At 42.9% G+C, this 57,671-nt stretch carries 43 protein-coding genes, 1 tRNA gene and 1 pseudogene (2 of these 45 cut by a window edge); 18 read left to right on the top strand and 27 right to left on the bottom strand.

Features of this window, described 5'->3' with window-relative positions:
* Both AC1RM2_RS19235 and AC1RM2_RS19230 read left to right on the top strand, forming a co-directional pair.
* Nucleotides 1–1,300 carry the 3' portion of an OmpA family protein gene (locus AC1RM2_RS19235; RefSeq protein WP_492986784.1) on the top strand. The gene continues 14 nt to the left of window position 1, outside the view, so the window shows 1,300 of its 1,314 coding nt (coding positions 15–1,314); its start codon lies beyond the left edge, outside the window; it ends in the stop codon at nucleotides 1,298–1,300.
* Nucleotides 1,301–1,434: 134 nt separating this feature from the next.
* Nucleotides 1,435–2,271 (top strand): alpha/beta hydrolase, encoded by an 837-nt coding sequence (locus AC1RM2_RS19230; RefSeq protein ID WP_492986783.1) that lies wholly within the window; start codon nucleotides 1,435–1,437, stop codon nucleotides 2,269–2,271.
* A gap of 92 nt (nucleotides 2,272–2,363) precedes the next feature.
* On the opposite strand, the gene AC1RM2_RS19225 is transcribed toward AC1RM2_RS19230, so the two are convergent.
* From AC1RM2_RS19225 to AC1RM2_RS19215, 3 genes are read right to left on the bottom strand one after another with little or no spacing between them, the layout of a single operon-like run.
* The gene (locus AC1RM2_RS19225) at nucleotides 2,364–3,161 is read right to left on the bottom strand and encodes an ABC transporter permease (RefSeq protein ID WP_492986782.1); all 798 of its coding nucleotides are present in this window, start codon (nucleotides 3,159–3,161) and stop codon (nucleotides 2,364–2,366) included.
* Between the two features lie 5 nt (nucleotides 3,162–3,166).
* Nucleotides 3,167–4,066: an ABC transporter ATP-binding protein gene (locus AC1RM2_RS19220; RefSeq protein WP_492986781.1), complete on the bottom strand. Its 900-nt coding sequence runs from the start codon at nucleotides 4,064–4,066 to the stop codon at nucleotides 3,167–3,169.
* On the bottom strand, nucleotides 4,060–4,272 hold the full coding sequence (locus AC1RM2_RS19215; protein ID WP_090641167.1) for a hypothetical protein: 213 nt from the start codon (nucleotides 4,270–4,272) through the stop codon (nucleotides 4,060–4,062). Before AC1RM2_RS19215 ends, AC1RM2_RS19220 begins: the two co-directional genes overlap by 7 nt.
* A 234-nt stretch (nucleotides 4,273–4,506) precedes the next feature.
* On the opposite strand from AC1RM2_RS19215, the gene AC1RM2_RS19210 reads away from it, so the two are divergent.
* The 3 genes from AC1RM2_RS19210 (at nucleotide 4,507) to AC1RM2_RS19200 (ending at nucleotide 7,956) form a co-directional block, all read left to right on the top strand.
* A complete protein-coding gene (locus tag AC1RM2_RS19210) occupies nucleotides 4,507–5,559 on the top strand; it encodes a sensor histidine kinase (protein WP_492986780.1) in 1,053 nt (350 codons plus the stop codon).
* Between the two features lie 156 nt (nucleotides 5,560–5,715).
* Nucleotides 5,716–7,050 (top strand): 3-keto-disaccharide hydrolase, encoded by a 1,335-nt coding sequence (locus AC1RM2_RS19205; RefSeq protein ID WP_492986779.1) that lies wholly within the window; start codon nucleotides 5,716–5,718, stop codon nucleotides 7,048–7,050.
* Nucleotides 7,051–7,230: 180 nt separating this feature from the next.
* A complete protein-coding gene (locus AC1RM2_RS19200; protein WP_492986778.1) occupies nucleotides 7,231–7,956 on the top strand; it encodes a LytR/AlgR family response regulator transcription factor in 726 nt (241 codons plus the stop codon).
* 174 nt (nucleotides 7,957–8,130) lie between these two features.
* Here the strand turns inward: AC1RM2_RS19200 and AC1RM2_RS19195 are convergent, their stop codons facing one another.
* Both AC1RM2_RS19195 and frr read right to left on the bottom strand, forming a co-directional pair.
* On the bottom strand, nucleotides 8,131–9,888 hold the full coding sequence (locus AC1RM2_RS19195; RefSeq protein ID WP_492986777.1) for an ABC transporter ATP-binding protein: 1,758 nt from the start codon (nucleotides 9,886–9,888) through the stop codon (nucleotides 8,131–8,133).
* 73 nt (nucleotides 9,889–9,961) lie between these two features.
* Nucleotides 9,962–10,525: a ribosome recycling factor gene (frr, locus tag AC1RM2_RS19190; RefSeq protein ID WP_477353597.1), complete on the bottom strand. Its 564-nt coding sequence runs from the start codon at nucleotides 10,523–10,525 to the stop codon at nucleotides 9,962–9,964.
* Between the two features lie 195 nt (nucleotides 10,526–10,720).
* On the opposite strand from frr, the gene AC1RM2_RS19185 reads away from it, so the two are divergent.
* A complete protein-coding gene (locus AC1RM2_RS19185) occupies nucleotides 10,721–11,080 on the top strand; it encodes a hypothetical protein (RefSeq protein ID WP_492986776.1) in 360 nt (119 codons plus the stop codon).
* Nucleotides 11,081–11,375: 295 nt separating this feature from the next.
* Here the strand turns inward: AC1RM2_RS19185 and AC1RM2_RS19180 are convergent, their stop codons facing one another.
* From AC1RM2_RS19180 to AC1RM2_RS19165, 4 genes are all read right to left on the bottom strand, one after another.
* Entirely contained in the window at nucleotides 11,376–12,209 is an 834-nt protein-coding gene (locus tag AC1RM2_RS19180) for a sterol desaturase family protein (RefSeq protein ID WP_492986775.1), read from the bottom strand.
* Between the two features lie 43 nt (nucleotides 12,210–12,252).
* On the bottom strand, nucleotides 12,253–13,041 hold the full coding sequence (locus AC1RM2_RS19175; RefSeq protein ID WP_477356748.1) for a diadenylate cyclase: 789 nt from the start codon (nucleotides 13,039–13,041) through the stop codon (nucleotides 12,253–12,255).
* Nucleotides 13,042–13,258: 217 nt separating this feature from the next.
* Complete coding sequence (locus AC1RM2_RS19170; RefSeq protein ID WP_492986774.1) at nucleotides 13,259–13,747, bottom strand: group II truncated hemoglobin; 489 nt, start codon at nucleotides 13,745–13,747, stop codon at nucleotides 13,259–13,261.
* A gap of 72 nt (nucleotides 13,748–13,819) precedes the next feature.
* Nucleotides 13,820–14,791: a polyprenyl synthetase family protein gene (locus AC1RM2_RS19165; RefSeq protein WP_492986773.1), complete on the bottom strand. Its 972-nt coding sequence runs from the start codon at nucleotides 14,789–14,791 to the stop codon at nucleotides 13,820–13,822.
* A gap of 265 nt (nucleotides 14,792–15,056) precedes the next feature.
* Between AC1RM2_RS19165 and AC1RM2_RS19160 the strand changes: the two genes are divergently transcribed.
* From AC1RM2_RS19160 to AC1RM2_RS19150, 3 genes are all read left to right on the top strand, one after another.
* Nucleotides 15,057–15,144 (top strand) — tRNA-Ser (locus AC1RM2_RS19160).
* 249 nt (nucleotides 15,145–15,393) lie between these two features.
* Nucleotides 15,394–16,602 (top strand): site-specific integrase, encoded by a 1,209-nt coding sequence (locus tag AC1RM2_RS19155; protein ID WP_492986772.1) that lies wholly within the window; start codon nucleotides 15,394–15,396, stop codon nucleotides 16,600–16,602.
* A gap of 109 nt (nucleotides 16,603–16,711) precedes the next feature.
* Nucleotides 16,712–17,212 (top strand): ORF6N domain-containing protein, encoded by a 501-nt coding sequence (locus AC1RM2_RS19150; protein ID WP_492986771.1) that lies wholly within the window; start codon nucleotides 16,712–16,714, stop codon nucleotides 17,210–17,212.
* Between the two features lie 255 nt (nucleotides 17,213–17,467).
* On the opposite strand, the gene AC1RM2_RS19145 is transcribed toward AC1RM2_RS19150, so the two are convergent.
* Nucleotides 17,468–18,937 (bottom strand): HEPN domain-containing protein, encoded by a 1,470-nt coding sequence (locus AC1RM2_RS19145; protein ID WP_492986770.1) that lies wholly within the window; start codon nucleotides 18,935–18,937, stop codon nucleotides 17,468–17,470.
* 201 nt (nucleotides 18,938–19,138) lie between these two features.
* Between AC1RM2_RS19145 and AC1RM2_RS19140 the strand changes: the two genes are divergently transcribed.
* Nucleotides 19,139–19,540, top strand: coding sequence for a helix-turn-helix transcriptional regulator (locus tag AC1RM2_RS19140; RefSeq protein WP_492986769.1), 402 nt, complete (start codon nucleotides 19,139–19,141; stop codon nucleotides 19,538–19,540).
* A 398-nt stretch (nucleotides 19,541–19,938) separates the two neighbouring features.
* On the opposite strand, the gene AC1RM2_RS19135 is transcribed toward AC1RM2_RS19140, so the two are convergent.
* From AC1RM2_RS19135 to AC1RM2_RS19115, 5 genes are all read right to left on the bottom strand, one after another.
* On the bottom strand, nucleotides 19,939–20,913 hold the full coding sequence (locus AC1RM2_RS19135) for a DUF5712 family protein (protein WP_492986768.1): 975 nt from the start codon (nucleotides 20,911–20,913) through the stop codon (nucleotides 19,939–19,941).
* 48 nt (nucleotides 20,914–20,961) lie between these two features.
* A complete protein-coding gene (locus tag AC1RM2_RS19130; RefSeq protein ID WP_492986767.1) occupies nucleotides 20,962–21,513 on the bottom strand; it encodes a BfmA/BtgA family mobilization protein in 552 nt (183 codons plus the stop codon).
* Nucleotides 21,514–21,900: 387 nt separating this feature from the next.
* The gene (locus AC1RM2_RS19125; protein WP_492986766.1) at nucleotides 21,901–22,218 is read right to left on the bottom strand and encodes a hypothetical protein; all 318 of its coding nucleotides are present in this window, start codon (nucleotides 22,216–22,218) and stop codon (nucleotides 21,901–21,903) included.
* A complete protein-coding gene (locus AC1RM2_RS19120; RefSeq protein ID WP_492986765.1) occupies nucleotides 22,215–22,481 on the bottom strand; it encodes a helix-turn-helix domain-containing protein in 267 nt (88 codons plus the stop codon). Before AC1RM2_RS19120 ends, AC1RM2_RS19125 begins: the two co-directional genes overlap by 4 nt.
* 264 nt (nucleotides 22,482–22,745) lie before the next feature.
* Nucleotides 22,746–23,504 (bottom strand): hypothetical protein, encoded by a 759-nt coding sequence (locus tag AC1RM2_RS19115; protein WP_492986764.1) that lies wholly within the window; start codon nucleotides 23,502–23,504, stop codon nucleotides 22,746–22,748.
* Nucleotides 23,505–23,837: 333 nt separating this feature from the next.
* On the opposite strand from AC1RM2_RS19115, the gene AC1RM2_RS19110 reads away from it, so the two are divergent.
* The 3 genes and pseudogenes from AC1RM2_RS19110 to AC1RM2_RS19100 all read left to right on the top strand — a co-directional run.
* Nucleotides 23,838–24,020, top strand: coding sequence for a hypothetical protein (locus tag AC1RM2_RS19110; RefSeq protein ID WP_492986763.1), 183 nt, complete (start codon nucleotides 23,838–23,840; stop codon nucleotides 24,018–24,020).
* 164 nt (nucleotides 24,021–24,184) lie between these two features.
* Nucleotides 24,185–28,606, top strand: a complete 4,422-nt coding sequence (locus AC1RM2_RS19105; RefSeq protein ID WP_492986762.1) for a YVTN family beta-propeller repeat protein — start codon at nucleotides 24,185–24,187, stop codon at nucleotides 28,604–28,606.
* 878 nt (nucleotides 28,607–29,484) lie between these two features.
* Nucleotides 29,485–29,799: pseudogene (locus tag AC1RM2_RS19100) on the top strand (transposase); the annotation flags it as partial.
* 301 nt (nucleotides 29,800–30,100) lie between these two features.
* Here the strand turns inward: AC1RM2_RS19100 and AC1RM2_RS19095 are convergent.
* The 5 genes from AC1RM2_RS19095 to AC1RM2_RS19075 all read right to left on the bottom strand — a co-directional run bounded on the left by AC1RM2_RS19095 (nucleotide 30,101) and on the right by AC1RM2_RS19075 (nucleotide 41,922).
* Nucleotides 30,101–30,697: a hypothetical protein gene (locus tag AC1RM2_RS19095; RefSeq protein WP_492986761.1), complete on the bottom strand. Its 597-nt coding sequence runs from the start codon at nucleotides 30,695–30,697 to the stop codon at nucleotides 30,101–30,103.
* A gap of 62 nt (nucleotides 30,698–30,759) precedes the next feature.
* Nucleotides 30,760–34,935, bottom strand: a complete 4,176-nt coding sequence (locus AC1RM2_RS19090) for a TIGR02594 family protein (RefSeq protein ID WP_492986760.1) — start codon at nucleotides 34,933–34,935, stop codon at nucleotides 30,760–30,762.
* Nucleotides 34,932–40,760, bottom strand: coding sequence for a hypothetical protein (locus AC1RM2_RS19085; protein WP_492986759.1), 5,829 nt, complete (start codon nucleotides 40,758–40,760; stop codon nucleotides 34,932–34,934). Before AC1RM2_RS19085 ends, AC1RM2_RS19090 begins: the two co-directional genes overlap by 4 nt.
* A gap of 17 nt (nucleotides 40,761–40,777) precedes the next feature.
* A complete protein-coding gene (locus AC1RM2_RS19080) occupies nucleotides 40,778–41,305 on the bottom strand; it encodes a hypothetical protein (RefSeq protein WP_492986758.1) in 528 nt (175 codons plus the stop codon).
* Nucleotides 41,306–41,352: 47 nt separating this feature from the next.
* Nucleotides 41,353–41,922: an OmpH/Skp family outer membrane protein gene (locus tag AC1RM2_RS19075; RefSeq protein ID WP_492986757.1), complete on the bottom strand. Its 570-nt coding sequence runs from the start codon at nucleotides 41,920–41,922 to the stop codon at nucleotides 41,353–41,355.
* Nucleotides 41,923–42,492: 570 nt separating this feature from the next.
* Here AC1RM2_RS19075 and AC1RM2_RS19070 point away from each other — a divergent pair.
* Complete coding sequence (locus AC1RM2_RS19070) at nucleotides 42,493–43,557, top strand: IS110 family RNA-guided transposase (RefSeq protein WP_492986756.1); 1,065 nt, start codon at nucleotides 42,493–42,495, stop codon at nucleotides 43,555–43,557.
* A 1,195-nt stretch (nucleotides 43,558–44,752) separates the two neighbouring features.
* On the opposite strand, the gene AC1RM2_RS19065 is transcribed toward AC1RM2_RS19070, so the two are convergent.
* From AC1RM2_RS19065 to AC1RM2_RS19035, 7 genes are all read right to left on the bottom strand, one after another.
* Nucleotides 44,753–45,955 (bottom strand): efflux RND transporter periplasmic adaptor subunit, encoded by a 1,203-nt coding sequence (locus AC1RM2_RS19065; protein WP_492986755.1) that lies wholly within the window; start codon nucleotides 45,953–45,955, stop codon nucleotides 44,753–44,755.
* Nucleotides 45,948–47,195, bottom strand: coding sequence for a heavy metal-binding domain-containing protein (locus AC1RM2_RS19060; RefSeq protein WP_492986754.1), 1,248 nt, complete (start codon nucleotides 47,193–47,195; stop codon nucleotides 45,948–45,950). Before AC1RM2_RS19060 ends, AC1RM2_RS19065 begins: the two co-directional genes overlap by 8 nt.
* Nucleotides 47,182–48,405, bottom strand: a complete 1,224-nt coding sequence (locus AC1RM2_RS19055) for a TolC family protein (protein ID WP_492986753.1) — start codon at nucleotides 48,403–48,405, stop codon at nucleotides 47,182–47,184. The genes AC1RM2_RS19060 and AC1RM2_RS19055 overlap by 14 nt, the downstream gene beginning before the upstream one ends.
* Nucleotides 48,405–50,297, bottom strand: a complete 1,893-nt coding sequence (locus tag AC1RM2_RS19050) for an efflux RND transporter permease subunit (RefSeq protein ID WP_492986752.1) — start codon at nucleotides 50,295–50,297, stop codon at nucleotides 48,405–48,407. Before AC1RM2_RS19050 ends, AC1RM2_RS19055 begins: the two co-directional genes overlap by 1 nt.
* Nucleotides 50,294–51,568 carry an efflux RND transporter permease subunit gene (locus tag AC1RM2_RS19045; RefSeq protein ID WP_492986751.1) on the bottom strand — a complete coding sequence of 425 codons (1,275 nt, stop codon included), beginning with the start codon at nucleotides 51,566–51,568 and terminating at the stop codon, nucleotides 50,294–50,296. Before AC1RM2_RS19045 ends, AC1RM2_RS19050 begins: the two co-directional genes overlap by 4 nt.
* A 49-nt stretch (nucleotides 51,569–51,617) precedes the next feature.
* Complete coding sequence (locus AC1RM2_RS19040) at nucleotides 51,618–51,866, bottom strand: heavy metal-binding domain-containing protein (protein ID WP_492986750.1); 249 nt, start codon at nucleotides 51,864–51,866, stop codon at nucleotides 51,618–51,620.
* Between the two features lie 121 nt (nucleotides 51,867–51,987).
* Nucleotides 51,988–52,356 carry an HYC_CC_PP family protein gene (locus AC1RM2_RS19035; RefSeq protein ID WP_492986749.1) on the bottom strand — a complete coding sequence of 123 codons (369 nt, stop codon included), beginning with the start codon at nucleotides 52,354–52,356 and terminating at the stop codon, nucleotides 51,988–51,990.
* A 434-nt stretch (nucleotides 52,357–52,790) separates the two neighbouring features.
* On the opposite strand from AC1RM2_RS19035, the gene AC1RM2_RS19030 reads away from it, so the two are divergent.
* The 4 genes in view from AC1RM2_RS19030 to AC1RM2_RS19015 are tightly spaced (at most 11 nt apart) and all read left to right on the top strand, a layout consistent with a single transcriptional unit that may run on beyond the window.
* A complete protein-coding gene (locus AC1RM2_RS19030) occupies nucleotides 52,791–53,711 on the top strand; it encodes a family 2A encapsulin nanocompartment shell protein (RefSeq protein WP_147053594.1) in 921 nt (306 codons plus the stop codon).
* Entirely contained in the window at nucleotides 53,695–55,611 is a 1,917-nt protein-coding gene (locus tag AC1RM2_RS19025) for a family 2A encapsulin nanocompartment cargo protein cysteine desulfurase (protein WP_492986748.1), read from the top strand. The genes AC1RM2_RS19030 and AC1RM2_RS19025 overlap by 17 nt, the downstream gene beginning before the upstream one ends.
* An 8-nt stretch (nucleotides 55,612–55,619) precedes the next feature.
* Nucleotides 55,620–56,438, top strand: a complete 819-nt coding sequence (locus AC1RM2_RS19020) for a serine acetyltransferase domain-containing protein (RefSeq protein ID WP_492986747.1) — start codon at nucleotides 55,620–55,622, stop codon at nucleotides 56,436–56,438.
* Nucleotides 56,439–56,449: 11 nt separating this feature from the next.
* Nucleotides 56,450–57,671: the 5' portion of a cation:proton antiporter gene (locus tag AC1RM2_RS19015; protein WP_492986746.1), read on the top strand. Its footprint extends 68 nt past the window's final position; the window shows 1,222 of its 1,290 coding nt (coding positions 1–1,222); the start codon lies at nucleotides 56,450–56,452; its stop codon lies off the right edge, out of view.

The following is a 57,671-nucleotide window of genomic DNA, read 5'->3' as shown; positions in this document are numbered from 1 at the left end:
ATTAAAGAAAACAGCAGCACTGTCAATTGCTTCTTTGATGGTTGCGGGTATGGCTAGCGCCCAAACCGACTCCACAAAAACAGGATCTGCCAAATTGTTTGGCGGCATCGGACAGTACAACACATTTAGTATCGGCGTTAGCGCGGGTATTACAGATGGACTTGTTCCATTCACCAACAACGCAACAAACAAGTTTACCGTTGATTTGGGTTACGGTGTGTCATTAAGGCAACAATTGTCACACACCTTTAGCTTACAACTTGACTACCTTGGTGGCCAGGTTAAAGGTAAAGACGAAGCCGGCACCGAGAAATTTGGTTACGTTGACTACAAAACCTCGTTTAACGCATTTTCATTAAGCGGTGTATTCAACATTGCAAGCGTTAGCTTTTTACACCGCAAAAACAGTCTTAACTTTTACGGTTCTGCCGGTTTAGGTTTAGACATCTACAAACCAAAATCATTTACTTCGGTTACTGGTTCTGTAGGCAGTTACCCAAGCTCTGTAAAAGAGTTATATGCTCCAGTAGGCTTAGGTGCTAAATTCAAACTTAGCGATGCGTTAGCGCTGAACTTAGGCTATACAATTAGCTTTGTTCAGGGTTATAACTTCTCTGGTTTCCACACTTATCCTATCTTTAACCACTACTCATATACTTACGGTGGCTTAGAGTACACTTTCGGTCCGAAAACAAAACAGAACTTAGAGTGGGTAAACCCAGTTGCTCAGATGTATGACGAATTGTACGATGCAGCTTTACGCGCAGAGGTTGAAGCTTTAAAAGGCCGTGTAACAAACGTAGAAACTGCTGTTAACGACCTGAAAAAAGATTCAGACGGTGACGGCGTTGCTGATCAATTTGACAAATGCCCAGGTACTGCTGCAGGCAGCGTAGTTGATGGTTCTGGTTGTGTTATCGTATTCCCTAAACCAGTTGATTCACTTGGTGGAGCTGGCCTTGCCCCTAAAGGTACTGCTTACTCAAACATCCAGTTTGAATTTGATAGCTCAGTATTACGTACTTCATCTTACCCAGTGTTAGATGCTACATCTGCTGATCTGCGTGCTTCTGGTAAAGGTGTTGAGGTTGATGGCTTTGCTTCATCTGAAGGTACTGCTGCTCACAACCTTTCTTTATCAAAAGACCGCGCTAACTCTGTAAAAACTTACTTAGTTAACTCAGGTGTTGATGCTAAAAAAGTAAAAATCAAAGGCTACGGCGAAACTATGCCAATTGCTGATAACTCAACAGAAGATGGTCGTGTATTAAACCGTCGCGTTCAGTTCAAACAAAAATAATCGTTAATAAAAACATTATTTGCGAAAGCCCCGGATAACCCGGGGCTTTCTTCGTTTAACACGATTTAAGGATTTTGCAGGATTAACAGGATTTTAAAAACGCATCTCCCTGCTCTTTACTCTTTTTGACATCTATGTTTAGCAGGACTGATATGTTTAAGCAAAACATGACCATCATTTTAAAAGTAACGCTTTGGGTTATTGGTATTTTTACGGGTATTTACCTGGCCATTTGTTGTTTCTTTTATTTTTCGCAGGATGATTTGATCTTCCAGGGAACGCGGTATCCTGCCGGATATCAGTACGGTTTTCGGTCGGCTTACAAAGAGTATAATATAAAAACTGCCGATGGCAATACATTAAACGGCGTTTTATTCATCGCCCCACAACCAAAAGGGCTTGTTTTTTACCTGCATGGCAATGGTGGTACAATCGATAGCTGGCATACCGTTGCAGACAATTACAACAACTTAGGCTACGATGTATTTATGCTTGACTATCCGGGCTACGGCAAAAGTACCGGTCATATCAAATCGCAACAGCAACTTCTTGACGCTGTAAAAATGGCATACCAACATGTCAAAACATTATATCCCGAAAATCAAATTGTCATACTGGGATATTCTATCGGCACGGGCATGGCCGCCTGGCTGGCATCACAAAATCATCCGCAAAAACTCATCCTGCTTGCTCCTTATTATAGCCTGGCTGATGAGGCGAAAACTCTGTATCCATTTTTGCCCTCTTTTATTTTAAAATACCCACTCCAAACTTATAAGTACATCCAACATACCTCTGCTCCTATTATCATTTTTCATGGTGATGCAGATGAGTTGATAAACCAATCATCGTCCAGGCGACTCCAAAAATACTTTAAGCCAGGCGATAAGCTAATTGTGCTGAAAGGGCAGCATCATAACGGCATAGATGATAATACCGATTACCAGGTTTGGTTAAAAAAGCTTCTTTAACCAAAAAATACGTGTGCTACACGTCTACATAAATATATTCAAAGCTCACAGCAAAAAATCCTGTCAATCCTGCCCAATCCTTTAATCGTGTTTTATTTAACGCTTTTCCTCTGCACAATAAAATATCCTGCAATAAATACAACAGCCGCTACTGCCATACTTACAAAAACATCCTTGGTAAACACATCTATTTCAATACCTTTTGGTGCGCCCTCCCCACGATGCATCATGGTAGTTATAGCTTCCATTGGATGCGAATAAGGGAAAAGATAACAATACTCCCAGTTTTTTGAGGCCAGGATAACGCCCGTTATAGTACATACAAAGCCGATGCCCATTGGCTTTAAAAAATCGGCCCAAAGCAAACTGAGCAGGAATTGGATGGATAAGATGCCCAGCGATGATAAAAACAATTTAAAATATATCTGCGCCAGCTCCTTTTCCATGTGATAATTATCAAACCTAAGTTCGGGCTTTACAATACTTAGTAAATTGCCAAAGCCTATAGTAAATAGCACAAACAGTGCAAGCGTTAAAAACACTAAAAATACAGCATAGGTATATTTGGCGCCGTACACCGCCCAGCGCGAAATTGGCAGGCTAAACAGGCTTTTCCAGGTGTCGGCCTTATGCTCGATACTATTTACCGAGTAGGCTATAAAAATAATAAACATAGGCAGCAGTAATGAACCCATTACGCCTAATATGGCGCCGGCAAATTGCAGCCACAGCATCATGGGTGGCGTACCCGTAAGCTTTTCGGCCTTAAGGTAAAAGCCTACAAAAAGTAAAGTGCAAATAAACAGTGGCAATATGATGGCCGCCCAAAAACCCAACGTTTTACGGCTTTTGTAAAATTCCGACCGGAACGATAGTATAAATCCTTTCATGGGGTTCAGGCTTTTTGGGTAATATCTAAAAACAGGCGTTCCAAATCTTTTTGCTGTTTGCCTATACTGAATATGGCATGGCCGTTACCGTGCAATAGCGCATTAATATCGGCAGTTTTTTGTTTACTGATATAGGGCACATACAGGTAACTATCGGTAACATCGCTAACGGTATAACCGTTACGGGTAAGCAGGTTTGCTGCATCAACTGTGTTATCTGTCTCGACGCAAACCAGGGGCTGGCTTAGGGCCTGTAACTCGCCGATACTGCCCTGAAACAGCAGTTCGCCTTTGTTAATAATGCCTACATGGGTGGCCATGCGTTCCACCTCGGCAAGTAGATGGCTGGATATAAATACCGTTTTTTTATACTGGCTAACCAGTTTAATCAGCAACTCACGCACTTCGATTATCCCGTTAGGATCAAGGCCATTGGTAGGTTCGTCAAGAATTAAGAGTTTGGGATCGGCAAGCAGGGCAAGCGCAATGCCCAGGCGTTGTTTCATACCCAGGGAGTATTGCCCGGCTTTTTTATGGGCCGCATTGGTAAGCTGTACAAGCGCCAGCATTTCGTCAACGCGTTTAGCAGGTACCTGTAATAACAGGGCCCTGTTTAATAAATTCTCTTTCCCGGTAAGGTGTTGGTATATGGCAGGCTGCTCAATAAGCGAACCTATTTGCGATAAAATTTGAGTGCGGTGATGTTGAACGTCCTGTTCAAATATTTGGATACTACCACTTTGTATTTTGAGCAGATTTAACAGGAGTTTGATAGTAGTGGTTTTCCCGGCACCATTTGGGCCAAGAAAACCATATATGCTTCCTTCGGGTACCTGTAGTGCAAGTGATTTAACCACCTGCTGGTTACCGAAGTTGAAGGATAACCCTTCGGTACTAATTACCATACATTGTTGCTTTTGGCAACTGAGCAAACAGTTTTAACAAGGGTAATACCTTTGTAAAACAACGAGGTAGCGTGTACAGCTGATGTACCCATTACTGCTGATTCCTTTTTTTGTTCAAACTGGTAGCTTACACCTAAAATTAGGGCAAACATTACTGGTATCAACAACATGATAAAAGGATTAGAATTTTTGATAAGCGTTTTCATTGCGAGTGATTTGATAGAACAAAGAAATACTTATTTTACCACCTGCTAAAAAGTATTAGACCAACACACGGAGTTTATAGATGAACGCCTTTTTCAACATTTTAACCAGTTCATCGATTATAAAAGCCAGTTCATCGACAAATTGAATTACTACATATAAATAAACACCCGTATAACAATCAAAATACTAAATTACATCACATTAAACCTTTTTATTAAGGGATAAAACGGCACATGCAGAACACTATTTCACCTGATAATCAAACACGCGGTTTAAAAACAGCCTGGCATATTTTCTGGCATTTCCTTTTTTGGCTGGGGATGATCTCGCTGTTCATTTTCCTGGCCCGGATGAACGATCATATTACATTCAGGGATTTAATTGTAATATTCCTGATATTCCCGGCAATCAATATCGGCCTGTTTTACATTAACTTTCTTGTTTACATTCCCCGTTTTTTAGACAAAAAACGTTATTGGGCCTACGCGTGTATAGTTTTGGTAACCATTATAATTTTCGGAGTTATCAAATACGGGGTGGGGCTGGCATTTAAAGATGTAATACTGATGCGCAACAAAGGGCACGAGGTAAGCTTCTCGCACTATTTTTTCAGCACAGTTTTTACAAGCCTCATTTTCTTTTTTTTAAGCACCGTACTCAAGTTTACTACAGATTGGTTCCTGAATGAACGCATCCAGCGCGACTTAGAAAACCAACGGCTGACTGCTGAACTGGCTTTTTTAAAGTCGCAGATAAACCCGCACTTTTTATTTAACTCCTTAAACAGCATTTATTCACTGGCCTATCAAAAATCCGACACCACGCCCGAGGCTATCCTAAAGCTATCCGAAATTATGCGCTACATGCTTTATGAGTGCAACGATAACCGGGTTGATTTAAGCAAAGAGCTTCAATACCTGCATAACTACATCGATTTGCAAAAAATCCGTTTCGGCAACAAGGCTTTTATTGATTTCAAGGTAATGGGCGACGTAACCAACCAGCAAATTGTGCCACTATTGTTAATAGCATTTATCGAAAATGCTTTTAAACACGGCGTGGCCAATGATGTGATGACACCCATTAAACTGCTCATTAATGTTGACGAATGCAAACTGCACTTCTACATTCAAAATAAAAAACACACCCATAACCGCGATGCAATAGGCGGTATAGGGTTAACCAATGTGCAAAGGCGGCTTAATCTTTTATACCCCGGTAAGTATACGTTAAATATCAGGGATACAGAAGATACGTATACTTGTGAATTATCGATAATCTTGTGAAAGTTCCCCTGTCATGCTGAGGTACGAAGCATCTATTTGTAGACTTTTCTATCGGTCATGCACAGCTGATAGATCCTTCGTCCCTCAGGATGACAGGAAAATTGGATATCTTTAGTTAAACCTTTTTTAAACTGATTATAAGATAATACCCAAACCATGAACCAGTTAAAAGCCTCTTTATTAATGCTGTTGTTGGCCGTACGCGGATACAACGCATTGGCACAAAATGATCCAAAACTTACCGAAGTTTGGGATCCGGAACCAGCCATAGTACAACCGGGCGTTGGCAACAAAGCGCCATCAGACGCCATTATTTTGTTTGATGGAAAAAATCTGAACGAATGGACAGATCAAAAAGGGATGCCCCCCGGCTGGACAATTAAAGATGGCATCCTCACCGTTAAACCCGGCAGCGGCTCCATCATTACCAAAAGAAACTTTGCCGATTGCCAGCTGCACATTGAATGGCGCACACCGGCCATTGTAAAAGGCGAAGGGCAGGAGCGCGGCAACAGCGGCGTAATAATGCAAAGCCGTTACGAACTGCAGATACTGGATAGTTATAAAAACCGAACCTACTCCAACGGGCAGGCCGGTTCCATTTATAAACAGCATGTGCCTTTAGTAAACGCTTCACTTAAACCTGGCGAATGGCAAAAGTATGATATCATATACACAGCCCCGCGTTTCAATTTAGATAGTTCGCTTAAAACACCGGCGTACATTACGGTATTACATAACGGCGTGCTGGTGCAAAACCATGTAGCCATAAAAGGCACAGTGGCCCATGTTGGCCAGCCTAAATACACCAAGCACAATTTTGCCCAGCCCTTATTGCTGCAGGAGCATGAATTCCCGGTATCGTTCCGCAATATCTGGATCAGGGAAATCAACGTTCAAAAGCTTTTTAATGGCCGGGATAAAACAGGCTGGTATTCGTTTTTAGATACACTGGGTAAAAACAACGATATCCATAACAATTTCATCGTAGAAAATGGCGCGGTGCATGTAATGGGTAAATATTTTGGCTATATGAGTACGCTTAAATCATACTCCGATTATTATCTTAAAGTAGTATTCAAATGGGGCACCAAACAATACTTTCCGCGCCAGACTGGTAAGCGGGATGCCGGTATCCTTTATCATTTTGGATTGATGGAAAAAGATACCGTTTGGCCAAAGTCAATAGAATTTCAGATACAGGAGCAGGATTGCGGCGATTTTTGGTGCGTAAAACATACCAATGTAGATTCGCCCAATAAATGGGAGTTTGCCTGGGATCAAAAGCATATTTTCCGCACGGCAAATTTTGAAAAGCCGCGCGGCGAATGGAATACGCTGGAGATTATTTGCAACGGCAACCAAATTGAACATTATGTAAATGGGCACCTGGTAAACTGGGGTACGGGTTCGGTAACAGAGGGCAAGATATTGCTGCAATCTGAAGGGGCCGAAATATTTTACAAATCGGTAGAGTTAACGCCATTATAGACACACTAACTTTCACGAATTGAGTCGAATTGCTCGAATGAGGGAGGATGCGGAATAAAAGAACATGCCGAAGGGTAAATCTCTTCAATTCGTGCAATTCGGATACATCCGTCATAATTAGTGTGCAATAAATTTGTGTAATTCGAAAAAATTCGTGCAATTAGTGTTTATTTTTACAAAATGATCAGATGCCTGGTAGTTGATGATGAGCCTTTAGCGCTGCATATTTTGGAAGATTATATATCCAAAATGCCTTTTTTGCAATTGGTGAAAGCCACAACCAACCCCATTGAAGCCCTTACCCTGGTACAGGCCGGCAATGTCGACCTGGTGTTTTTAGATGTGCAAATGCCCGAACTTACCGGCATCCAGTTTTTAAAAATAGCAAACGGCAAAGCCAAGGTAATACTTACCACAGCTTACCCCCAGTACGCGCTGGAAGGCTATGAGCTGGATGTGGTTGATTACCTGCTGAAACCAATAGCTTTTGACAGGTTTTTTAAATCGGTACAAAAGGCGCAAAGCATCATACAGCCCGTTACCAAAACGGTTATCCAGACCGAGCCTGCACAGCAGGATGATTTTTCGACAGATTTTATCTTTGTAAAAACGGAGCACAAAATTCAAAAAGTTTACCTGCACGATATTTTGTTTATCGAGGGGCTGAAAGACTACATCTCCATATTTACATGTGCAGAGCGCATCATTACACTGCAAGGCATGAAAAAAATGGAAGATGCCCTGCCCGAAAGGCATTTTGTAAGGGTACATAAATCATACATTGTAGCACTTAACAAAATTGACAGCATCGAGCGCAGCCGCATCCAGATAGGCGACAAAATTATCCCGGTAGGAGATACCTACCGCGATGAATTTTTTAAAATCATTGATGATAAAAACGTTTAGCCCCCCTAACCCCCTGAAGGGGGAACTATGGTTGGGATGGCTGTGTCTGCCGAGGGATTACGTTCAAAACAAGACGATTGTTATACGCTGTCGTGAAATTGCGCTAAATTCTAAAGCGGGCAAAACAAAAGACTGTCATGCTGCACGAAGCATCTATTCGCGAACTTTTCCCCCCTACTCCACTTCGACGGTAATCTTTTCGCCTATTTGCTGTCTCCACATGGCATAATATAAACCCTTTTGGCTGATCAGATCAAGGTGACGGCCCGATTCAATGATGCGGCCTTTTTCTAATACGTAAATACAATCGGCGTGCATAATTGTAGATAGGCGGTGGGCTATCAGTATGGTGATATGATTTTCATTTTCGGATACATTGCGTATAGTTTCGGTGATCTCCTCTTCGGTGATGGAATCCAAAGATGAAGTAGCTTCATCAAATACCAGGATATCGGGTTTGCGTAACAGCGCACGGGCTATCGAGAGGCGTTGTTTCTCGCCGCCGGATACTTTTACGCCGCCCTCGCCAATAACAGTGCTCAGGCCTTTATCGGCCCTTGCCAGCAGGGTTTGGCAGGCAGCACGCTGCAATACGTTCATACACTCTTCATCGGTAGCATCAGGGCGAACGAATAATAAGTTCTCGCGGATGGTACCCGAAAACAACTGGGTATCCTGTGTTACAAAGCCAATTTTCTCACGCAGCTGATCAAGGTCAATCTCCTTGCTTAAAATATTGTTGTATAAAACATCGCCCTCCAACGGTTGGTATAAACCAACCAGCAGTTTTACCAGTGTAGTTTTACCCGAGCCCGACGGACCAACAAAGGCAATGGTTTCGCCGGTATTCGTTTCAAAACTAATGTGGTTAAGCGCGTTGCGGTTGGCGGTTAAGTGCTTAAAAGTAACGTTGCTGAAGGTTAATGTATTTACTTTATCAACCATTACGGGTTTCTCTGGTTTTTTATCAATCGGGGTGCTCAAAATGCCTTTGAAATTCCCTAATGAAACCTCGGCCTCGCGCCATGACAATATCACGTTGCCAAGCTCCTGCAGCGGATTAAACAAAAAGAAGGAGTAAAACAAGAAGCTAAAATATTGTCCCGGCGATAACGATCCTTTAAATATCAGCATCAATAGCACAACCACCATTACGCTCCGCACAAAATTTACAGTAGTGCCCTGTACAAAGCTCATGCTACGTACATATTTTACTTTCTTTAGTTCCAGGTCGAGTATTTTGTAAGTGGTGTTATTCAGCCGTTCTATTTCCTGCTTGGCCAAACCAAGGCTTTTTACCAATTCAATATTTCTTAATGATTCGGTAGTAGATCCGGCCAGTGCGGTAGTTTCAGATACTATTTTCTTTTGGATGGTTTTGATTTTACGGCTCATGGCCATGCTCACAAAAGTAATAATGGGTATAGCAGCAAAATAAACTAAAGTTACCTGGTAATTTACACTTACCGAGTATACAATTACAAACACCATCCCGATAAGGGATACAAATAATATACTGATAAACGAAGTGATAAACTTTTCGCAATCTAACCGTACCTTTTGTAAAATACCAAGTGTCTCACCGCTGCGCTGATCTTCAAAAACCTGGTAAGGCAGTTCTAACGAGTGTTTCAGGCCATCAGCATACATTGCTGCACCTACCTTTTGGGTAATAATATTGGTAAAGTAGTCCTGGAAATTTTTTGCTATACGCGATACCATGGCTACGCCGATGGCTGCACCGACCAGCATTAACACCTGCCGCAGATACTCCTCGTAATGCAGCGTGCCCCGTTTTTCAATAACGCGGTCAACAATGCGGCCGGTTATCCACGGATCAAGCAATGAAAACCCAATATTCATGGCAGCCAGAAACAGCGCCATCACCACTATCCAGCGGTGTTTTTTCAAGTAAGAAAGTAATATATTCATGTTTCGGCAGTAAAAATAAAAAAAGGGAATGGCTAAGTAGCTCATTCCCTTTTAATTTGACATAAGGTTAATATTAAACCGTCATGATATCTTTTTCTTTGGCTTCAGAAAGCTGATCAACTTTGATGATATAAGCATCGGTAAGTTTTTGAACTTCTGCCTCGCCTACTTTTATTTCATCTTCAGATACACCTTCCGATTTCAATTTTTTGATCTTCTCGTTGGCATCTTTACGAATGTTGCGGATAGCTATTTTACCGGTTTCGGCTTCGCCTTTTGCTTTTTTAACTAAATCGCGGCGGCGCTCTTCGGTTAACGGCGGCACGTTTATACGGATGATAATACCATCATTTTGCGGGTTAACACCAAGGTTAGCCGCTATAATTGCTTTTTCTATAGGGGCAAGCAACGATTTTTCCCAGGGTTGTATAATAATTGTTCGGGCATCAGGGGTGTTTACGCTACCAACCTGGCTTAAAGGGGTTGCCGTACCGTAATAATCAACCGTAACGTCATCCAGCATCGATGGGCTTGCTTTACCGGCACGTATTTTATTTAATTCGTTATCGGCATGCTCAATGGCCCTATCCATGGATGCCTTTGCATCAGTAACTTGTTTTTTAATGAGTTCGCTCATCGGTTTAAATTTTTCACAAAAATAATAAAATCTACCATTTAACAGCAGGCCATCTGTTTTATCATTTGATGGCCGCTACAGTTTGCCAACTAACGTAGTTTTTGCAACTATGTTTTTTACTACAAATGTTAAATAACTTTTTTTAACATTTATAATGCTCATTTGTGTTTATCTTAGTGTAAACCTATTACAGCTATGAAAAAAACACTGTTAATTATCATTTTGGCCACATGTGTAAGCCAGTTAAAAGCGCAAATATCCCTTAACCCTTTTTTTAATAGTAAAATTACCTGGAGCCCTACTTTAAAGCCCAAAACAGTTACCACTTTTTTTGCAACCAAACCAGTAACACCGCAGTTAAAAGATTTTTTATCGGGCAGCGTGCAGCAAATGCCGGATGCCCAACCTATGCGCTATTTAATGCCGGTTGTTAAAGTATCAAGTACCGACAGGATGCCCATAGTAAAAACCGATGAGCCAGGTATGCATTATACAATGCTGATAAAAGGATATGGATCGCCTAAATTGGATAGCCTGGCAAATTCAACACCGTGATATTATTGGAGAAGGTTTTTATAAGGTAAAAACAATGTTATGCGGGTTGCAAAATTTCACGAAATTTCGGGGATTAACGTTATCTGGGGTTGTCCAATTTCCCTGTCAATCCTGGGGTACGAAGGATCTATCAACTGTGCATAACCGATAGAAAAGTTCGTGAGATCCTTCGTACCTCAGGATGACAGTCTTTGATATGTTATTTCCCCCTTCAGAATTCGAGGATTTTACAACTCAGGACGCCAGGCCTTCGCGCCTTGAAAATAAAAGTATGCACGCTTCTCCAAGTATAAAACTACCTCACTTGCTCTTCCGCTATGAATACACCCTTATTAGTTTCTACCGCAACAGACGCTCCCCGCTTTTCTACCACTTCATCAAAGCTTTTCTCGTAGTCGGGATGGTTGGTGCCCATCAGCCTGTCCCAGATGTTAAAATACAGGCCGTAGTTGCATTTAACCAGGCGATGGTGCATGTTATGATGGGTTGAGGTATTATGCCATTTAAACAGCTTATTACTGGCAAAGCCTTTCGGAAAGAGCTCGAAACCCAGGTGCCCGGTTACATTGAGCAATAGTGAATATAACGAGAACAGGGTTAATGCTGTACCATGATACGGTATGGTGAAAGCTATCAGGGGCACAATACCTACTTCGATAACCGCCTCAAGCGGATGAAAGGCGTATGCCGCAAATGGGGTTGGGTTGGTAGATAGGTGATGCGTTTTATGTACCGCCTTAAATAAAGGCTTCCAGTGCATAGCACGGTGTGTCCAATAAAAATAGGTATCATGCATCAATATCATCAGCACAATACTGAAGATGTAATACCCCCATCCTTTGTCGCTGATATTGGGGTAAATACGGGTTAACCCAGCTTTACTTGCGTAAATAACGCTCATGATAACCAGGCCGAAAATAATGATGGTGATAAAGGAGTTCGCCACCTCGCGAATCACATGCTTATTTTCGGGATATCGCTGCTGTATTTTGGCACGCCAGATGGTTTTATTCTTCCAAACATAAAACACCAGGTAAAACGATCCTGCAAATAACAGGTAACGCACAGCCAGCCGAAGTAAAACGTTGGATACGGTGATCAAATCATCTAAGCGGAGGCCTTTAAACATTGTTTATTAAACGTTTAACAATGATAAGTTTATATAGTTAAAACTAAAAATCCTTATTCAGTAGCTTTTCCAGTTCGGCAAAGCTGATATTCATTTTTACCCTGCCTTGTTTGGCGTAGGATAGTTCGCCGGTTTCTTCGGATATAATGATGGCTGTTGCTTCGTTGGCCTCGGTTACGCCAATGCCGGCACGGTGGCGCAGGCCGAATTGCGCGGGCAGGTCGGTCTTCTCGGTCAGCGGTAAAATACAGCTGGCCGATTTTATCTTGTTTTCGGCAATCACGACGGCCCCGTCATGCAGCGGGCTTGTTTTTTGAAAAATACTTTCCAGTAATCGTTTAGATATCCGGGCTTCAACAACCTCGCAGCTATTTTGGTAAAATTGTTCGTCGTAATATTTGGCAAACACAATGAGCGCGCCGGTTTTTGTTTGCTTCAGGCTTTTACAGGCATCAATAATTGGTTTAATGCGGGCGTAGTTGTTTTTCTCCACCTCCTTTTTACCAAAAAAATACTGCCACCAGGCTTTGTTACGCTGCAAGGACGCGTTTTTACCTACCAGCAGCAAAAACTTCCGGATTTCCTGCTGAAAAACGATGATCACTACAATAATCCCCACATCAACCACCTTTTTCAGTATGCCGGCCAATAGCGGCATTTTGGTTTCGGGCACAATAAAGTACAGCAGGTATATAAATGCAAGCCCGATAAAAATATTAGCGGCTATAGTACCACGCAGCAGGTTGTAAAGCTGGTATATGATGGTTGCCAGCAACAGGATATCCAGTATGGCAAAAGGCGTAATTTTAAGGCTGCTTAAAAAGGATTGCATTTACGAAGTTAACAAGTTTCGGCAAGTTAAAAAGTACTGATAAAACATTGGCATGTCGCAAAAGATTAGGGGTCCGGTATGTAAAGTCGCTAAATTAAGAAAGTTAGGAGGATTTAAATATCGAACACCGAAGATCCAATGCCGAATAACGAACAGAAACTTCGGTGTTAGACATTCGAAATTCATTATTCGATATTATTTGCACTACTGTTCTTATTTACTTAATCACATCGCCCGGCATATACGGCCCACCTGGCACACCCCAGCCCCAGGCCGGCATTGGTGCATCGGTAGCCTCGGTCGTTTCGCTTTGTTTTGAGTTAATAACCGCAATGCGTGTACCCCACTCCAGGTAAGCCAAAAATGCCGACCGGAATTCGGGGTCATCCGGTAATTGTAATTCGTCGGCAGTTTGCAGCAGCAGTTCCATCCAGCGTTTGCGGTGGGCCTCGGTAAGGTGCTTTTGCAGATGCTTGCTTATCATCATAAAATGGCTACCCTCCTCCCCGCTGTAAGTTTTAGGCCCTCCCAAAACCTCGGCAACAAAATGGGCAACATGCAGGCGGTGCTGTGCCGACATGTGCTTAAATACCGGCTCCAGCAGTTCGTCGGCTAAAACTTTATCGTAAAACTTATCAAACAAAGTTTCAAACATCGGCATACCACCGGCCCACTCAAAAAGCGAAGGGATTTTATTAGCTGTCATATCATTATGCCATTAACTCAGAATAAAGATAGCAGAGAACAATTTAATATGTCGAATTAAATGCAGGAATCTTTACTTGTTCCGCTCGGTAGTAAAACGTACCAGCTGCTCCAGCGCACTATGCGAATCACTCGGCGGGAAGGTGTTCAGGATTTCAAAAGCCTCGTCCTGGTATTTTTTCATCTGGGTTTCGGCATATTGCAAACCGCCTGTTTCGTTCACAAATTTTATGATCTGGGCAATCTTGGCTGGGTCGTCATTATGGTTCTTTACCAGGTTAATGATCCTTTTCCTTTCAGCCGGCGTAGTATTGGCCAGCGAATAAATAAGGGGCAGGGTAACTTTTTTCTCTTTAATATCGATGCCCAGGGGTTTACCTACATCGTCGGTACCAAAATCAAACATATCATCCTTGATCTGGAAGGCGATGCCTATTTTTTCGCCAAAAAGACGCATTTTTTCAACCACCTCTTCGCTTGCCCCGGCCGATGAGGCCCCGCAGGCACAGCAGGAAGCAATAAGTGAAGCGGTTTTCTGGCGTATCACCTCGTAATAAACAGGTTCGCCAATATCCATGCGGCGCACTTTTTCTATCTGCATCAGTTCGCCTTCGCTCATTTGCCTAACAGCCTCTGAAACAATACGTAATAATTGAAAATCGTTATTTTCGATAGAAAGCAGCAAGCCTTTGGATAGCAGGTAATCGCCAACCAAAACGGCAATTTTGTTTTTCCATAAAGCATTGATGGAGAAGAAACCACGGCGCTGATAGGAGTTATCAACCACATCATCGTGCACCAGCGAAGCGGTGTGCAGCAACTCGACCAATGCTGCGCCCCTGTGGGTAGATTCGTTGATGCCACCGCAAATTTTGGCCGCAAAAAAAACAAACATTGGCCTTATTTGCTTGCCCTTACGTTTAACAATATAATGGGTAATCCGATCCAGTAACGGCACCGAGCTATGCATAGAAGACTTGAACTTCTCTTCGAACGCATCAATATCGGCAGCGATAGGTTTCTTAATGTCGTTGATGCTCAGCATTTAAACTAAACAAGCTTTTATGGTGTAAAACTGCCATGTGGCAATATGAGGCAAACATAAGCTAAAATTATTTATCTGCATTGATGCAGAATATTTTTTACCCAAATTAAACTATCTGATCAGTAAACAGTCAATACCAATGATTGCCATATTTATAAGTTGAGTTAAAGTTTTGTGTGTGCGGGTTACCTTAAAAAAGGTGCCCGCTTTTTTATTAGCGGCAAATGCAATAATATTTTACCTTTGCAATCCATTTAGCAAATACGGAGAGGTGTCTGAGTGGTCGAAAGAGCACGCCTGGAAAGTGTGTATACTTCAAAAGGGTATCGAGGGTTCGAATCCCTCCCTCTCCGCTGAATTTGATATCAAATTATCTAAAAGCCTGCAAATCATATGATTGCGGGCTTTTGTTTTTATATCAATATTCAAAATATCCACCGAATCGCATAAAAACAGTGCGTAATGAGGTGAGTAAATTTTGAGATATTTAAACTCACCGAATTAGTCATATCTTTTTAACTATCAAGATGTTCAATATTCAAACATCTTGATTATGATCAGCTGCAAGCTTAGTTTTGTTTCACTTTTTAATGTTATTTAACATGAAAACTAATTTCAGCTTACTCTTCTATTTGAAGAAACCAAAAAACTACACAGACGGCCCCGTGCCGATCTATCTTCGTATTACCGTTGCCGGTAAACGGTCCGAAACTACCACAGCACGAAGTTGCGATCCTTTGCAATGGAATAGCAAGGCGGGACGGTTAAAAGGAACCAAGGAAGCTTCCAGAACCTTTAACGCTTACCTTGACCAGTTACAAGCTATGGTGTATGACGCGCATCAAAGCCTTACGGAGCAAAAAGCAGCCATTACAGCTGCGCGCCTGAAAAGTAAACTCACCGGTAAAGCGGAATCCGTTAGGATGATCCTTGATATATTTAAGGATCACAATAGGCAGGTGGCAGCTTTGGTCGGTGCCGATTTCGCAAAGGGGACCTTGGAGCGTTATCAAACCTCTTTAAAACACACTTCCGATTTTATCAAATGGAAATATAATACCGCCGACATCGATATCAGGGACATTGATCATGATTTTATTGCAAGCTATGATTTCTACCTTCGCTCCGTAAGGAAATGCGGGAATAATTCAGCTGTTAAATACCTTAAAAACTTTAAGAAGATCGTGCGTATCTGTATTGCAAGCGGTTGGTTAGACAGTGATCCTTTTGTCAATTACAAAGCGAAAGTAAAAGTGGTGGACAGGGTGTTTTTGAATAATGAAGAGCTGCAGCGGATGGCCGTTAAACAATTCGTAACCGAACGTTTAGGACAAATCAGGGACATTTTTCTTTTCAGCTGCTATACTGGACTTTCTTACGCTGATGTATATAAGCTTAAAGCGTTTGAGGTCGTCACAGGCCTTGACGGTGAGAAATGGATTAATACCAAACGGCAGAAAACAGCTACACCCACACGTATTCCCCTTTTACCGCCGGCAATTGCCATCCTGAATAAATATAGTGATTCGCCGATTTGCGAAAGTTCAGTTAAAGCGCTCCCTGTTTCCACCAACCAAAAGATGAACGCTTACTTAAAAGAGATCGCCGATATCTGTGCCATTCCTAAAAAGTTAACCTTCCATATTGCACGGCACACCTTTGCTACAACTGTGACACTTTCTAATGGCGTACCTATCGAAAGCGTAAGTAAAATGCTGGGGCATACTAACATCAAAACGACCCAACATTATGCAAAGATCCTTGATCTTAAAGTCGGCCAGGATATGTCAAAACTAAGGCAGCTTTATTAAAAGAGATTATTTAAACAGATGCCAGGCAGGTAGTCTCAACCGCCTGGCATCAACATTTTCAAAAAAAAATAAAATGACAAATATAAATTTTATACCGGACGACGTCATTATGACCAAGATCTATTATATAAGGGATCAAAAAGTAATGTTAGATAGTGATCTTGCCGAACTTTATGGCGTAGAGACACGAAGGTTGAACGAACAGGTGGCAAGAAACATTGACAGGTTTCCTGACGATTTTATGTTCAGGCTTAACGAACAGGAATTTGAGAGTTTGATGTCGCAATTTGCGACATCAAAGCGTGGGGGCAGAAGAAAGCTACCTTACGTTTTTACGGAGCACGGTGTATTGATGCTTTCAAGCGTACTGAACAGCAAGCAGGCTATACAAGTAAATATCCAGGTCATGCGAATCTTTACAAGAATTCGCCAGATGTTCATAGACAATACCGAGTTAAGGTTTGAGATAGAAAAAATTAAAGGCAAGCTAACTGCGCATGATAAAAACCTGGAATTGTTATTTGGTTACCTGGACGAACTCATTGAACAAAAATCTCACCCTTCGGAAAGAAAACGAATGGGATATATGCCGGACAAAGATACTATGTGATTGACCCAAAATAAAAGTCCCTAAGCGCTTGCCGCCGGGACTTTAAACCTAAACCTTATCACAATGGAACCGGGTTGGCTCCTTATACGGTCAAATATATAAAATTTAACCAATAAGCACAAGTTGTTTAACTATAAGAACAGACATAACCAACAGGATGCAGGCAGGTTAACCGAAGTGGTCATCCATGCCCGCAAACCTATTTGTTGGTCATTAGCGGTGCCCGGTTTGAAAGTCTTCTTATCTTCTTTAATATTATTCAGATTCGTCAGCCGTCATAAATTTCAGGTAAATGATTTCCGCTGTTTTAAGTAACTTATCCACCGTATCCATCAGCACATTGATTGATGCCTCATCCGGATTGAAATCCTCTTTATACCTGGCATAAGAATATGCAGATTGCAACAGGTTGTAGGTTTGCACCCCTTCTTCGGTATCCAGCTTAAACAGTTTTTTGATATCATCAGTAAAAAGCAATGTTATTTTCAGCATTCGGGAAAGGCTATGCGTGGTTGTCCGGTAACCTAATGCGACTTTTATCAGGGCAATCAGCGTACTTTCCGCGGCCTGGTGCAACAGGAAAGCTGCCAGCTTATAGTTGTTATCCTGCTGGTATTGCTTAGCACCTTTATAGAATTCCCTTCCCTGCTCACCCCAGCGTTTCCAGTTTTTATTTCTCCTTCCGGCAATCTCTTCACTTGTCAGCTTAATAATCGGCGGCAGTTCTAACTTATCTGAACGATAAATAGCTTCACCTTTTTCAAGAGCATGATCGATAAATCGGGCACCAGCCTTTATCGCGTGCGTAGCGTTCTTAACCTTTTGAACAAACGTGAAAACAGATACCAATTGCCTGCAATTGTCTTCGATCTTATTACTGATCTCGTGATCTGCTGCTTTATCGCTGTCATCGGTCAATAGTAGTAGGTAATAAGTAAATGGTTCGCGATGTGTGCCCAGGTGGATAATTAGCTGAACAGCAGGAATTGTTTTTAATACCAGGCTGGTAACTTCTTTCAATCCCAGTTTTTCAGCAGGTGTCGGGGCCGGGTGAAGTTCCGTTGATACCGTTTCTGTAAGGTGGGACGTTGACTTAGCCTCTTCGTCGTAGCTCTGTTCTTTTTTCAGGCGCAATTCCTTTTTTAAGACAGGTCTTTCACTTTCACGCTGGTGTATCAGCCATGCAGCCGAATACAACTTCGCCAGGTGCTCATATACGGTTATAATCTCTCCTGGTGTTACGGTTTCATCTATCGCAGATTTTGAAAGTGCGGCATGTATCCAATCAGCGAGATAATCCCGGAACATTTGTGGTTTTATCTTTTTAAAAGCCGTTTTTATGGGCAAGTACGGGTCAATCAATTCTTCTTTGGACAGGTTATCAGGAAACCAAAACCATTCTTCCGTTTCCTTTTTGAGTTGCTCTTCACTTATCTTTTTTACAGGGGAATAACTATCCTGATGTTCCAGCAATAGCAAATACAAACTTTCCAGTAATTTGACATTAAACTCATAGGTGCCCAGCAACTCCCCCGGCCCATGCTTTTTGTTTTTGTAATGCTTGAAATTGACCACAAAATAACGCCAGTTCTTCAGTTGCTTAAAATGACCATCCGGCCAGTCAGCACTGAAAAAATCGATGACCACACTTAAAGGATTTTGCACCTCCGAAAGTCTCAGCGTTTTAGGATAATGATCCCATGGAGCATATTTGCCGCAATACATACCACCTGCGTTTAAACCGGCCTTTATTGGCCGGCATTACAAAGTTGGCAAGACGGAAAATGCTAAGCCATTCCAACTGTTTCTATCGAAGAAATATCAGGGCATAATTTATCCTCCTGTTATTTCTAAAACAGGCTTTTCAACACAAGCATATTTTTTTGTTACATTTGTTTATATATCATACTATCACATATCTGACCTATGAGCGCAACTACTGAAAGACCAAATCCAATACACCAGGGCCGTAACATTAAACGTTTCAGGGAAATGCTTGGCCTCAAACAAGAAGCCTTGGCTTATGCGCTTGGTGACGAATGGAGTCAGAAAAGGGTATCGCTTTTAGAAGCTAAAGAAACTATTGAAGAAGATGTGCTCATACAGGTCGCAGAGGTTTTGAAAGTCCCAGTAGATGCAATTAAAAATTTGGATGATAACAAAGCTGTAAATATTATTGCCAATACATTCAATGATGAGGCTGTTGCATACAGCCAGTACTATAAATGCACCATCAACCCAATGGAAAAATGGCTGGAATCATTAGAGGAAATAAAGTTACTTCACAATGAGATCAAAAAGCTTTACGAACGCCTTTTAGATAAATAAGCCGCTCGTCTGCTTTATTAAGTCGCCCCCCCAAATCAAAACTGCACACACCCAGTCATTGCACCGCTTAAACAACCGGAGCTTAAAGCAGGGAAACGGTCAAGGGCGGGGCAAACCTATAAAAAAACAAAACACCCTGCCCCGTTTATATACCCTTTACCGTTTTCCTGCGTGAGCTAATTTTGTGACCGCGGTGCTGTGACTAACCGATAACCCGTGGGTAGGAAAGGCAGGTGTGTATGAGGAACGAATACACTCCTGCACGTGCGGCGGCGAGGCTGATGGCGGAATGAAACCCGGAGCGAAGCGCGTGGTGTAGTGAAGCCGCCTGCCGCAGCCGCTTGGCCGCTTTCCTCTGTAAAAAAAATATCTATTTGTTATAGCATCAGCGCCCTTGTTCAACGCGAGATCTGCTGGCCCTGGGATTTTTTCTTTCGTTTTCTCTTTTTCTCTATCTCGCTTTCCGGGACAATGTTAGCACCGCCTGTATACAGAGGTTCCAGCATCACTTCCAGGAAACTTGCCGCTGTCTTACCCGCTACCGATAGCATCCCGGCAGTTGTCGTAAACAAGCCTTCCGCAACTCCCATTGCCAATTCATTAGCCACCGACCTGCTTTCATAATTCTGCGAAGCACCTTCTGCCAACATGCCCAGCTGTTCCCGCTGCGATAGCTCCCCATTCTTCTGCACATTGGCGTATGCCATCGTATCTTTAAGCTGCCTGTCAAATCCAAACAGGCTGTCAAAAAGAGATTCCCCGCTCTGTTTGAATGCCACCCGGTCAAACTGTCCCATCTTTTTAGAATGCTCCGCATTTTTACCTTTTGAGGTGTTCATCGGGCTAAGCTTGATCTTATTGGTTATATCCTTGCGGCTGACTATAACCTGCACATGCATCTGCTCGCCCTCCTTACGTTCTCCCCGCTGTTTCAGGCCTTGTTTTACTTCCGGGTCGTTATAGCTGTAATAACGGTAGTTTTCCAGCTTGGCGAACCATAACAGGTCTTCGTTACCGTTCACGCCGTCCCTATTAAAATTTCGGGCGTAGGCATCCATCACCCTGACTGCAAAGCCCTTCATTTGTTCTTTAGCACCCTCTTCACCATACTGTTCTTTCAGAAATCTGATCTCCTTCTGGCTCGGACTGATATTGACCAGGAAAAACTTAGCATCATCTTTGCCCAGCTTGGCGACATTATTATCGATACTGCGCATGACCTCATAAGGCTCGATCCTGATCTGTTTACCATTGAACCAGTATTCTGGTTCCTGCTTATGACCAATCCTGTTTTCTTTTTCCAGGTAATTTACCAGCCCCGCGCTGCTGCCTTTGTTCGCCGCTTCTTTGCTGTCCGTAATATTGATAAACATATTGCCCCCTAACCCCCTGAAGGGGGAACTAAAAACATAATAATTAAATTAAAGTAAATTAACTTGTGATCTGGTAACAGCGATCAGCTCATCTTTTTCCCGGCCCGATGTCATCATTCCGAATGCATCCCTGGATTTTACATAACCGTCAAGGATGAACAGGAACTGTTTTTTCAGGTGTTCCTTGCTCTTTTGATTCTTCGAGATCGCTTCCATCAACGCATCTATTCCGGTTAGTTTTTGCGCTAGTGCATGCTGATTATTCAGCAAGTCCGTATTTGCCTTTAGGATTTGCGTATTAAAGCGTTCGATGATCTTGGTCTGTGATACCGATACCCTGTCCATTTCAGTTTTGATCGGAATGAGCAACATATTCTCCTGGCTTTTGATAAAACCGATATACTGCTGGTGATTCTTCATCAAGGCATTTTTTAATAACTCATCATTCAGGTCCAGGGGGTCTTTCTTGCTTTTATAAAAGTAATCGACCATCTGGATAAACACCTGGCGCTTTGTCCTGCCCAGTTTAAGGGCGATCTTTTCAAACTTCTGATCTACCGTCACCGGGTATCTCACTGATCTCACATTGATATCTTCCATACTATCCTTTCATATTGACGGCATGGCTGTTTATACAGTTATGCCTTTATTCCTATATATAGGATACTCCGAAGTATCCTGTTTTCTTTTATTTCACAGGCGGGAACGCCCTAAAGTATCCCCGGAGGATACGTAAAACCCCCGTAGCGAAGCGTAGGGCAAGCAAAGTAGGGCTCTGCCCAACTTCCGCTTGCTCACTCCGCTTTCGCGAAGCGACCGCCGCTCATTCTTTGATTTGCGAAGCAAATCATTACCGGTGCAGCCAGGGGCTGCACCGGATTCATATATCGGAATAGCTGCTTATCCATATATCGGAATAACCAGTTATTCCGATATGCAGCTATCCGTATAGCCCGGTATACAGATATACCGATACAAAGTATCGGACTACACTTCCCAACCGGCAGGCCAGTAAACCTGGCTGCCGAGTTTGGGATGATAGGACGGTTTATAACGGATGTAACCATATTCATCGAGTTCTTTGATACACTTGTGATACGTTGCAATGGATGCGACCTTGGAAAACGCCATAAGCGTTTTCCGGGTAACACTGAACGGACTTACAAAACCATTGCGTTGCCAGCAAACAAACAAACCCGTGAACAGGCTAAGATGGGTAGGTAGCAGCTGGTCGTCTTTTTCCATGTGCCTTAGCAGGCTGGCATAGCCAGCCAATTCTTTAACAATTTCCTTCTGTAACTTCATTTGCCTTCACCCTCCAGTATCTTGTTGATGTCTTCCAGTTTGTAGTACATGATACTGCCAACTTTGGTAAAACGTAGCGTTCCATTAATCCGAAGGTTTTGAAGTGTGCCGGGCGAGATTCCCAACAACTTCCTCACCTCGACGCTCTTCAGCCATTTCTTAGATTGCACCTGTCCCGGCTGCATCAGTTGTTTGATCTCTTTCAATAACTCCCCTTTAAACTCCCTTAAATCCTCCTTAGTGATCAATTCAATTGCTGTCATAGTTGATGTTTTTTTCGTGAATAATTCTTGCCCAAATTTGGGTAAGCCCTATTTTATTAATTGGGGACTTTAATAGGGTGACCCCAAATGTTTGTTTATTAAATCTCCTTTAGTTTCGCACGGTGATGCCCTCCTTTCTTATTAAACCTGTTCAGCGGAACAATAAAATGCCAGCCACTGAATACAATGGTTCAAAAGTGAGGGCTAAAACAGCAAAATGAATGACCATTGGAGGCGTTTGGTCACGAATGAAAAGACAAAAGCCTATTTCTTAGGCTTTTGAATGATTTTGAAGAGTCTGTCTTTTTCGGCGATGATCGTGTATTTTGGCGGCGGGTTATCCTTATCGGCCGGGAAATAATTCTGGGCGGTGCCGATTGCTATGGGCTTATCACTATTGAGAAAGTGCTTGGCGATCAGTTTGTACCAAGGACTTGCCGTTTGGCTGTTCACCAACTTATTGCCATTCGGCAATTTCAAATCCCTTATTTGATCAATCAGGTCAATGAACACCGGCAGGCCGTCCTTGCTGATGACGATCTTTTCACCGGCTTCATATTTAACGTAATCTTTAATCTGGTTCTCCAATTCTTTTATTCTTGCCTCTAACCGGTCAATGTGTTTGTTTTTATCACTAATCACCGATTCCAAAGGTTGTGTTTTATGCCAGCGATCAATGCTTTTAAGGAATGTCAGGAATACTTCCAGTTTAGCTCTATAAATCACTCCCCTGAAATATGCGCTTTTGAAGGACTTTAACCCTTTGTAATACTCGATTCTTTCCGTTACAGTACGATAAACATGAGTAAAAAATGCTTCTTCCTGTGAATAGTTTGCTTTTAGGTAATGTGCTAACTGGTAATTGTAAAACGAAGCATATTCATCTTCCCTGATTTTATAGATCTTATCCACAAAGAAATTTAAACCAAAAATCTTGTCTGTAAATATCGGCCAGCCAATATCGTAACGATGAGGGAATAGTTCAAATCGGCCCCGGAATTTGAAATAGGTGTATGAAGTCATAAAACAATGTTTCTTGATAAACGACTTACCATAGTTTTAGTTTATATGCCCGAAAAAATTCTGACGTTACCTTCATAAATAAGTGGCTCGAGCCGAGTCTGTGGAACCCGACTGGGCATTCCTAAAAATGAGAATTAAGCCATTGAAAGTAAGAAGGTTATTTCTTAGCCTGGATTCGTTGTCGTTTGAATGGCTGTAACGTACTAAAATGCGTATGCCAACCTGCCGGTCCTCCCTTTGGCAGGAGTCCTTCCAGACCAACTTATCTTGGCACAGCAAATTGCTATGACATATTTTAATGGGCAGAACTTAGTGACTTACCTTGAGGGAAAAGTGGATCGTAAGAAATACGATTTTACAAAAGCAGATGATTTCCGGCTTGGCGACTGTTTGCTCATCGCTATCGTAGCTATCGACGATACCACCATACAAACGCACCTTGGTTTTACAATGACCAGTATCGGCGGTTTACAATTGCGCTACTCCCGTTTGCCGATTTTGTGCCGCTATGGGTAAGAGTATATCCATAAATGCAAAAGCTGGAGTTATAATAAATTCATATCCCGCCTGAAAAATTGCTGTCCAAGGTAAAAAACGGCGAAAATAAAATATATTTGAAGTTAATTGCATCTCATTTTAAATCCTAAACTTCTAAAACTGTGCTTGCCGCACACCGGGTGATGAAAAAAGGTTTATTGTATCTCTGTTTTGGCGTTTTTTTCGCCTGTTTATTAAACAATGCTAACGCCCAAAGCAACCAGCATGTTAAAAGCGGTGGTATCGTTAGCGCAGTAAATTTTCCGGGAGGCGGGTGTGCTTATCGCTGGACGAATACCGCGCCGGAGATTGGACTGGCGGCCAGTGGTTCGGGTGATATAGCTTCATTTACGGCTACTAATAACGGTACATCGCCCGTAACGGCCACTATTAAAGGCATGCCTATTTCTTCTGATTTTGCCTATATAGCCAATTCGGGCTCTAACAATGTTTCGGTAATAAGCACGGCTACCAATACCGTTATAGCTACAATACCCGTAGGCTCAAACCCATTTGGCGTATCAGTAAACCCCGCATCTACACTGGTTTATATTACCAACATGGGCTCAAATACTGTATCAGTTATTGATGTGGCGAGCAATGTGGTTTTACGCACCATTGCTGTTGGGCATGCACCTAAAGGCATTGTTGTGAGCCCTGATGGCAACCATATCTATGTGGCTAACTCGGGCGACAATACCGTTTCCGTTATTAATGTCGCCACGCAGTCGGTAACATCGACCATCGCAGTCGGTAAAACACCCTGGGGCATTACTATCAATCCCAACGGAAGCAAAATATACGTCGCCAACTTTGATGCCAACACGGTATCTGTTATTGATGCCGCATCGGTAGGTGTCATTGCAACCATACCCGTTTCATTTAACCCAATGACCATTGCCATTACGCCCGACGGCAGTACAGCCTATGTATCTGACGTAGGCACCAACGGCTTAACCACCGTTAACACCGCCGACAATACTGTCATTAAAACGATAATTACAGGTATTGCTGCCACAGGAATGATTTTCACCGCCGATGGCACCCGGATATATTGGGGCAATTTCCAGGGGTATTTTGGCTATTATGATATCCCTACAACGCAGATTGCCTCTTACGCAGCTACAGGTACTTGCTATTCCATTTCCATAACACCGGATGGCTCTTATATGTACATGGTTGACTACAGGAATAATGCGGTTGAATATTTTAACATGGCGGACATTAGCTCAGGCGGACAAATTCTGGTAGGATCCGAACCATACTCAATGGGCAACTTTATAGCCAAGGGTAAAGGTTGCAATGGACAGCCTGTCAGCTTTACCATTACAGTTGACGCGCCGCCCGTTGTTACAGCAGGACCTGTAAGCGGCAGCATTTTGGCCTGCTCGGGAACAGCATCATTTAATACGGAAGTGCAGCAATTCAGTGTTTCCGGCAGCGGATTATCTGCCGATATTACGGCCAATGCGCCGGTTGACTTTGAACTTTCATTAAACCAGGCGAGCGGTTATGGCAAAAGCCTTACACTTAAACAAGCGGGGGGCATAACAAACAAGACTATCTATGTAAGATCGGCAGCATCGGCCCCGTCGGGCTATTTATCCGGTAAAGTGGTGCTTTCTTCCCAGGGTATACCTGATCAAAACATAGCGGTTAGTGCAACGATAAGTAAGCTGCCAATGGTAGATGCGGTAGCCAGCCAGGTAGTGCTAAACGAATCGGCAACTAAGCCGGTAAACTTTACAGGTACAGGTAGTTCGTTTACCTGGTTAAATAATACGCCCGGCATTGGTTTGCCAGCCAGTGGCCAAGGGGCTATAGATTCCTTTATAGCAATTAACAACGGCACTACACCCGTTAAGGCAACGATCACCGTCACACCTCAACCCGCGCGTGCTTATGGCTATATCGCCAACATCAATGCCAATAGTATATCGGTAGTCGACCTTGCCACAGGCAAAAACGTGACAACCATCCTTGTGGGCATACAGCCGCTAAGTGTGGCTATCAGCCCGGATGGAAGGCGGGTTTATGTGGTGAATGAGAACCTCATAGGATCAAATCGTGCCGCAGTATCGGTTATTGACGTTGCGACCAACAAGGTTGTAGCCAACATACTGGTCGGCGACAGGCCCTATGGCATTGCTATAAGCCCGGATGGCGGTACGTTATATGTGGCTAATCAAAGTCCTCAAAATACAGTATCTGTTATCAACACGGCCAGCAACGCGGTCGCATACAACATCGAAACAGGCACAGAAAACCCCAGCAGCTTAGCGTTAGCTCCCGACGGCAAGCGTTTGTATCTTACAAGTTCAACGTCCAACAATTTGGCAGTAATCAACACGGTCAGCAACGTTGTTTCAGCAACTGTTGTAACCGGGCCAAATCCATTAGGTGTCATAGTAGCTCCTGACGGCAGCAAAGTATTTGTCGCCAATTCGTCATCAAACAACGTTTCCGTTGTTGATGCCACGACCATGCTGGTATTAAAAAACATTGACGTGGGCCAGCAGCCGGAAGGCGTAGCCTTAAGTCCCGGCGGCAATCTATTGTACGTAACCAATACATTATCCGGTACCGTTTCGGTGATCAGCGTAGCCGATAATTCAGTTGTGGCTCAGATTAACGTGGGCCTGTTCCCCCGGGGCATAGCCACCAACGCCGATGGGAGCAGACTTTATGTATCCAACTCAGGGGCAGACAATGTATCGGTTATCAACACCGCCAATAATTTGGTTATCAACACCATTGACGTTGGCGCAGGGCCTTATTCCTTTGGTAATTTTATCACCCAAAACTCATCCTGCGAGGGTAAGCCGGTAACATTTGACATCACTGTCAACCCAACACCCGCCATAATAGCTGCAAGTTCAGTCGCGGCGACAAAAACAACCTATGGCACGCCATCTTCATCACTCAGTTTTCCTGTATCAGGAACTAATTTGCAGCAGGGCATCCTGGTCACCCCGCCGTCGGGTTTTGAGGTGAGTGCCGATGGAAAGACCTTTGCCCCTACGGTAATTTTAGGGGATGCGGGCAATACAAACAACCTGAAGGTTTATTTCAGGTTAAGCCCCGCATATAACGCAGGGACTTATGCAGGCAACATTACGCTTACTACCGCGGGTGCGCAGGCTGTTAATGTCGCCATCCCGGCGAGTACCATAGGACCGGCGTTGTTGGATGTGACACCAAACAATATTGAAAAAACATACGGCACGGTGCTGGCCGACAATGCGAATTCAACTGCATTCATCACCGGATCCGATCAGTTAAAAAACGGCAATACCATTACTTCAATAAGCTTAACTTATGGCAATGGCGGATATAGCACAGCCGGAGTAGGCAAATACTCCACAATCAACGCCATCATAAACGCGGGTGCAAACAACTTTTTGGCAAGTAATTATGCCATCAATTATTTGCCCGGCATTATCACGGTTACGCCTGCTCAATTAACCATTACTGCCAATGACGTCCTTAAGCCTTATGGTACTGCACTAACAACAGTAACAGGGGTAACTGCATTTACGGTGACCGGCCTGCAAAACCAGCAAACCATAGCCAGCGTTACGATGATTTATCGCGATGGCTCGGCTGCTGCTGATACTTATGGCCTGTATCCGGGCAGTGTAGTGCCTACTGCCGCCACTGGTGGTACCGTTACCTTATCTAATTACACCATTACTTACGTACCTGGCATTCTAAATGTGGTACCTGCTGCTACCATTAACACATCGGGCAGTTTACCGCCGTTAACTACTATTTACGGGACGCCATCCGCATCTGCCGGTTTCAACGTGTCGGGCAACGGGCTTTCGTCTGCGATAGTAGCTACGGCGCCGCCGGGTTTTGAAATCAGTAATGATAACATGACATTTTCTCCAACGATCAGCATTGGTTCGGCAGGGGGCACATCAGCTACAACGGTTTATATAAGGCTTAAGGCGATTAGTGTTGTTGGCACATACAGTGGCAGCATTTTATTAAGCAGTGACGGTATCAAAAATGCCCAGGCCGTGCCCGCCGGTACAGTTACCCCGGCAACGTTAATCATTACGGCAGATAACAAACGTAAGGTTGCAGGCGATGCCAATCCCGTACTTACAGTAAGTTATGCAGGCTTTGTAAATAACGAAACTGCCACTCAGCTGAGCAGTGTGCCGCATGTCTCAACCCCTGCCGTCACCACATCTGCAGCAGGGGTATACCTCATAATGGCAAACGGGGCAGTTGCTTCAAATTACGATATTACCTATGTGTCGGGGATATTAACAGTCGATGCCTTGCCACCGGCCGTTGTCATTCCGAATGCTTTCTCGCCAAACGGCGACGGGACGAATGATCTATGGAATATCCCTGCGCTGGCTTATTATACTAATAATGTAGTTAAAATATATAACCGCTACGGAAACCAGGTATTTACTTCGGTGGGTTATACCAAACCCTGGGATGGCTCTTATAACGGAGGAAAGCTGCCAGCTGGCGTGTATTACTACATTATCAACCTCAATAAAATCATGCCGGCGTTATCAGGTTATGTTACCATTATTCGTTAAATGCACTTAGCTGATATTTTCATAGTATGTATGATAGGCCGGCCGGATTTATGTTTTTCGTTGGCGTGTTTATGAAAGCCCATTCTCTTTCCCGACTTGTATTTTTAAGCTCTTTTAAGGAATTTATAGTACCTTCAATTGCTCAAAAAATGTGCAACTCGAGGCGCCGGGCAATGCTTATCAGAGTAGCAACTACGTCATAAACTTTTGGTAGGACAACTTGGACGACGTTTTTTCATGTTTCAATTATTTGATGAGGCAAAGATAAGTCTAAATGCATAGAAGCAGCTAACACCAACTTGAGGTAAGTTGTATTCTTATCACCGATGGCTATTTGCAGCCGGGCAATACCGTATCAACCGCAAAAGAAGCTTTTGACCGTATTGAAGTCGTCCACATGAGGGCCTGGCCGACCGAGAGGTTATAATGTCCAGCGCTTCAAACTGATCGCGGCAATATTCGACGAAACACACTGTTTCCGGCAAATCACAGTTCCCATTACAGCTTCGGGACCAATATGAACTTCCCTACCGTGAACGCCACTAATCGGCCACGGCGGGCTTACTGGCTTAAAAGGTTTGTTTAATATGCACTTTGTCAACACTTTTGGGTAAAACGTATGCCAGATGTTGCTTTGGATGCACTGTAAACACAGTAGTATTGTTTATCACATCGATCGACTAACGTTGTACAAACTTCATATTCAATGTAAAAATCGTTGCTAAGGGAATCTATGTCCGCAATTTCAACATTAGCGAATTGAATTACATATTTAGGGTTTGGTGAATATTATATATCTAACTGATTATTAGATAATTATATACTAAATTTCTTTTAAAAACGCAAAGGTTTTAGTATTTTAGGGTCATAATCCTTGCACTAAAAGGAAGTTTAAAAAGGAACAGAGGGAACGGAACCATATAGAAGGCAAATTCGGGCAAGGGAAAAACGGGTACAATCTCAATAAGATCAGGACTCGTACAGCCCCTACATCTGAATCATGGATTGCATGCATCCTGTTTGTAATGAATCTGGTTAAATTTTTCAAGGACTTTTATTGGCCTATTTTTCAAATGCTTGTCAGTAACATATACGCAATGGTTGCTTATCCAAAAGAACAATTGACTCCTATCTGTTACTATATTCAAGACAGGGGTAAAACCACACCCCAAAGACTGCTTGTAAATATATAGAACAGCCGACTTATTCACCAAGCCCTATTTAGCAAAGCCATTTTACAACAGTTGTTGTCCAGGTCGCGATGACCGATCGTAATCCTATTGATTTCCCCAGCTTAGGCTTTATATTGATATCAAAACGAATTAATAAATAAAAGACGGGGGAGATATTAACCAGCCACCCGTCTAAAATTATGATCCCAAATATCTCAGTAATATACACTGGATTCGAGACCATCAATTCAATTATGCTTAACTGTTGTTAGTTAGTCTTTTTTGAAAGTATAAAAACAGCCAGTTCTATCTATTTCGAGGTTTATTTACTTTTCGTAAATTTTAATACGCCTACAGAATTAAACGGGCAATATGGTGTCATGTTTTTAACTTTTGCATCTTTAATCTGTATTTTATCTTTTGTTTCAGATCCTACACGTATCGATAATAAGTCCGTACCCTTCTGGTAGGTATATTCATAAGACGGGTAAGCCATGCCCTCATCGTCATTATCCTCTTCCGTATCCTGCTGGTCATTGGGGAGAATAGCAAACCCGGCCACCCTATCACTTTTTCCTTTCGCTTTGTTGACAGATTCCAGCACAAAATAAAACTTCTTATTCCCCTGGAACTTAACTGTTAGATTTTGTTTTAACGTATCGTCTTTGTACTGGTATAATAGCGAATCAGCGGCAATTTCCTTTGCGGTTGGCGCTAATGTTAAAGAATCCGTACCTGAATAAAGATTCGCGACAGAATCGCTGGAACGTGCTTTTTCGTTTGCGGCGGGCGTCTTACTCGTTGTAACAGCAACCTTTTGGACACTGTCGGTGTCTTTTTGTTTGTTTGTGTCTGCAGCTTGGTTACCGGAACAACCATAAATAACTGCCATAAAAATCAAGGCAATAAAATTTCTCATTTAACTTTCTTTTAGTATAAATAAACGTTTAACAGCTAAGTTAAACATTTACGTTCATTGATTTAATTTGTTTTTTTACTCTTGGTAGTAGTTACATTTAAAACAGGTAATATGTAGTTTGGAACATACCCGTTTGGATAAACTATTGTACTTAATTCAATTACCTTTTTTGAATAGGTTGAATATTGAACAGCATCCCCTTGGTTTCCGCCCAAACAAACATATTGACCCAAGCTTGTGATACCGGCGATTTCAGTCACATGGTGATTATTAGGAAGAACCATCAATGCCCCAACGGCAGGCCTATCTAATTTAGTACCCCAGGTTTTAAATGAAGCCGCAAGCGCACTATTCGTCCCCTTTATATGACTTTGCTTTAATACCCAGTTTTGAAAGGCTGCGCACCACGGGGTTGCATCGGTTTTGGAGTGATTCTCAGTTGCCATAAAATATTCTAAGATCCGTGGGTTACTTACTCCTGTTTTGCGGGTTTCCCTTACACCAATTTCCCCCATAGCTATATTAAGCCAGGGAGTGCCAATATTGTTGGTTAAATTAACTACAGCTCGATCCGTAATCGTAACTGTGCCGCCCAGTATGCCGGCTTTGTAGTCCCCCCAGGGAACAAAGACATCTTTAATTCCAAAATCGCTTAATTTGTTTTGATAGTAATCCAATCCCCCTAAGCCTTTAGTGGCATAACCTGTGAGCACACCGTTAATAGAGTACCTGTCAATGGGATCTAGAGTTGTTTTTATAGTGGTTTTTTTTGTCGTTGTATTGTAGTCAATGTCATTAACACCTCCGGTTGGATCGCTTCCTGTTATAGGGTTATTCCCCATACCTTGATAAGGAGATGAATATTGGCCTTCGGGATCGGTAGATAACCATCTACCGATCTGACTGTCATATAGCCGCAGGTCAAAGTTATTGAAGCCTGTTACTGCATCTTTTTCTGCATATTCTCCTTGATATCCATAGCGGTCGTAACCCGAAGACGCACTGAATTGAATATTACTGCCAAAAGGATAATAATCAAAATAAGAGGTTACATCTGCCTGTCCTGAAACCTTCGTTCCTCTTATGACCGCCCTAACACTCCCAACGTTGTCCCGCAACTCGTAAGCATAGCTCCCCGTTGTCGCACCAGTTACGGTATAGGTACCTAACCTATCGCTGCCATATACTGGGATCTCCTTTATTGTGCTACCATTGTATATTGCCAAAACATTCCCCGATGCATCATAAATGTAGCGCGTAGGCGTGCCCGTTCCAATGGTAACGGTCGTACGATTTCCGCTTTCATCATAGGTAAATGTTTCAAGTGGTGTTACATTGTCAGAATTATAAATACCGGTGACTTTTCCTGATACTTCATATCGCAGGTAATTAGTAATTCCACTCTTTAACTGCGATTTCAACTGGCCAATTTCATCATAGGTATAACTTGCATATGAGGAAGGGACGGTGGCGCTGCCTACACTTCCTAGTTTATTGGTTCCCGGGATATATCCGTAATTACTCAGATCATCCGCCGCTGCAATTGTATTTGCAGTTCCCCTGATCCGCTTTATCCCCATGATATTCCCGTTTCCATCATAACTATCCGAGGAACTGGTTACCTGTTCTGTATATTTACCTGTTGTAGCAAAGCTTCCATTTATGAAGTTCGGTGTGACCAACTCACTCTTCGTCATCTGGTATATTGGGTCATAGGTATACAAAAACATGGCTGGGCTACTAAAATACGGAGTCGCTCCCGATGACTTCTTACTTTGCCAACTGAGCCCCGACACGGTACCATTAAAATAATCCCGACCAGTATTTATACTGGTAATACTACTGCCTGAACGAGTATAGTCACCTGTAAAATATTCCAACTGCATCCCGAATACATCTGTAGCAAAACCAGGGTGTGCGGTTGAACCATCCTGTCCCGGATCTTTTGTCGCGTCAACGATTGGGCTATTAATTGCCTTGAGCCAACCCTCTGCAGTGTAGGTATAATCTATACCTTGTAGCTGGCTGCCAAGTTCTACTCGCTTAAGTGGGCCGTGCATGTAATAAGAATATACCGCCTGTTGTGCCATTACAGGCGTGGCACTCTCTCCCCGGCTTGTTTGCACATTTACCAGACGCCCTGCTGCATCATAGCTGTAGTAGTGAATAAAATGATCTCCTGCCGTCGTATTTTTCTGGTAATCTATTACAGATACATTCCCCTGGTCATTATATGTATAATCTACTGTTTTGTAAGGAAGGCCTGGCAGAAGTTTTATCATCCGGGTGACCCGCCCTTTATCATCGTAATTATACCACGTCGTGCTATTCGCATTAGCTGTATAACTTACTGTCCCTTTCAAATACCCTGCATCCTGCGCCGGTGCACCGACAGGCATATTCGTGGCCGGGCTATCGTAATATGTATAAACCTGCATTTGCTTGTTGCCACCGGTCAGGCCACCGTCCACTGCAGTACTTTCCTGTATTGCGATTGCCGCAGCCGTCGTACCTTTTACGTAACTAAAAGTCAATGGAGAGCCTCCGCTTACCACGTACTCACCAGACTCTACTGGCCGGTCAAAGCGATCATAGTTGGTGTAAGAAAACCGTTCCGGTGACGCCATCTGCTGCGCCGTGTTTTGTGAAAAGCGGAGCTTACCATCCTGACTATAGGCAAATTCCGATTTTCCCGCATCGGTTGACGTTGTTGAGGTCATTCTTCCCTGTACATCATAAGTATAGGTTGTCGAATAAGGTATTGGACCCGTTCCTGAATAATCCGAGAAATGCTCAAACAACTTTCTGGTACCATTCGGAGTGATGGCGGCGATAAGCTGACCTAACTGGTTATAATAGTTATATTTGACATCTGTGTATTTATTGGTGTAGGTTAGACTCGCGTCGCCGCTTAAGACCATGACCTTATAATACCCGGCAGGCAGCGAACTGCCGCTGGTAAAACCAGTTACCTGACTCTCTGTAGACATATTATAAATAGCTACATTACCAGTAAATGAAACCGGGCTGATACCTGTTAACCAAAAATAGCCCGATGATGCCTTATTCGGCTCCGCTATCCGGGCCTGGCTTTGGTCATAAAGCAAGCCAAAATTATTTGATGCCGTAATATAAAAAGGGCTGGCGGATGTCACTATGAAAGCATAGATGCCATTGCTGGGAGGGCTAGGGGCAACATAATCATTCCCGATGCCTGTCCATGGAGCTAATCCGCCGCTAACACACGTTACTGTAACCGTGTATACGGATTTTATACTAAACTCTCTGATTTGTTGATGAATCCGTGCGATATATATTGGATCACTCGGATCGCCCTGTACATAAGTAGCACCGTTTTTCGATACAGAAAAGGAATATTGGCTGGCAACGTTATTCAAATTGATCGTATTCTGTACCGTCAACCACCCTGCTATTGGGTCTGCACGGCCCGTCATTAAGGGCTTACCGCCGAGGTCGGTCACCGATAACGTCTGGAGCCCCTGTTCATCTTTACTAATGCTTTGAAGCGCATACCCGGTCATATTGGTAGGCATGACTCCGGCAGTAGTCGCACTAAAGAATTTATTACGTACTGAAAGATAGCCAAACGGAATATTAAGCTCTCCTCCAACAGGAAATGGTGCACTCATTGCCTCGTGTTGGTTACCCATCCGCAATGCGTCGATTCCCGCGGAACGTTTGACCATTCCCGTCCCGTCTCGGAAATAGTCGACACGGCTGTAGGGATAACCGGTAGATGCTACGCCGGGTTCCAAATTGTTGTAACTACTGAAATACCATCCCAGGGTACCGGAAGTGTTGCTGTCCACCGCATCCGGAGCATTCAACTTTGAAAACTGGGTCGATGAGCTGGACGGATCTCCGTCAAAATTCAGATAACTAAATGTATTTCCTCCCACTGTCACAAAATTATTCTTGTACCCAAATGCGGTACTGTTTATTGGTGCTGATAGGGTGCTCCCGACAAAACGGCCCTGGAAGTCATACAACACCTGGCTCGCTAATACCTGATCACCGGCACTCTTGTTCTTAATCTGCGTTTGCGTAGCTTTGGCACAGTTATCAAAAAAATTCTTACTCGCACCAACCTCATTGCCACTTTCATCAAAGTCCCTCACATAAACCCAGTTCTTGTCGTTGTCCTGTGCATGTAATCCTAAGTTCCAAATAATGAAACTTACTAAGATTAATATTTTCTTCATCTTGATTTTTGTCAAATATTTCCATAAATGATTGTATAACTCCCTGGGGTAAGCATTATCGCATTATTCATACAATAAGGTGAATTTCCTCCACCTGGGGGCTGAACCACCTGTGGACTTGCCACGGCTGTAGAACTTCCCGAACTTTTTCGGGCAGCCGGCGTAGACGTGCTCGTTGAATTTTCTGAAGCCGGTGCGCTTGATGATGTTTCTGCAAGCGTTGAATTTGCAACCGCGGCTTGCCCTCCACCTCCACCGATAAAGGGAGACGTATCAGGAGAATTGCATCGATGGAGTATAACATTACCAATGCCGTTGCCATTTTGACCACTTGATATGTAACAGATCCCTGTAATCGTATTATTAGAAGGATTATTATTCGCATCTGATATATCTTGTGTGATTTTATAATTGACAGCCACGGTACCGCCTGTAACAGTGTAGGGGAAATTGCCGTTTGGATCTGAAAAAAGTTTTACTGAGTAATTTCCATATGTGTAGCCATACGGACCTGTAACCGTACCATATAAGGCATCGAGCCTTGCATAAATGGTCACAGGGCATCCTGACGAAGGTGTCATAGTGGGAGCCCACCTTGTCTGGTTATATGTTGGGCTTAATGGATTTACATCAGTTTGCTGAACATCTGTCAAACCATTATTTGTGCCACCAGCTTGCTGACAACGTGTGGTAGTTGTGTTTTGCCATTTAGCCTTACCTGTTTTCCCATAATTATAATTATATGATTTTATCCTTGGTGCCGGACTCGTCGGTGCCTTGCCCAGCACTTCTTTATAAACACGAATTAGCCTACCAATTTCGTCATACTGATACCTGATGTACATATCATTATTACCCAGCATATAATTTATTTCTCCAGTGCGGTTATCATATACATATGCGGTTGTTGAGGCTGCGGTGGGCTGGAATCGAAAATCATCAAAATATTTTGCAGCTGTCGAATTATTCTGACACCATACAACGAGATTACCGGATCCGGTAAGTGCGGTTGAAGGAACATTCAATTCCAATAAATACCAACCACAGGCATATTTTGTCGGCCCTGCAGACTGTACGATCGGATTTGTCCCGACTTGATAGCAAAGTTTTGATTGAGCGGCATCTGTGGCGTTCGCCGCTTCCACCCAAACCGCTGCGCTATAACTTTTCCGAACTTGGTCCAGATTCGTCAATGGTAAGGTATATGTAAAACCATTCCCCGTAGCTGGTACCAGCAACGCATTTGAACCAGTATGTTTATGTAGGGTGTCCGTCGAAATCGAGCCGGCCCCCTTACCGACATTGTTACTAAAATTGCCATTAGTCAACAAGGCATCTTCCGCCCCGGCGAATGCTATCTCATCATACAAGGCCGGCCCTCCGGAAATAAGCACTTTGCTGCTTTTGTATCCCATTCGGGTTGCGGAATAGTTTAAATGATTGTCAGGCCCTCCCTGGGCTTCTAATGCAGCAGAATACACATTATACTTGGTGATTTGGCCGGTTTTTTTCCAGTTTGGATTCGGTGTAGAACTTGCAGCATTTGTAAAATAGTCGATAAATGAACCGTATGGTGTCATGTTGTTGGCCGTACTACCTGGGTAAAACCATGAATAGCTTCCACCTTTTCGCCATATAGTTCCCTGTCCCTGGGTAGTCGTAATTCCGTCAGGATCTAAAACGGGGGTAGTATTGGACCAGGTTGTCGCTGTTGCAGCAATTACACCAATTGGAGCATTGCTCTGATCGACGGCATAAGTATAATTAGCTGCCTCTTGTGAAAGCATGTTTTTATTCATGAGAGGTAAAGCACCATTATTCTGTCTCAGTCCCATAGCTGGATAGACTCGATAGGCAGGAGTAACTTCATTTATAAAACGGTTGCCATAGGAGTCAGTATTCAGCGTTTTAGTGATCGCTCCACTGTAAAAATCAAACCCGATATCCCGTTGGCTGATTGTCGTTCCGTCTAAATAATTGATTTTCGTGGTTCCCGTTCCTATAATTGGATATTGATCTCTTCCGGACATGGTCACTTTATATATCCAATTACCGCCGCCAGTATCAAAGGATCTTCCGTCAGAATAGCGTTCCTGGATAAATCCTTGATTGCTATAAGAGGCAAGGCGCTGTTCGTAAGAATTAACCTGTACATCGAAGCTTTGATCTACGATATCATCATTTAGATAATTATTAATAATCTCCGTAAGCTTATTTCCGCTTTTATCGTATTGTACGGTACGTACGAGATTGCCGACCTGCGAAGTATAATCTTTAAGGGAAAGATTTTTGTAAGTAAGAGTTGAGGTGGGGCTGGAATATTGGTATTGTTTAATGCCTATCATTCCTCTATTAAACACTCGGTACTGGCTCATCGTTTTACCCTCCACCGGCACTTCAGTTCCATTAGGCAAAACATTGCTCTCAGATACTGTTACATATTCGTACATCACACCAGGCGCTGGTGCGTCACGAGCAAAGGTCACCACATCGTTTATTCCTTTATACAAAAAACGGCGGTAGTCTTTGATGACAGTAGCATCACTGCTATTTGAAGCGTTCAGATAGGCGTATATATTATCGTTATCTAACACAACTGGTTCATAGGATGTAACTCCGGATGAAAAAACCACACCAGAAGCTGTACTAGGAAGGTTATAATTATATGAGGTTTTACGTATAGCCCCATTCAGGTCATCTATGGTAAGATCTTTGACTCTTAATCCGCCGCCGGGTGTGGCCGCTATGGCCGAAGACTCTATGTTTCCAGTTACAATGGTATTGGTAACACTGGGATTAAGGCTTGCAAAAAATGCAGATGTTACTTTAATTTCAATAGAGTTCCCGCTGATATTACTAATTACACCTCCTCCCACATTGCTCAACTGAATGGCATTTTTATAGGTGTAAGGCATCACGGTGTATTGATTTAACAACACAGCATCAATTGCCTGACCAACAGAGTAGATAGTGGTAAAATCAATATTGTCGGGGTTTGGCAGATTAAGTGTAATCGTATTATTACTTGAATTGACAGTACCACTATTAATGACAACCGATTTATTCTTGGCTAGTACAGATCGCAGATAAGTGTTACCTTCGTAGTTTATTTTAAAACTGGCTCCAATACTTGTTTGTACACTCCTCAGACACCAAGCGTCCGTATTTAGATTTGAAAGTATTGTTGTTTGATGTGCTTTATTGTAATTATTTGCAATAGGTACGTAGTCGGATTTAAACATGCCCCAGGCATCTACATGATCGGGCTGATAAGGTGGATTTTTGGTTTTCGTGGCCAGTAGGTTAATATAAGAACCGGCAGAAGGTGTATATCCCAAAAAAACAACGTTAAACTTATTCGTTCCAAAAGCTGGCGATAGTATTGTGCACCAATATTTGATATTCGGGCCTTGTGCAGGAGTCTGTTCAATACGGATGACGTCTCCGGGCTTAAATTTATTGGCAGTGTTAACCTGAATCACTCCTTGCTGATTGAAGTTATTTGTTGTCGATGAATAATTTATCAAATCCTGGTTTGCTGTATCATCCTGATCTAAATCATATCCAAATTCAATCGGGGGGCTAAGGCTTGCCCCACCTTTTCCCTGAAAGTCCACGGAAAGGAGTGAATATTTGCCCCCCGATCCATTTGGTAAAGGACTTAGTGAATAATCATGATTAAATTGAATCCGCCTTATTGCCGACTGAGTCAAATTTAGACCAGTGATATACGGCAAATCACTTAGATCTATAACGTTATCTTGTACGCACCCTGTGGTGCCGTCGAAGCCCGCAGCCCGCATGTAGTTAGTCGTTATACCACCTATTTGGTCATTTTGCAACAACACGATAGAATTTAAACCCAGGGTAGGGCGGCCATTTATGCCATTAGAATCGTACCTTTTTTCTTTAATAAATACTGCTGTATGCGTACGGGTTTTGATCGCATCCAGGTAATATAGTTCTTTATCGCCTTCTGAATAGGAATTAAAATTCGGATCGACGTCTGTATGTACGTCCTGACTGGGGTTTCTCCAATGATAATCGGAAGTCCACTTCCCATAATCAAAAGTTACCCAATATCCCCAATCGCCTGCGTCCGCGATGCCATTGTCATTTTTATCCACAAAATCGGGCCCGGTTACTGCAGTAAGGTACCAGGTGTATGCATATGGTTCTGTTATAGTTTCCGAAGAAAACTGATTGCCGCCCGTTTGTGATACTTTGGAAAACTGATTGTAAGTATAGGCAGGTAACGCGTAGTGATAACTTACCCCGCTTTCATTTGTTATAGTGAACCCGCCAACCTGCTTGCCATCCTTTGGATCACCATTGGGATAATTATTTGCCTTTCTGACAAATCCTCCGCTATTCGGTGCAACATCGATAAAACCATTTGTTTTGGCTTCACCGGAATTAATTTGGAAGTTGGTATAATATGCAATGTGTTTTGAACCAAGCAATTGCCCGTAATATGAATTGTATCCATAATCACCATCGTTATTCCCGTGGACAGGAGTAGCAAAAATTCCTTGAGCAGAACTAAAATCTGGGTGCCCTTGTGTATATGAATTCGAAAAATCGTTTAAAAATCTGAATTGAATACTATGCACAGGTACCATGTTGAGTGGAGATACGCCATTTGCTTGATTGACATCCGGACGATTCTGACTGTAAACAGCGCTTTGATAGATGAACGGCCTGATGCTTCCACCTAAACCTTGCGCAGTAACCATATAATTATCGAACTCAGGAAAAGATCCCCCCTGGGCTTTGTCAGGATCCGGATTATCGACAATATTTGAATTTATTGGATCATTAAGCCGATAAGTGTCGTACCCATGCGTATTAAATGTAGAATTTTCATCAACATATTGAGGAGAGTAAAGTGCACCATTCGTGAGAATAGAATCGGTTTCGTCAGACCAGTACCTTGTATAATTGTAACCCAAAGAAATATAAAAATAATAAGTCGGTATTATGAATCCAAACCCCGATGAACTTGTACTGATTTTTCCCGATTTTGCATTGTAAACATTTGATGATGCGCCTGCTATTGAGAGGTTCACTTTACCACTGGAAGTACTCATGGAAATACCCAGTAGGGGGTTGCTATTTTCGTCAATTCCTCCTCCGTTAGTAGATAATCCAACGCCCATATTTCCGCTTACGGAATGAAAATTTGTAGAAAGACCTACACTTACGCCGAGCCCAAGCCCTGAACTACCCGTTGCTCCGACAGATAGACTTACGCCAGCATTTACCCCTCCATAAGGATCAACACTGATATCCCCTCCAATATTAGCAAAACCTAGATTGTAACCATAGCCAACATAACCGCCAATACCAAATCCTTGATAAGTATCCTGCGAAATTGACAAACCAAAATTGACCCCGTTATATAAACCAATACCATTGCTGAAGGTAGATCGATTTCCACCTACCCAATAATCTCTTTTTGAATGATCCACATCAGAAAAATCATCAGGAAATCCATTCACGCTCCTGGCAATCGCCCCTGGATTTAAAGACCAACCGAGACCAGCCCAAGAGGCATCCATATCAGGTTGAACACCGGAATGATAGGCCAAAGCCAATGGGTAGCCACCCTCCGGGCCGGGAACCTCAAGTAATGGAATAGAGTAGGTAAAATTACCTGTGAGGCCATTTACCATATCTGTTGTATCAATTGGTTCAAAGTTTGTAGCCTCAGGAGCTGTCGGTCCGGACGTCAATGCCATTGCAATGGAAGGAGCCAATAGCTGATTTACGACCGTAAGGATCATAAACATTGCGACAGCCCTTTTTAATCTGGCTAATATGATTTTTGATAAAGGCATAGGTTTTATTAATTATGTTATTTTATGGCTGGTATTTTTTTTATATCCTTTGTGTTAAAACGGTAATCTATATTTCCCATCTCCAATCCGAACTCATCAATATGCACTGAAAAACAATCTTCATTCATGATTTGTCCCTTATTGAAAATCACCAAAAGTATGTTTTCTTTACCAAGTCCATAGGTTTGTTGGAAAAGGCATGCGTCCGGTACAATTGCCCCCCCCTTCTCAGTCACTAATCTGACATATTGGCCCATTCTGAATGAAATAATCTGTACGATTTCGCTATATAGATTGAAGGGTATCTGCTTTAATAATTCTTTTTCATGCATTGATAAACGGAATTGGAAATACAGTTTATCGCTCCTGATGTAACTATGCTGTGAGTTTTTCTTTGGCGCAAATACCTCCTGAGGCATATAAACCATAGCTGTATTAATGTTTTTTATTTTTTTGTCTTGTATCAGTCCGTTTGCAGGATTATTTATATATTCCATTAGTTCTGCTTTACTAGAAACATACTTTTTACATGAGGTTGCTGGCATTGCGGAGATGAAAATGATCAATACTATGCAAATCTTGTGAAAATTCGTCATTTCGATTTTGCCGATTGATAATTTTCATTTAACTCGTTTATTACCGTAGTGGTAATATCGAGTCCTTCCCTGGCGTATGCTATTGTCCCTGATTGATTAGCAATCAGAATCAATTTATAGTTATGTTTTTTTCCGTAATCCAATAAGAATGAATTGATCTGCGCAACTATGCTCTGAGTTAGTTTTCCATCCTCTTGCCTTGCATTCTCCTGTACACCCTTTTGGTAGTCGTTAAGTTGCTTTTGCTTTACCTGGATTAATTGTTTAGACAACTCTTGTTCTTTTGGAGACATCGTAGCAAGACTTTTTTCATATTTTTGAATAGATGCCTTCACCTCTGCGGTCAAGGTGTCGATGTTGGATCCCCAGAGCTTTGTTTTCCCCTGAAAAACTTTTTTTGCATCTATAGCACCCTTAAATTCATTCATAATTCGGGAAGAATCGACATAAGCAATCTTTTCCCCCTGAAAAAAGTAGTTGAAAAATAAAAATAAAACCATTAAGAAGAGAAGGCATTGATACACTTGAAAATAAAATTTTTTTTGCAAAAATGGAGTTTGTTTCATTGCAGATTATGTAATAAAATTGGCGCAAAAGGCATAATAGCTATTCTGTAGCATAAAATATATACTGCAAAATTTCAATAAAATTCTTTCTTGGAAATAAAGAAAATAGAGCTTTAAAATTTAAGATCTGACGGAGAAAAACGGGTTGTCGTCAATATATGTGCGGCAAACTGCTGCACGTCTCCGAATAATACGGTTCAGCGATTGGAATAGGTGATTCATATGTGATAAAGATTTAGTCTCTAATAGCCGAAATTAATTATTTTTTATCAAAAACAAATTATTTTATTAAAAACTTTGGAGGCTGTCTAAATTTGATTGCAGAAAAGTGTAATAAGAGGTTTAATTCATTTTTTAACTACATTCGGGAGGTTTCCGAATAATTTCATCAGCAATCGTGCCTTAAATGCCCGAGAATCGTTCTATAACATTTCCAATTTGCCAAATCTAAACAGATCGTATGTATGAAATCCTTTAGATAGCCTGTTGAGTCAAAGCAAAAGAGTTCTTGAGAAAAAGGTTGTAGATTAATTGTGAAAACATTTAACAAACACTTTAAAACAAGAACTCATGAAACAAGGTACACAATTAGATTTTAGCGGGCAAAAGATTTTTATTGGGATAGATGTTCATAAAACATCGTGGAAAGTTTGTCTGCGTAGTGAGCACATGGAGCTGAAGACATTTTCTCAGGAGCCTTTGGCTAAAATATTAATTAATCACTTAAAAGAAAACTACCCGTCAGCGGCCTATCACATGGTTTATGAAGCTGGATTTTGCGGATTTTGCTACCAGCGGGAATTTAGTGAGGCGGGTATTAACTGCATCGTTGTACATTCGGCTGACGTTCCTACGACAGATAAGGATAAACAGCGAAAATCGGACATTGTTGATTGCCGGAAGCTGGGTAAAACATTGAGTGAGGGAGCACTTGAAGGGATATTCATTCCGGGTGTTGAACAACAGGATGACCGGGGAGTTATCCGCTTTTACCAGCAGATGGTGAAAGACCAGACACGCTACAAAAACCGGATTAAAGGTTGGCTTAATTTCCAGGGGATAATCGTGCCGGGGGATGATCATAAATATTGGTCAAATAATTTCATCCAATGGCTTAAGGATCTTTCCTTAACCCCATCGGCAAAAATAAATTCAGCCCTGTTGATACAAGGGTACGCGCAGTCCAGGATAATGGTGCTGCAAGCAACAAAGCAGGTGCGGACCTTGTCGCGGGAGGCACGCCACGAAAAAGAAATAAAGCTACTCAGAACTGTTCCGGGAGTCGGAGAGATTACCGCTTTGCTATTTATAACAGAAATAGGTGATGTTAATAGGTTTAAGCATTTTGACTCCTTGTGCAATTATATCGGGCTTATACCCAGGGTACATGGCAGCGGCGATAAAGAAGCGTTTTTGGGGCTTACCAACCGGGCGCACCATCAGCTTCGTGAAAAGCTCATCGAAGCAAGCTGGGTTGCTATACGTTTAGACCCCGCCCTGACGCTGGCCTTTAACGATTATTGTAAAAGGATGAAAAAGAATAAGGCTATTATTAAAATAGCCAGAAAAATGCTCAACCGGATGCGTTTTGTATTGAAGAATCAACAAGAATATGTAACAGCAGTCGTAAAATAGATTTTAAAAACATAAATTAGCTGATGCCTGATAAAACCGATTAGTTTTTTTTATCAAATGGCAAACCGAACGTAAGAAGCCGCAGCCCGAAAGGTGTCTGCTTTAGACAGATTACGGTTGCCTTTTTTAACAAATAATATAAACGCGATCCTGCGGCCCGGTTACCGGTGTCTGCTTATAGGAGATTGATTGGTAATTATTAAAGCATTCAAGTATATTGAAATCCGGCGAAGGTTTTTTTAGCCATTCATGAACAGGATAAATAATAAATGAGTCCGCCGATTTGGCGGACTCATTTATCCTTGGTTCAGCAGATCATATTGCTGGCAGCCTGCTTCCTCTTCTGAGCTGCATTTGAAAGGTAAAAAAAATATGGCCGTGCTTTAAGTAATTATTAGTAAAATATAATTTTATGTGATCTATTTACCCTCTTTCAAGAGCAATTGCTTACTTATCGGCAAATTTCATCATAGGAGGTTCTTAGGTTGTTGAGAACGCGACATCCGACACTGATATGTGTTATATGGTTGGCATTTAGTGATTTACTTAGCTCGATAATAAAACTCCGCGAAAGAAGCTTCTCCAGAAATTTACTTCAAATCAAAGAACGTGGAATGGGTTTAACATCCCTACGGGTTTTAGGGACTTTAATGGTTTTTAAAAGACAATTTACTGATTTAAGGACGGCAGTCAATCTATTATTGATTGCCTCCGGCTAGAGAGGCCTAAAGTAAATCCTTTCAATTCGAACGGACATTTTCATGAATAAAAAAGAATTGTTTTTTCCCTTTTTTCGTATATTTGAACATAGCATTTGCAGCTATATACATATAAATAAAAGTGGTGAGTAATTCGGTGAGTACGAATTGAAAACCATTCAAGATATCAAATAAGCGCAGAAAATTAGGCTTAAAACGAATCCCTCCCTCTCCGCAAAACAGAGAAAAACGCGTCTTTTTGAACATGTTTTTATCTGTTTATACAGTATTGATAATCAGAACTTTAGATAAAAAAAGAAAACGAACTAATCAACGAAAACCACAATATAAAAAAGTGGCGTGCTTTTCTAAAAATTGAAATAAAACCTCAAAAAAAATCGAAAGCATGATGGGATTTGAACACCCTTAATTGCATCCCTGCGGCCATCCTTTAGATCTTTTGCAGCAATTGTTGCCTCCTGAGAACTGATTAAACCTTACATCCTCATCCCATCCATCTGATCGCTACCGTTTTTAAAGATGGCCTCACTGTTGAGTAAATAAGCACCAATGGTAACTATCACATCACCGGCATTCAGGCCCGATAAAACAGGGACATAATTTTGATTACCCACCCCTGTCTTGATCATTCTCGGTGAAAAGCTACCATTCGTATTTTTCACCCAAACTATGCTGCCGTTGCCATTGGTCAGGATAGCCGAAGCCGGCACGGCTAAAGAACGGTTATTTCCACCATTTATCGCGATATAAGCTTGCATACCCGGTCTGATCAAACCCTGTGCATTGGGAATACTGATCCTGATCAGGTCAACTTTTGAAGCTTCTGACAGTTCCGGGTTAATAAATTCGATCTTGCCTTTGATGATTTCCCCTCCCAGATCAGGAAAAGAAACACTGACCAAATCGTTCTCTTTATAATTTCCCGTTTCGCTGGCGTAAAGCTGCGCTTCCACCCAAAGGTTGTTCAATCCCTGCGTTTTCAGCACAGTCATACCTTCGGTAACATAATCACCCTCGTGAACAGTTAGAGCACTTACCGTACCCGCGACGTTACTTAGTATGATGGTTGTGGCAGAAACCTTTTGCGTAGCTGCTAAACTTTTGATCTGGGAAACGGACAAACCCCATAATTTCAATTTGCTTTCGGATGCGCTGATCAACTGGTTATAATCCACATCGGGGTTATGCAATACTTTTTGCTGTTGCCTGGCCAGCAGATATTCCTTTTCTGCTTCTTGTAGGTCTTCACTGTAAAGCGCATAAACCGGCTGGCCTATCGTTACTTTTTCGCCGATAGACCGTATAAATAATTGCTGTACCCGCCCCGTTAACCTGGCGCTAAACTCCGTTGCCGTATTTTCATTCGTAGTCACTGTGCCGGTAAGTGTTTTTTCACTCCCTGTATTTTCTTCCCTGATGGTATCGGTTTGTATCCCGGCTAATTGTATTTGTGTAGCGTTCAATGTAATAGTGTTGACACTGGCGGCATCTGTGATTTCTACTTTGATCAATTTCATCGCACAGATCGGGCAATTGCCCTCATGGTCTTCATGCACCTGCGGATGCATGGAGCAAGTATAATAGGCTTTGTTTGGCTGGTTAGCCATTTGTTGCGGCTTTTGCTTACAGGCTGCAACAAACAAGGCGAACAATAATGCCATATAGATGAGCTTACTCATTTTCTTTAGTTTTAATAAAGCTTTCGCTGTCTGTTAAATATTGTGCATTAACAGCCAAGCTATCGGTAGCTGCCAATCCTTTGATAATCTGTATTTCAATACCGCTAGTAATTCCGGTATTTACCTCGTGCGCTTTAAACGAAGCGCCCTGTTTAAGCCATACCACTTTGGTACTACCCATATCCAGTACGGCTGACCGAGGTATCCATAGTCCATTGATCTTTCCGGTTCGGATGCTTGCCTTGACTAAAGCGTTTACTTTGAGTTCATGATCCATATTATCGAGGTACACCCGGATACTGGTGGTTTTATCGCCATCGGGTAAAGTCGGTGCGATAAAATTGACTTTCCCGGTGATCTTCCGATCGGGCATATCCGGCAAGGTGATTTGAACCGGCTGGTTCAATTTTACAGATGCTATCTGTGATTGGCCAACTTTGATGATCGCCCATAGTCGATGCGGGTTAACTACATTGAAAAGCGTTTGCCCTTGGGTGACATACATTCCTTCTTTAATGGCTAAGGGCAGATTATTGGCTAAGTCAGTGGGCATTGGAGTATCGCCACCAGACTGGCTATGCGACATATCATGCACATGGCCCTCATAAGAACTGTAAACAGGCAGGCTGTAAAAGGGCTTACCTGTTTTAATGAGTTGGTTGATCTGTTGGTTGGTCATACCCTGTAATAGCAGTTTTTGACGGGCCGCATTGATCAATTCGGTTTCTTGCGCGGAGTTTTTAGTTAGGTAGAGCAGATCCTGCTGCGCCGTTGCCAGATCAGGGCTGTAAATATCAAAAATGCGCTGTCCGGCATGTATCTCCTGGAAAGCGTATTTAATATATAACTTCTCAATGCGCCCCGTGAAACGGGACGCGATGTTATTAAACGTGCGGGTATCAAAATCCAAATAACCATCCGCTAAAATTGCGGTAGCCGTTACTTTTTCCACAGGTGTAATGGAGCCAACCGCAGAAATAACATTACTGTTAATGGGCTGTAAAACGGTATTCAGGCTGATACCTGCCCCTTCACTGGCCTGGCCCGATCGTTTTACCAAGGTCATGCCGCAGATTGGGCAACTTCCTGGCTTGTCTTCCATAACCTGCGGGTGCATCGGGCAGGTGTATTTCACCTCGCTTTTGGTCGTGGCTGTAACCGGTGCTGGTTCCTTATTTTCGCAGGCGCTTATCACGAGGATTACAGCCAACGATAAGGTAAGGATTTTAATACTTCTCATATTCCCTTTCATAAGCTACCTGTAAAGTCAATAATTCCTGTAAGCGGTCCAATACTGACATCCTTGCCGCTTGTAAGCGTTTAATACCTTCTAAGACAGATGGCAGGTCGCCGGTGTTTTGCTCATAAGCCTGTAAGGATGTCTTATAAGTATTCTGTAAGGCCGGTATAATGTTTTGCTGATAGTTCCTTAACTGCCTTTTCTTACTGCTTATATCAGCTCTGTAACTTGCCAGTTGGCCTTGTGCCTGGTTCAATATATCCAGTTTTTTCTGCTGCAGTTCTGCCACCTCGTAACGGATACCTTTCAAGTTGGCTTTATATTCCTTAGAAGCCCAGGGGACAATAGGGATGGTAACCGAACCCATCAAGATATATTGATTGGCATAACCACCGTAACTTTGCATGTGTCCGGCCTGTATTCCGAAATCCGGCTTACGTTTGGCGTATTCCATTTGTAAATTAAGTTGCTGTAATTCGATATTGCGGTTGATTCCCTTAATATCGCTGCGCGTACCGGCCAGCATTGCGGTATCAGTAATGCTCGTTTCGTAGTCTTTTAACAAGATTGTGGTATCTACAATAAAAGCTGTTTGCTGCGGCCTGCTCATCAACGTATTCAGCATGATGTTCTTTTGGTTGATCTCGTTATTCAATTGCTCACGGGTATTATCCAATTCAAACAAGTCGGCCTTGGCTTTATAAATATCAGGCAGTTTTTCCTTGCCATAAGTCAGGCGGATATTAGCATCTTTCAGCATATACTCTAACAAATTCTGCGTGTTTTGTAATTGCACTAGTTTTTTTTCCAATACCACCCGTTCATAATAATATTGCCTGGCCTGTGCGACCAGTTGATTTTTCAGGTAATTCTTATCTTCCCTGGTCACGTTGGATAAGCCTTTCATATAATCTTCCTTCACTTTTAGCTTAGCCGGATTGGTGAACATCTGCTCGGCCTGGATCATAAAGGCTCCACCGTTCGGGTTAAGCTGATACGGAACCTGATACTGGCCCGCACTGACTTTTGGTGCATCCAGACTTCTTGCACCTGTAGCGTAGGCATCCTGTGCGCTACCTTTGGCATCGTAAGCCAGCAAAACCGGATTATTGGCTACGCGGGCTAATACGCTATCTAACGGCAACCGTTGAGCGTTCGCCAAATTTGCAAGACATAAGAAGCCCATTAGTATGATCTGATATTTTTTCATTATTCCTTTACCTCCAATACTTCCAATTTGCCATGCTTCCTGAGCTCGTATTCTTTCACCATTAAAAAGATAAGTGGTGTTACCAATAATATATGCGTAGAAGAAGTTAATACCCCGCCGATCATCGGCAGTACAATAGGCTGCATCACATCGCTGCCTGTTCCGGTTGCCCAAAGCACCGGCACTAAGCCAAATAGCGCCACGCAAACTGTCATCAGTTTTGGACGTAAGCGTTTGGCCGCACCATTCATGACATATAACCGCAGGTCTTCCTTAGTGATAGTCTCTTTGGAGTTTCCTTTTAAAGCCACTAGCTGCTGCATTGCATCGTTCAGGTAGATCACCATCACGATGCCCGTTTCAACGGCAATCCCAAAAAGGGCAATAAAGCCGACAGCCACCGCAACCGATAAATGCGCCCCGAAGAAATAAACCATATAAGCCCCGCCGATCAAAGCGAATGGGATGGAGATCAGGCTAAAAAAGGCTTCCCGGATCGAATGAAAAGCAAAATATAAACAAGCGAAGATGATGATGAGCACAATGGGCAAAATCATTTTTAAAGTATGTTCCGCCCGGATGAGGTTCTCATACTGGCCGCTCCACTCAATGTAGTAGCCTTTGGGCAGAGTTTTAACGAGGTTATTCAATTTGTCCTGTGCATCCTTTACGGTACTTCCGAGATCCCGGTCACGGACATTAAACAATACCGTTCCGCGCAAAAGCGCATTCTCCGATTGGATCATCGCGGGGCCATCGCTGATCTTAATATCGGCTACCGATGATAATGGTACCGGGCCATTATTCACAGTCTGCACCAAGGTTCGTTTGATAGATTCTAAATTATTACGGTAATCCTGTGCCAGCCTTGCGTTAACGCTGAAACGCTGCCTGCCTTCTACGGTCGTGGTCAAATTCATACCACCCAATGCGCTTTCCACTATTTCGTTTACATCATCCACACTCAATCCATATCTTCCGATGGCATCTTTGTTTACTTGTATGTCCAGGTATTTACCACCGGTGATGGGATCAACATAAAGATCTTTGACGCCGTCTAAACCGATCAAAGCTTGTTTCATTTTGGTGGATAGCGCGTTAATGGTGTCGAGGTTCTGACCGTACACTTTTAAGCCTACATCGGTACGGATACCGGTGGAGAGCATATTGATGCGGTTAATAATCGGCTGTGTCCAGCCGTTCACGACGCCAGGGATCTGCAATTTGGCATTCAGTTCATTAATGATATCTTCTTTTCTGATACCTGCCCGCCATTCGCTCTTAGGCTTGAGTAACACAATCGTTTCCGTCATACTGATCGGCGAATTGTCTGTCGCGGTGTTTGCCCGCCCTGCTTTACCCAACAAATTTGCTACCTCGGGTACGCTTTTGATGATCTTATCCTGAACCTGTAACAACTGCTTGGCCTGGGCATTGGATACATCCGGTTGGGTTACCGGCATAAATAGGATCGTTCCTTCATCTAATGGCGGCATAAATTCACTACCCAAAGACAGCAATAGCGGTATGCTAACGAGTAGGGCAATGATATTAATGCCGATGGTGGTTTTGCGCCAGGTTACGCACCAATTGAGTACAGGCCGGTAAATTCTTTCCAGTCCACGGTTGAGCGGGTTATGGTCGTCCGTTCTCAATTTTCCTTTCAGAAAAAAAGAGATCAGAACGGGTGCCAGTGTTACCGCCAGTATCGCATCAATAGCCAGTATAAACGTTTTTGTCCAGGCAAGCGGCCCAAACAATTTGCCCTCCTGGCCTTCCAGCAAGAATACCGGCAGGAATGAAGCCACAATGATTAGTGTCGAAAAGAACACGCCACGGCCTACCTGTTTACAGGATGCTTCTATAATTTTGATTCGTTCTGCTGTGGTCATGGCTTTTCTTTTTCTTGTGCAATGGATAAGTTCCGGTGCGAGTTTTCTACCATAACGATGCCATTATCCACGATCACCCCAATGGCTAAGGCGATACCGGTTAACGACATGATATTGGATGATATACCAAAGGCGTTCAATAAAATGAAGCTGGCTGCTATGGTGATAGGAATCTGTATAATGATGCTCAACGCGCTTTTAAAACTCAATAAGAACAGGATCACGATGATAGATACCGTAATCATTTCCTCAATAAGTGTGTGTTTAACCGAACTAACTGCGTTTTCGATCAGTTCGCTGCGGTCGTAAGCGATATTGAATTTTACACCCGCAGGGAAACCATTTTGAATGTCCGTCATTTTCGTTTTGACGGCATAAATTACTTTATCGGCATTCTCGCCATAGCGCATGACCACGATACCGCCAACAGCTTCGCCGTTCCCGTTTCGGTCAAAAATACCTAGGCGTTCATCGCCGCCCATTTGTACGGTAGCAATATCTTTGATCTTGACCGGAATTGTATTGATCACCCCAACCGGGATGCTTTCCACGTCAGCCAAACTTTTGATATAGCCCAGCCCACGGACAATATAGCCTGTGCCGTTCATTTCAAACTTGCGCCCACCAACATCATTGTTATTGCTTTTGATGGATTTAAGCACCTGTGAGAGGGGAATATGGTAATAGTTAAGTTTATTGGGGTCGATGGTCACCTGGTATTGCTTTTCAAAGCCGCCGAAAGAAGCCACCTCACTTACGCCTGGAACAGTTTGTAAACCCAATTTCACGTACCAGTCCTGTAAAGCCCTTTGCTCACCCAGATCCATGCTTTTAGCATCGAGTGTGTACCATAGAATATGGCCGACACCCGTACCATCCGGCCCGAGCGTTGGAGTAATGCCCTGCGGCAGTAAACGCTGTGCATAGTTCAGCCGTTCCAGTACCCGGCTTCGTGCCCAATACACATCGGCTTTATCTTCAAATACGATATAAATAAAGCTCATCCCGAACATAGAAGTGGCGCGGATCGCTCGAACTTTGGGGATGCCTTGCAGGTTGCTTACCAAAGGGTAAGTTACCTGGTCTTCCATCACCTGCGGGCTGCGGCCCTGCCATTCGGTAAAAACGATCACCTGGTTCTCCGACAGGTCGGGAATGGCATCGATAGGGTTTTCACGCACTGCATAAACACCCCAGGCAAAAAGCCCGATAGCAGCCAGCAGTACGAGATACCTGTTTTTTAAAGACAGGCTGATCAATTGGTTAATCATCTTAATTGCGTTAATCAGCCCTCCGCCGGTTAGCGGAAGGCTGAATGAATTACATTTTCATTTTTTCTGCCGGTTTCTTTTTGGCATCAGCTTTTTTAACCAGGGTCATACCGCATTTCGGGCATTTGCCGGGTTTGTCACTGATCACTTCCGGGTGCATGGTACAGGTGTATAGTACTTTAGCCGGTTTTACTTTTTTAGCTTTGGTGGTGTCAGACACGGGGTTTGTTGAGTTTGCGGCAAAAACGGTCGCGGCAGAAAATAGGATGGCAACAGCCATCAGCATTACTTTTTTCATGAGATTAAAATTAAAAAAATGAATAAATAGCATAGGCAAAACCTATACATGATTATGAATTAAGATGGATTACTAAGGAAGTATAGCCGGGTACAGAAAGTACGGGCTAAGAAAATACAGGTTAGATCCTGTAGGTGCAGTTTAAAGTATAAATCGGTATCGGAAGATTCCCCGGTGGGGCATTTACCTGATAGCAGATAGCATTAATTGTTGGAGTTGAGACGATAAATGCTACCCAGTGATCGCTTTCAGGCAATATTACCGGTGAAAGATCAGTCAAAGCAAAAGAACCGGCATTAACATGCGTATCCTTTACTTTAAAAGACTTTACATCATTTTTGCAGCAATTGTCTTTATCGGTGTGATCTGTCGTGGCATAGGTTAATTTAACAGAGGTCAGTTTACCGCAGCAATAGAAACGGTTTATACCTATACCCACACAGGATAGTAGATAGATAGCCGTTAATAAAAAGAGTGCTGAACGTTTCACAAAGCTAAGATAGGTATAAATTATTTTTTATTTCTCTTAAACCAATGTCATAAAATGGGGAAAGTTGATTACACCTCTTCTAATGAAAGGCGCGGAGCCTGCACCGTTATCCATCTGAATTATTCTTTCTGTAGACTTCTCGAATCACACTTAATATACCTTCTAAATGTTCAAATGGGGTACCTTGGTCCCCGCAAAGTACATTTAAAAAAAACAAAAAAAACGCTGTAAATGAATAATTTACGGCGTTTTTTTTTGTTTGTATCAAAAGTCAAAACAAACCAAATAATCCTATATATTTCTCGCTTGTTTAAAATAATTTTTATTAAACTATTAAATCTATCGATTTAATATACTATTATTGTCTCGACAGTTATTTCTACAGATAAATAGCATTAAAACAACTTTTTTATACCCGATATTTTAATTCAAAAATGCCAGATCAAAAACCAAAACAAACCGCTCTTGGTGATGTAGCCGCCAGGCAGTTAGCCGTTGCAACCCGTACCGTACCGCAACTATCAACCATTACGCCCCGTTGGCTTACACACCTGCTAAACTGGATTCCTGTTGAATCGGGTGTATATCGCTTAAACAAGGTGGTAGATGCCAACAATGTAGAGGTAGACTGCTCCAATCGTGATGAACGGGAATTACCTTCAACATTTGTTGATTATGAGGAAAATCCACGCGAGTACAATTTAAGCGCTGTAAATACGGTATTAGATGTACACACCCGTGTATCTGACCTGTACAGTAAGCCTTACAACCAGATAAGTGAACAGTTACGCCTCACCATCGAGATTGTAAAAGAAAGGCAGGAAAGCGAGCTCATCAATAATACCGAATACGGCTTGTTAAGCAGCGTAGCTGCATCGCAAAAAATTAAAACAAGACTGGGGCCCCCTACCCCAGACGACCTGGACGAACTGATTACCAAGGTTTGGAAAGAGCCGGGTTTCTTTCTGCTGCACCCTTTGGCCATAGCCGCTTTCGGTCGCGAGTGTACCCGCCGTGGTGTACCGCCGCCAACCGTTTCTTTGTTTGGTTCGCAGTTTATTACGTGGCGAGGAATTCCGCTTATTCCGTCAGACAAGTTGCCTATCGTTAATAACAAATCAAAAATCATTCTTTTGCGCACGGGTGAGAGCCGCCAGGGTGTTGTAGGCCTGTTTCAGCCTGGCTTACCGGGCGAGCAATCTCCGGGTTTATCCGTACGGTTCATGGGCATCAATAACAAGGCCATAGCCTCATACCTGGTTTCGCTTTATTGCTCGTTGGCTGTATTGGTTGATGATGCTATAGCTGTTTTGGAGGATGTTGATTTAGGTAACTACCATGAGTACAAATATTAATACGGATAACTTGCCCAACTTGCAGGAATTAGAGCAACTGGCCAATCAGTTCTTTAAATCCGGGCCGGGCGGCGTTGTAAACCAATTACCAGTTCAGCAAGTGCCCGAGGCTTTTCCCTTGCCGGGTGCTATTGCTGATACCGGGTCATTTACGTCGACGCAACATCCTGCGGCATCTGCCCCTTCAAGTACAATTGGGGGCGGTGGTATTTCGCCATCTGCCATCAATCAAAATAACGCCGTTAATCTTAAAGATCCGCAAACCAGTTTTGCCGATCCTAATTTGAATACCCATCCCGCACCATCAACGCCTGTACAAAACAGCGCTCCTGCCGGGTTTGGAGGACAATTGCCTACACAACCGGGGGTTGGTTACGACTCTTACCTGGTTAAAACAGATCTTATACCTGACGTACCGTTGAAACAAACCTTCCAGGTTGAGCAACTTTCACCTGCACCAGAAGGCCTGGTCCAGCTGCCCTATCAGCAGGACCAGGCCTTTGATATCGATCTGAAAAAAATATTGGGCGAAATCCGTACTTCAGGCCCTTCAAATGGTTTGCCGTTTACCGGTGCACCTGCCGCTGCGGAAATCCCTTTTTATTTTTTATCTGATAATCATGGCTTGCCTGCGGTTAAACCGGGGTCGGAAAAAGTTAAACCTACAGGCCTTAGCAATATCATCAGCCCTCCCTTTGATGTAAATATGGTGAGGCGCGATTTCCCGATATTACAGGAACAGGTGAATGGTAAACAATTAGTATGGCTGGATAATGCCGCGACAACGCAAAAGCCCCGGCAGGTAATTGACCGCATTAGCTATTTTTACGAGCACGAAAACTCCAACATCCACCGCGCAGCACATGAACTGGCAGCAAAGGCTACCGATGCCTATGAAGGCGCACGCAAAAAAGTCCAGAAGTTTTTAAATGCCCGTTCCATCAATGAAATCATATTTGTTCGCGGAGCCACGGAAGCCATTAACCTGGTAGCCAAAAGCTGGGGCGAACAATATTTGAACGCCGGTGATGAGATTATTGTAAGCCACCTGGAACACCACGCCAATATTGTTCCGTGGCAGCAACTGGCAGCCAAAAAGGGTTTAAAAATCAGAGTTATACCTGTTGATGACGACGGGCAGATACTCATTGATGAATATGTAAAACTCCTTGGGCCAAAAACCAAACTGGTTTCTTTTACCCAGGTATCAAACGCTTTGGGTACAGTTACGCCGGCCGCGCAAATTGTGCACCTGGCGCATTTGGCAGGCGCTAAAGTATTGGTTGATGGCGCCCAGTCGGTATCGCACATGCCGGTTGACGTACAGGCATTAAATGCCGATTGGTTTGTTTTCTCGGGCCATAAGGTATTTGGGCCTACGGGCATTGGTGTACTATATGGTAAAGAGGATTTGTTAAATGAAACCCAACCGTGGCAAGGCGGTGGCAATATGATTAAGGATGTAACTTTTGAGTACACCCAATACCATGATGCCCCAGGGCGCTTTGAGGCCGGAACCGGTAATATTGCCGATGCCGTGGGCCTTGGTGCAGCAATTGATTATGTTACCCGTTTGGGTATGCCACTGATAGCGCAATATGAGCACTACCTGTTGGTTTATGCAACCCAGCTATTAAAAGAAGTAAAAGGAATACGCCTGATAGGTACCGCGCCCGATAAAGCCAGTGTTTTATCATTTGTATTGGACGGCTACAAAACCGAAGAAGTAGGCGCGGCCTTAAACCAGCAGGGTATTGCTGTACGCTCTGGTCACCACTGTGCCCAGCCCATATTGCGGCGGTTTGGTGTAGAAGCGACAGTTAGGCCCTCGCTGGCATTTTATAATACCTGTGCCGAAATTGATTTGCTGATAAATACCCTCCACAGTCTTAAAAGATAAACCGGCCCATGAAAGACGATAAATTTGACGGCTTTATAAAAACGCTTTATGAAACCCATAAAGCCGAATGGGAGGCTACGCCAAAGATCAGAGCTTGTGTTGGTTGGCTGTCTGATCTTTTTGAGTTTCTGTTTCCAAATAACCATGCCAACAAGCTATCGATATACGGTGGTCATTTAAAAAAGAACCAGATAGACCTGGAGAATATCCTGTTAAGCTACCTTGATCCGAAGGATATTGATATTGAGGAAGCCGTTATTTCATTTTACGATTCGCTGAACGAAATTTACCAGGACCTAAGAAAGGACGCATCCATGATCTACGAAAAGGATCCTGCGGCCACCAGCGTGCATGAGGTAATTGTATCCTATCCCGGCTTCTACGCAATAGCGGTTTACCGTATTGCACACCAGCTTACCCGGTTGGGCATACCCATTTTACCCCGGATATTGTCTGAGCACGCGCATGGCAAAACAGGTGTTGATATTCATCCCAAAGCACAAATTGATACGCCTTTTTGTATCGATCACGGCACTGGGATAGTTATAGGCGCAACCAGTATCATCGGCAAACATGTAACCATATATCAGGGCGTAACCTTAGGGGCGGCACAGGTAAGCAAGGAACTATCCGAAACAAAACGGCACCCTACAGTTGAGGATAACGTGGTTATTTACGCCCGCAGCACCATTTTAGGCGGCCGCACTGTAATTGGCCATAACAGCGTAATTGGAGGCAGCGTGTTCCTGACAAAAAGCGTCCAGCCCTTTTCGCATGTTTTTAATACCCATCAATTACGAATTGAGGTAAAAGAAAACCTGCAATAATTTTTTTAAACATGGTTTCTAAACTTAACTCATCAGAAATAATTCATTTCCTGCTTATTCTTTTAATCATCCTGATACCTGCAAGGCTGTTAGGCGAATTGTGCCGCAGGTATAAATTACCGGCCATAATCGGTGAAATTTTCGCAGGGATCATTGTTGGTCCTACCCTTCTGGGGTTGTTGTTTCCATCTGTTTTTAAAGATATCTTCCTGGCTACCCCGCATGCTTTCGAAGCTTTTGACGGCATCGCCAACATCGGCATCATCTTACTGATGTTTATTGCCGGCTTTGAAGTGGATCTGAAACAGATACGCCAGAATGGGAAACAGGCTATCAGCATCAGCCTTACCGGTATCATATTCCCTTTTGCCATTGGTTTTGCGTCGGTATGGTACCTGTACCAAAGTCATTTTGCCAACGGCTTTAATAACCAGCTGGTCACGTCCCTGTTTTTCGGAACGGCGTTGTCCATCACCGCGCTGTCGGTAATTACCAAAATATTGCTCGACCTGGATATCCTGAACACCCGTATAGGCAACATTGTATTAACAGCTGCTATGGTTGATGATTTCCTGGGCTGGATCTTATTCTCTGTCATCATTCAGCTGATGAATGTGGGCAAAGGCGAAGCATCATTCTGGTCGGTAAGTATTGTGGTGCTGTACGCCGTTTTTATGTTAACAGGTGGCCGATGGCTCATCCACAAACTATTAACATTTGCGGGTAAAGGCGAAAAACCTGGCCGTGTGCTTACTATGGCCGTTTGCCTTTGTTTAATCAGCGCCTGTATTACCGAGGGCCTTGGGGTGCGCGGCATATTTGGCGCCTTCCTGGTTGGTGTTGGCATTAACGATTCCAAATATTTTACCGAGAAGCATAAGCATGTATTACACCAGTTTACCATCAACGTACTGGCTCCTCTCTTTTTTGCCTCAGTTGGCTTAAGGCTTAATTTTATAGCCAATTTTAACCTCGAAGTAGTGGTTATTATCTTAATTATTGCCTGCCTGGCCAAATTGCTTGGCGCAGGTATTGGTAGTGCAATGAGCGGCATGAGCAAGAATGAATCTATAGCCGTAGCCTTCGGCATGAATGCCCGGGGATCGCAGGAAATTGTGCTGGGGTTATTGGCTTTGCAAGCGAAAATTATAAGCGAACCTGTATTTGAAGGCCTGGTTGTGATGACGGTGGTTACCATGATCATCTCCGGGCCAATCATGAAACATTACTTTT

Source organism: Mucilaginibacter sp. GW822-FHT03E02, from assembly GCF_058801545.1.
Note: the sequence above shows the minus strand (reverse complement) of the source record. Positions and strands in the feature narration are given on the sequence as shown.

Bases quoted from the DNA above. Each gene is read 5' to 3' on its own strand.
- AC1RM2_RS19230 (WP_492986783.1), top strand. From the start codon at position 1,435: ATGTTTAGCAGGACTGATATGTTTAAGCAAAACATGACCATCATTTTA.
- AC1RM2_RS19225 (WP_492986782.1), bottom strand. From the start codon at position 3,161: ATGAAAGGATTTATACTATCGTTCCGGTCGGAATTTTACAAAAGCCGT.
- AC1RM2_RS19220 (WP_492986781.1), bottom strand. From the start codon at position 4,066: ATGGTAATTAGTACCGAAGGGTTATCCTTCAACTTCGGTAACCAGCAG.
- AC1RM2_RS19215 (WP_090641167.1), bottom strand. From the start codon at position 4,272: ATGAAAACGCTTATCAAAAATTCTAATCCTTTTATCATGTTGTTGATA.
- AC1RM2_RS19210 (WP_492986780.1), top strand. From the start codon at position 4,507: ATGCAGAACACTATTTCACCTGATAATCAAACACGCGGTTTAAAAACA.
- AC1RM2_RS19205 (WP_492986779.1), top strand. From the start codon at position 5,716: ATGAACCAGTTAAAAGCCTCTTTATTAATGCTGTTGTTGGCCGTACGC.
- AC1RM2_RS19200 (WP_492986778.1), top strand. From the start codon at position 7,231: ATGATCAGATGCCTGGTAGTTGATGATGAGCCTTTAGCGCTGCATATT.
- AC1RM2_RS19195 (WP_492986777.1), bottom strand. From the start codon at position 9,888: ATGAATATATTACTTTCTTACTTGAAAAAACACCGCTGGATAGTGGTG.
- frr (WP_477353597.1), bottom strand. From the start codon at position 10,525: ATGAGCGAACTCATTAAAAAACAAGTTACTGATGCAAAGGCATCCATG.
- AC1RM2_RS19185 (WP_492986776.1), top strand. From the start codon at position 10,721: ATGAAAAAAACACTGTTAATTATCATTTTGGCCACATGTGTAAGCCAG.
- AC1RM2_RS19180 (WP_492986775.1), bottom strand. From the start codon at position 12,209: ATGTTTAAAGGCCTCCGCTTAGATGATTTGATCACCGTATCCAACGTT.
- AC1RM2_RS19175 (WP_477356748.1), bottom strand. From the start codon at position 13,041: ATGCAATCCTTTTTAAGCAGCCTTAAAATTACGCCTTTTGCCATACTG.
- AC1RM2_RS19170 (WP_492986774.1), bottom strand. From the start codon at position 13,747: ATGACAGCTAATAAAATCCCTTCGCTTTTTGAGTGGGCCGGTGGTATG.
- AC1RM2_RS19165 (WP_492986773.1), bottom strand. From the start codon at position 14,791: ATGCTGAGCATCAACGACATTAAGAAACCTATCGCTGCCGATATTGAT.
- AC1RM2_RS19155 (WP_492986772.1), top strand. From the start codon at position 15,394: ATGAAAACTAATTTCAGCTTACTCTTCTATTTGAAGAAACCAAAAAAC.
- AC1RM2_RS19150 (WP_492986771.1), top strand. From the start codon at position 16,712: ATGACCAAGATCTATTATATAAGGGATCAAAAAGTAATGTTAGATAGT.
- AC1RM2_RS19145 (WP_492986770.1), bottom strand. From the start codon at position 18,937: ATGTATTGCGGCAAATATGCTCCATGGGATCATTATCCTAAAACGCTG.
- AC1RM2_RS19140 (WP_492986769.1), top strand. From the start codon at position 19,139: ATGAGCGCAACTACTGAAAGACCAAATCCAATACACCAGGGCCGTAAC.
- AC1RM2_RS19135 (WP_492986768.1), bottom strand. From the start codon at position 20,913: ATGTTTATCAATATTACGGACAGCAAAGAAGCGGCGAACAAAGGCAGC.
- AC1RM2_RS19130 (WP_492986767.1), bottom strand. From the start codon at position 21,513: ATGGAAGATATCAATGTGAGATCAGTGAGATACCCGGTGACGGTAGAT.
- AC1RM2_RS19125 (WP_492986766.1), bottom strand. From the start codon at position 22,218: ATGAAGTTACAGAAGGAAATTGTTAAAGAATTGGCTGGCTATGCCAGC.
- AC1RM2_RS19120 (WP_492986765.1), bottom strand. From the start codon at position 22,481: ATGACAGCAATTGAATTGATCACTAAGGAGGATTTAAGGGAGTTTAAA.
- AC1RM2_RS19115 (WP_492986764.1), bottom strand. From the start codon at position 23,504: ATGACTTCATACACCTATTTCAAATTCCGGGGCCGATTTGAACTATTC.
- AC1RM2_RS19105 (WP_492986762.1), top strand. From the start codon at position 24,185: ATGAAAAAAGGTTTATTGTATCTCTGTTTTGGCGTTTTTTTCGCCTGT.
- AC1RM2_RS19095 (WP_492986761.1), bottom strand. From the start codon at position 30,697: ATGAGAAATTTTATTGCCTTGATTTTTATGGCAGTTATTTATGGTTGT.
- AC1RM2_RS19085 (WP_492986759.1), bottom strand. From the start codon at position 40,760: ATGCCTTTATCAAAAATCATATTAGCCAGATTAAAAAGGGCTGTCGCA.
- AC1RM2_RS19080 (WP_492986758.1), bottom strand. From the start codon at position 41,305: ATGCCAGCAACCTCATGTAAAAAGTATGTTTCTAGTAAAGCAGAACTA.
- AC1RM2_RS19075 (WP_492986757.1), bottom strand. From the start codon at position 41,922: ATGAAACAAACTCCATTTTTGCAAAAAAAATTTTATTTTCAAGTGTAT.
- AC1RM2_RS19070 (WP_492986756.1), top strand. From the start codon at position 42,493: ATGAAACAAGGTACACAATTAGATTTTAGCGGGCAAAAGATTTTTATT.
- AC1RM2_RS19065 (WP_492986755.1), bottom strand. From the start codon at position 45,955: ATGAGTAAGCTCATCTATATGGCATTATTGTTCGCCTTGTTTGTTGCA.
- AC1RM2_RS19060 (WP_492986754.1), bottom strand. From the start codon at position 47,195: ATGAGAAGTATTAAAATCCTTACCTTATCGTTGGCTGTAATCCTCGTG.
- AC1RM2_RS19055 (WP_492986753.1), bottom strand. From the start codon at position 48,405: ATGAAAAAATATCAGATCATACTAATGGGCTTCTTATGTCTTGCAAAT.
- AC1RM2_RS19050 (WP_492986752.1), bottom strand. From the start codon at position 50,297: ATGACCACAGCAGAACGAATCAAAATTATAGAAGCATCCTGTAAACAG.
- AC1RM2_RS19045 (WP_492986751.1), bottom strand. From the start codon at position 51,568: ATGATTAACCAATTGATCAGCCTGTCTTTAAAAAACAGGTATCTCGTA.
- AC1RM2_RS19040 (WP_492986750.1), bottom strand. From the start codon at position 51,866: ATGAAAAAAGTAATGCTGATGGCTGTTGCCATCCTATTTTCTGCCGCG.
- AC1RM2_RS19030 (WP_147053594.1), top strand. From the start codon at position 52,791: ATGCCAGATCAAAAACCAAAACAAACCGCTCTTGGTGATGTAGCCGCC.
- AC1RM2_RS19025 (WP_492986748.1), top strand. From the start codon at position 53,695: ATGAGTACAAATATTAATACGGATAACTTGCCCAACTTGCAGGAATTA.
- AC1RM2_RS19020 (WP_492986747.1), top strand. From the start codon at position 55,620: ATGAAAGACGATAAATTTGACGGCTTTATAAAAACGCTTTATGAAACC.